The sequence below is a fragment of the Halomonas sp. LBP4 genome (genome assembly GCF_003202205.1).
In the GTDB taxonomy this organism is placed as follows: Bacteria; Pseudomonadota; Gammaproteobacteria; order Pseudomonadales; family Halomonadaceae; genus Halomonas; species Halomonas flagellata.
This window is the reverse complement of the sequence record NZ_PDOG01000008.1, coordinates 59,895-116,379: the sequence shown is the minus strand read 5'-3', so window position 1 is coordinate 116,379 and position 56,485 is coordinate 59,895. Positions and strand designations below refer to the sequence as shown.

Below are 56,485 nucleotides of genomic sequence, written 5' to 3'. Positions count from 1 at the left end.
CAAGGGATTGATGAAGCGCCAGCCGATGGTGGTGTCCTCGATCTTCTGGGTCCGGGAGAAGGCACTCTCGGCCTTGCCCAGCACATAGGGCGCGCGGGACATGGATTCCACGCCACCGGCCAGGGCCAGCTCGAACTCGCCGGCCTTGATGGCGCGGAAGGCGGTACCCACCGCGTCCATGCCCGAGCCGCACAGGCGGTTCATGGTGGTGCCGGGCACCGAGGTCGGCAGGCCCGCCAGCAGCGCCGACATGCGTGCCACGTTGCGGTTGTCTTCGCCGGCCTGGTTGGCGCAGCCCATGATCACCTCGTCGATGGCGACGGGGTCGAGGTGGGGGGCCTCGGCCAGCACCGCCTTGAAGATGGTGGCGGCGAAATCGTCGGGACGCACACTGGCCAGGGTGCCGCCGAAGCGGCCCACGGCGGTGCGCCGCGGATGACAAAGATAGACGTTACTCATTGATAAATCTCCTGAAATTCGCACCTGAAACGCGACGAGCGAAGCATAGACAGTCTTGAGGCGAATTTACTCGCCGGCGTGCTTGCGGTCGGTACGCGCTTTCAAGTCGCGCAGGATCTCGAGCTCGTGGGCCGAGGGCTCCGGGGTGTTCTCGAGTTCGTCGGCGAAACGGATCTCCCAGCCGGTGGCATCACACACGTCCTCGCGGGTCACTCCCGGGTGCAGCGAGACGACCGTCAGCTCCTTGGTCTCGGGGTCGGGCTTCATCACGCAGAGGTCGGTAATGACGCGCGTGGGGCCCTTGCCGATGTTGGGCACGCCGTCGCGGCCCTTGCCGTCGCGGCCGAAGCCCAGGGTGGTGACGAAGTCCACGTCCTTGACGAAGGCGCGCTTGGAGTGCTTCAGGGTGATGAAGACCTCTCCCGCATTCGTCGCAATTTCGGGAGCCCCACCCCCGCCCGGCAGCCGCACCTTGGGATCATGGTAGTCGCCGATCAGGGTGGTGTTGAGGTTGGCGAAGCGGTCGATCTGGGCGGTGCCCAGGAAGCCCACGCTGACCTTCCCGCCCTGCAGCCAGTAGCGAAACATCTCCGGCACCGCGACGGTGGTCAGCGCCGACTCGCACAGCTCGCCGTCGCCGATGGAGAGCGGCAGCACCTCGGGCTTGGTCTGCAGGGTGCCGGATTCGTAGATCAGCACCACGTCGGGGGCATGGGTCAGGCGCGCCAGGTTGGCCGCCTCGCTGGGCAAGCCGATGCCGACGAAGCAGGTCATGCCGTTCTCCAGGGCGCGAGCGGCGGTGACGGTCATCATTTCCGCGGAGGTGTATTCGATGCTCATCAGGACTCTCCTCCTGCGTTGTAGACGTTTTCCTCAAGCCACTGGGTGAAGGCGTCGCGATCGCGGGCGATGGCGTCCCACTCCTTGTAGAAGCGATTGTCGCGGTCGTAGTAGCCGTGGGCATAGGAGGGGTAGGCCCCCTTCTGGGCCACGGCGATGGCGTCGATGGCCCAGCCCGGGATCACGCAGGCGTTGGGATGGTAGTCCGACTGCGTGGTCAGGTCATCGACGATCTCCTCGACGGTGACGATGCTGTGCTTGGCGGCCAGCACGGCTTCCTTCTGCACGCCGACGATGCCTTCCACCAGCACGTTGCCTTTCCGGTCGGCCTTCTGGGCGTGAACGATGGAGACGTCCGGGCGCACCGCGGGCACCGCCGCCAGGCGCTCGCCGGTGAACGGGCACTCGATGAACTTGATCTGGTCGTTGACGTTGGGCAGCTCGCTGCCCACGTAGCCGCGCAGTACCGCCAGTGGCAGGCCGGCGGCGCCGGCCTCGAAGGCGCAGGCCATGGCGGCGTGGCTGTGCTCGAGGATCTCGATCCTGCGGGGCCAGCCCTTCTCGACGGCATCGCGCAGGCGGTGCAGCGAACCCACGCCGGGGTTGCCGCCCCAGGAGAAGATCACCTTCTTCGCGCAGCCCGCGCCGATCAGCTGGTCGTAGATCAGGTCGGGGGTCAGGCGGATCAGGGTCAGGTCCCGCTTGCCCTGACGGATCACCTCGTGACCCGCGGCAAAGGGAATCAGGTGGGTAAAGCCCTCCATGGCCACGGTGGCGCCGTCCTCGACGTAGCGTGCAACCGCGTCATGCAGGCTGAGAAATTCGGCCATCTTGGTTCGCCTCCTGGTGGTTCAGCCGATGCCGGAAGAGCCGACCATCGATAGTTCGATATACGAACATAGGTTTGTGATACGAACAAAATAATCCCTCCAGCCACCGCCGTCAAACCATGAAAAAGAGGGCTGACCGAGCCAGCCCTCTTGAGGTTGAAATTTTATACAATGAAATCATATGGCTACATATTTGTTAGCCAGTTAATGGCTCGCTGCACCTGGGCCTTGCTACTACCAAGGTATAAGGCCGGGTCCGTGGCCTGGCGCAGAGCCTCGGGGCCCAGCTCCCCCTGCACGTTCTTCTGCATTTCGGGATGAGCCTCGAGCGCCTCGGCGTAGGGGCGGCCCCGCAGGCGCGCCGCCTCGGCGGCCTCGGCGCTGATGCGCTTGGCCGCGTCCGGGCCGACCACCGGCGCCAGTAGCCGCGACACCGGCTCGGCCATGATGCCGCCACCGGTCGCCGCCAGGTTGCGCCGCATCGCCTCGGGGTGCACCGCCAGCCCCTCGAGCAGCACCGCCGCCTGCTCCAGCGTGCCCTCGAGCAGCAGCGCGCTGTCGACCAGCGGCGCCCACTCGGCGTGCCACTCGCCGAGCCCCCGCTCCAGTGGCTGGGCGGCGGCGTTGAGCAGCACCGTGGTGTGGCCATGGACCTGACGGGCCGCGCCGCGGATCAGCGCGCAGCGCACCGGGTTGCGCTTGTGCGGCATGGAGGAGGACTCGCCCATGCCCTCGCCGGCCGGCTCGGCCACCTCACCCACCTCGGTCTGGGTCAGCAGGGCGACGTCCAGGGCCAGCTTTTCGGCGGCACCGGCCACCGCATCCAGGGCAGTGCCCAGGGCATGGATCGGCTGGCGATCGGTATGCCAGGGCAGCACGGCGGCATCCAGCTCCAGCCGCTCGGCGAGCGCGTCCATGAAATCGAGGCCCAGGTCGTCCCAGCCGGAGTGCACCCCCACGGCGCCGCCGAACTGCACCGGCAGCTCGACCGCCGCCAGCCGGCGGCGCGCCTGCTCCAGGCCGATGGCCCAATGAGCCACCTTGACGCCGAAGGTGATCGGCAGCGCCTGCTGCATCAGGGTGCGGCCCACCATCACGGTACCCTCATGGGCGGCCATCAGATCGATCGCCGCGGCCCGGCAGCGCACCAGCAGGGCGTCGAGGGAGGTCAGCCGCGGCCCCAGCAACAGCATCAGGGCACTGTCGACCACGTCCTGGCTGGTGGCGCCCTGGTGCCAGTAGCGCTTGAGCGCCTCCGGCAGGGCGGCGCGGCCCTGCTTGACGAAGGGAATGGCGGCGTTGCCGCCGGTGGCGATACCGGCGGCGATGGCGTCACAATCGAAGGTGTGGGCCTCGAGAGTCTCGCGCATGGTGCGGCTGGCCCCCTCGGGCATCGCCCCGCGGGCCTCCTGGACCTCGGCCAGGGCCAGCTCGAAGGCCAGCATGGCATCGACCATGGCCTGGGCGTTGCACTCGGCCAGCGCCGGTTGACTCATGAAGGGGTGCTGGATCAGGGCGGCAGGCATGACGGTCTCTCCGGTGGTTACGTGGGGCCTCGGCCGAGGGGGGGACAGGCTCCACCCATGGTCGCACAAGTGTTCGTATTTCGAACAAATATGCTAGATTAGACCACGGTTCTCCGGCAACACGACCAAGGATAACGACGGATGGAAACGTCTATGCAGGACGAGGCACTGAACCCCGACGATCGCGACTTCGTCACGGCACTGGCCAGTGGCCTCGAGGTCATCCTGGCCTTCGACGAGGCCCACCCGCGCATGACGCTCAGCGAGGTGGCGGCGCGCACCGGCATGAACCGTGCCCGGGCGCGACGTTTCCTGCTGACCCTGCATGCCCTGGGCTATGTCCGCAAGCAGCAGCGCCACTTCGAGCTGGCCCCCAAGGTGCTGAACCTCGGCTATGCGTTCCTTTCCGCCAACAACTACCGCAGCGTGATCCAGCAGATTCTCGAGGACATCACCACCGAGTGTGGCGAGTCCTCGTCGCTGGGCGTGCTGGACGGCGACGACGTCACCTACGTGGCGCGCTCCTCGTCACGCCACCGACTGATGGCCATCACCCTCTCGGTGGGCACGCGCCTGCCCGCGGCCCACACCTCCATGGGACGGGTGCTGCTGGCCCAGCTGCCGGATGCCGAGCTCGACGCCTTCCTGGCGCGGGTGGTCCTCGAGAAGCATACCGACAAGACCATCACCGACAAGGCCGAGCTCAAGCGGTGCATCCTCAAGGTGCGCCAGCAGGGCTACGCCATCGCCGACCAGGAGCTCGACTCCGGCCTGCGCTCGGTGGCCGTGCCGGCCTTCGATGCCAACGGCCGGCTGCTGGGCGCGATCAACATCAGTACCAATGCCGCCCGGGTCGACTTCGATACCCTGATCCGCCAGTACCTTCCGCTGCTGCAGGACAAGGCCCGACTAATCCGCACCAGCGTCAGCTGATGGGTGCAATTTCCAAAACACCATTCTAGAATTCGAGTTTTCACAACAAATGGATAGCCACCATGGCGGGTAGCCTGATCGAACGCACCCTGGGGGTGCTGGAAATCCTCTCGGAAGACGCCGAGGGCATGCCATTGCTGGTCATCGCGGATCGACTGCGCATTCCCAAGAGCGCGGCCCACCGCATCTGCAATGAACTGATCCGGCTCGGCCACGTCCGCCAGGATCCGAATACCCAGCGCTACCGGCTCACCACGCGACTGATGGCCATGGGACTGAGCTACCTGGCGAGCACCGGGGCCAGCGACGTCATCCAGCCGATCCTCGACCGCCTGGCCGAGGAGAGCGGTGAGCTGGTGCGCCTCTCGGTCATCGAGGGCCAGCACCTCACCTGGATCGCCAAGGCCCAGGGCGCACGCACCGGGCTGCGCTACGACCCGGACATGGGCCGTGAGGCGCCGCTGTTCTGCACCGCCAGCGGTCATGCCTGGCTGGCCGACCTCAGCGACGAGGCGGCCACCGCCCTGATCGACGCCCAGGGCCTGGAAACCGACCATCCGGTGGGTCCCGGGGCCCCCCGCACTCGCGAGGCCGTGTTCGAGCACCTGCGCCAGACCCGTGAGCGTGGCTACAGCTGGGTCAGCGACAGCATGGGGCCGGGCACGACGGCCATGGCGGCCCTGGTGCGCCACCCGCTCGACGGCCACCCCATCGGGGCACTGAGCATCGCCGGGCCCAGCGTGCGGCTCGATGCCGAGCGCGTCCAGGCCCTGGGGCCGCGCCTGATGGCCGCGGCGGCGGAGCTCTCCCAGGCCAGCGCCTCGTCACGCCTGTTCAGCTGATCCCCCACCACCCGTACGTCCCCACGCGCCGGCAAGGAGGCCGTAGTGCTCGAGATCCTCGCCATCACCACCCCGATCTTCCTGCTGATCGGCGTGGGCTATGTGATCATGGCCGGCGGCATCATCACCCGTGAGCAGCTCCAGGGCGTGGGCACCTTCGTCATGTACTGCGCCCTGCCCTCCCTGGTCATCCGGGCCCTGACCCAGAACCCCCTCGACGAGGTCCTCCAGCCCCATTACCTGCTGGCCTATGGGCTGGGCTCCCTGGTGGTGTTCGGCTTCGCTCTGCTGCTGACCCTGGGCTTGCAAGGGAAATCACTCAGCGAGGGCGCCATGCACGCCCTGGGCATGGCTGCCTCCAACAGCGGCTTCATCGGCTACCCCGTGGCCGCCATGGTGCTCGGCGCCTCGCCGGCGGCGGTCCTGCTGGCCCTCAACATGGTGATCGAGAACCTGTTGATCATCCCGGCGGCACTGATCCTCGCCGAAGCAGGCCGCCAGAGCGGCACCGGTATCGTCACGGTGGCCCGCAAGACCTTCGTGCGCCTGGTGCGCAATCCCATCCTGATTGGCCTGGTGGTGGGCGTGCTGCTCGCCATATCGGGCCTCGCCCTGCCGGGCCCGCTGGCCAAGGCCATCGACATGTTGGCCGATGCCGCCGGTCCCGCCGCGCTGTTCGTGATCGGCGGCTCCCTGTATGGGCTTCAGGTCCGCGGCATGGCCGGCGACGTCGGCCAGATCGTCGTCGGCAAGCTGCTGCTGCACCCCCTTGCCGTGCTCGGCATCTTCCTGCTGCTGCCAGAGGCGGACCCCATGCTGCTGACCGGTGCCCTGCTGTTCGCCTGTGCCCCGATGATCAGCGTCTTTCCGCTGTTCGGCCAGCGCTATGGCCTGGGCGGGGTCAGTGCCGCCGCCCTGATGGTCGGCACCCTGGCCTCCTTCGTCACCATCAGCCTGGTGATCGGGCTGATGACCCACTACGGCCTCCTGCCCGTCGCTTGAATCACCGTTCCCCCGTCACGGCCCCCGGGCACACCCCGGGGTTGACGATGCCTGCCCATTGCAATAAGTGGAACTTTGTTCTAAATTTGTATGGAATAGCGTTCCAGAGGACTGGCAATGACCGACAGACAGCAAGACTTCGATCTGGTGGTGGTGGGCTCCGGCGCGGCCGGCATGTCCGCCGCCGTCACCGCCGCCTGGCATGGCCTGAAGGTGGTGGTGGTGGAGAAGGCCGAGGGGCTGGGCGGTGCCACCGCCTGGTCGGGCGGCTGGATGTGGACCCCGCTCAACCCCTTGGCCAAGGCCGCCGGGATCGACGAGGACCCGGAGACGGTGCGCACCTACCTGCGCCATGAGCTGGGCGAGCGCTACGATCCCGCGAAGATCGACGCCTTCCTCGATGCCGCGCCCAGGATGGTCGCCTTCTTCCACGACAACACCGCCCTGCAATTCGCCGACGGCAACGCCATCGCCGATGTGCATGGCGATACCCCCGGCGCCGGCACCGGCGGCCGCTCGGTGATTGCCGCCCCCTTCGATGGCCGCCAGCTCGACAGGAAGACGCTGAAGAAGCTGCGCAGGACCATGCCGGAGACCGCTTTCCTGGGCATGCCGATCCAGGCCGGGCCGGATCTGATGGCCTTCCTGACCGTCACCCGCTCCTTCAGGTCCTTCGTCCACGTCACCAAGCGCTTCACTCGCCATCTCTATGATCTGGCCCGCTACGGCCGGGCCATGCAGCTGGTCAACGGCGTGGCCCTGACCGGGCGACTGGCGAAATCCGCCGACGAGCTGGGCGTCGAGACCCGGGTCTCGACGCCGGCCCGTCGCCTGATCAAGGAGGGCGCGCGCGTCACCGGCGTGGTGGTGGAGACACCGGATGGCGAGATCAACCTGACCGCCCGGCGGGGCGTGGTGCTGGCCGCCGGCGGTTTCCCCTGGGACATCGCGCGGCGCAAGGAGCTCTTCCCGCACACCCCCACGGGCGAGGAACACTGGCCGCTGCCGCCCCCCTCCGCCAATGGCGACGGCCTGCGCCTCGGCGAGTCGGTGGGCGGCGAGGTCGACACCAGCCTCTACTCGCCGGTGGCCTGGGCGCCGGTCTCGGTGGTCCCCTACCAGGACGGCCATGTCGGTCACTTCCCGCACATCATCGACCGCGGCAAGCCGGGCATCATCGGCGTGCTCAGGAACGGCAGGCGCTTCGTCAACGAGGCCAGCGGTTACTACGACTACGTGGACGCCATGGTCAAGGCCGTGCCCGAGGGAGAGGAGCTCTGCTCCTGGCTGATCTGCACCCACGGCTTCCAGCGCCGCTACGGGATCGGCATCACCCGACCGGCGCCGGTGCCCTTCCGGCGTTGGATCAGGAAGGGCTACCTCAAGGCCGGCAGGACCCTGGAGGAGCTGGCCCGCCAGTGCGGCATCAACCCGGACGGACTCGCGGCCACGGTAGCCGACTACAACCGCCACGCCGCCCGGGGCGAGGACCCGGAGTTCGACCGCGGCTCCACTCCCTACAACCGCAAGCAGGGCGACCCGGCTCACGGCCCCAACCCCTGCGTGGCCCCCCTGGACCAGGGCCCCTTCTACGCGGTGAAGGTGGTGCCCGGCTGCTTCGGCACCTTCGCCGGCCTCAAGATCAACGAGCACGCCCAGGTGCTCGATGGCGACGGCACACCGATCCCCGGCCTCTACGCCGCCGGCACCGATATGGCCAGCATCATGGGCGGCTACTACCCGGCCGGCGGCATCAACCTCGGCCCGGCCATGACCTTCGGCCATATCGCCGGCTTACACGCCGCCGGGAAGCGCCACGAGACGGCATCCGCCCTGAGCGATTCCGGTTCCCCGACCCCAGGAGAGACTGCATGAAGCACTTCGAACTGATCACCTTCACCGTTCTCGTCGCCACCCACGGCAAGGCCATGGCGCGCATCCAGGAAGCCCTGCAGGCCGACGGGATCGGTGGACAGCTGTTCGGCTGCTGGTATTCAGAACTGGGGCCGCTCAACCAGGTGGCCGTGCTGCGAGGTTTCGACAGCCTGGAGGCACGCCAGGCGGAGCGCGAGCATCTGCTGCTGGCCGGCAACCCGCTGGGTGTCGAGGAGTTCATGACCAACATGCGGATCGAGGACTATAGCCTCTTCCCCTTCCTCGACGGCATCACCCCGGGTGACTTCGGCCCCTTCTACGAGCTGCGCGTCTACGACGTGCGTCCTTCGGGGCTCAAGGCCACCCTCGATGGCTGGACCGACGCCGTGCCACCGCGCACCACCGACGCCTACTCGCCGCTCGCCGCCGCCTTCTACGCCACCAACGGCAAGACGCCGCGCATCATGCACCTCTGGCCCTACCGGACCCTGGAGGAGCGCCTCGAGATCCGTACCCGTACCGTCAGCGACGGCGTCTGGCCCCCCAAGGGCGGGCCCGCCCAGTTGCTCGACATGCACTCCACCATCTACCTGCCGGCCGACTTCTCGCCCCTGAAGTGAGGCGCCCACCGAGACCTGTCCCATGAGCCAACACCCCTACTCCCTCGCCGCCCTCACCGTGCTGGAGCTGTCGCCCCCGGAGATGGTGGAGACCGCGGCCCGTGCCGGCTACGACTACGTGGGCCTGCGGCCCACGCCGGCGACTCCCGAGGAGCCGAGCTTCCCGCTGCTCACCGATGCCGCCCTGCTACGCGAGACCCGGCGCCGCATCCGGGACACCGGCGTCAAGGTGGCCGATATCGAGATCCTGCGCCTCAAGCCCGACACCCGGGTCCGCGACGACTTCGCTCGCTTCGTGGAGGTGGGCGCGGAACTGGGCGCCAGCGACATCCTGGTCGCCGGCAACGACGACGACCACGCGCGCCTGATCGACAACTTCGCCGCCCTCTGCGAGCTGGCCGCTCCCCACGGCCTGCACCCCCACCTGGAGTTCATGCCCTGGACCGGGGTCAAGGACCTCAACCAGGCGCGTCGCATCGTCGGCGCGGTGCGCGAGGCCGGCCATGCCAACGCTTGCCTGCTGGTCGACGCCTTCCACCTGGACCGCTCACGCAGCCGCCTGGAGGACCTTGCCCAGGTGCCCGCCGACTGGATGCGCTACGTGCAACTATGCGATGTGCCCGGACCGATCCCCGCCAGCATGGACGAGATCCTGCGCGAGGCCCGCTGCGAACGGCGCTTCCCCGGCGACGGCCAGGCGGATCTCAAGGGCCTGCTGGCGGTGATATCGCCCACTGTGCCGCTCAGCCTGGAGATCCCCACCGACGCCCTGCGCCAGCAGGGGGTCAGCGCCCTGGAGCGAGCCCGCACGGCCCTGGAGAAGGCCCACGCCCTGGTCGGCGACTGACGCTACCCTGTATTACAGCTTTTCGTCGCCCGGCAGTCGGTTGCCGGGCAATTTTCATTAGCAGGCTATGCTATGCTAGAATCAGAACATGATTCTATTCCCCCCACCCTCTTCTTCAGCGGTGATGCATGCCAAGACTTCCCACCAGGGCCCTGCCGGGCGACCGCCCGCTGCTCGGCATCGGCTACATGCTGATCGCCGGCCTGCTGTTCGTGGTGCTGGACAGCATCGCCAAGTGGCTGACCCAAACCCACTCACCGGTGCAGGTACTGTGGGCCCGCTATGCCGGTCATATGGTGATCCTGGCGGGCTATCTGCTGTGGCTGGGGCTGCCGCGCTTCCGCGGTCTGCTCATCACCGAGTCCCTGGGCGGCCAGTGTCTGCGCGGCCTGCTGCTTGCCGCCGCTAGCCTGCTTGCCTACCTGTCGCTGCGCGAGTTACCGCTGCTGCAGGTCTATGTGTTTCACTTCGGCGCGCCCCTGTTGGTCACCCTGCTGGCGGTGCCACTGCTGGGCGAGCGGGTCGACAGGGCCCGAGGCCTGGCGGTGCTGGTGGGCTTTCTCGGCGTGCTGGTGGCGGTGGGCCCGCTGGACTGGCGCACCCAGCCAGCCGCCCTGCTACCCTTCGGCATGGCGCTGTGCTTCGCCCTCTACCAGATCACTACCCGACGCTTCGGCCGCCACGATCATCCGCTTACCTCGCTGTTCTATACCGGCCTGGCCGGCGCTCTGGTCAGCAGCGTCGCGGTGCCCTTCTTCTGGACCCCAGTCGGCCTCGCCGAGCTGCCGCCGTTCCTGGCCATCGGGGTGATCGGTGCCGTCAGCCAACTGTCGCTGATCCTGGCCATGCGCTGCGCCCCCGCCTCGCTGGCCTCACCCTTCCTCTATGTGCAGATCGTCTGGGCCTCGCTGTTCGGCTTCGTGCTGTTCGGGGACGTCCCGCCCCTCACCACCTACCTGGGGGCCAGCCTGATCATCGCTGCGGGGATTTTCCTGGCCACCCGGCGCAGTTGACCAGAAGACGGCGCCCCGCCGATCACGGCGGGGCGCAGGGACGGAAACACCCGGGCGCCTCAGGGCCGCCGGATGGCGAACTCCTCCGGCGACTGGTCGAGCGAGCCCGCCTCGTACATCGCCCAGGCGGTGATCGACTGCCAGCGCTCCAGGTACTCCTGGGCCGCCTCGCCGGAGAGGTTCAGCGGCGTGGCACCGACATTGTCCAGGAAGGCCTGGAAGGCCTCGGTCTCCACGGCCTCGGCATAGGTATCCTCGAGGATCGCCTTGATGTGGTCGGGGGTATCCTTATGCACGTAGGCGCCCTTGAAGGAGCCATAGGGCATGTAGGGCCGCAGGCCGGGAATCAGTTCGGTGAGCGCCGGCATGTCCGGATAAGCCTCGAGACGCTCGGCATCGAGTACCGCCAGGGCCCGAAGGCGACCGGAGTTGATGTACTCGCGGGTAGAGGAGAGGCTCGAGGGCATGAAATCGATATGCCCTCCCTGCAAGGCGGAAATGCCCGGGCCCTCGCCGGCGAAGGTGACATGGCGCACGTCGAAGTCGATCAGACTGCTGACCAGCGCATGGGTGGTGGCGGCCAGACTCGCCGCGCCCTGGTTGCCCATGCGCAGCTCGCCCGGGTTCTCCCGGATATGAGCGACCAGTTCCTCCATGGTCTCGAAGGGGCTATCGGCCGGTACCACGAAGACCACGATGTCGACGCTGGTGATGTTCACCGGATGCAGGTCGCTGTAATCGAAGTCGGCGAGTCCCAGCAGGGGAAAGAGTTGCGGATTCTCGGCGCCATACAGGATGTGGTAGCCGTCGGCTCGCTGGTTCAGCACGTGATTGGTGCCGATCACCCCGGTCCCCCCCGGGCGATTGGTGAGGATGACCGTCGTGCCGAGAAGCTCTTCCACATGGGGCGTCAGGCCGCGGGCGATCACGTCGGTGGAACCACCGGCCCCCCACTGGATGGTGCCCTGGATATTGCGTTGGGGGTAGTCGGCCAGGACCGTACCGGCCATCAGCATGGCGGCGGTGGAGATGGCGAGACTCGCGGTTGTCAGGCTCTTCATGATGTACACCTCTATTGTGATTGTGGTTGCGCTGGGCACTGCGCAGCCGTGTTCGAGCACGCTGCGCCGGCTCATCCCTGCCCTACGGTGAATAGCCACCGCCCTCCTTGATCGGTGGCCGGGAAAGCATCAGGTTTGCAGGCTCGCCTCCGGCGCCCCGAGGGCACTCCAGCCACCATCTGCCACCAGCACGCTGCCGGTGATGAAGCTGGCCTGCGGCGAGGTGAGAAAGGCGATCGCCTCGGCGATCTCCGCCGGGTCGGCCAGCCGTCCCATCGGGGTTCTGGCCTCGAGGGCCGCGATATCGATGGTGCCGCGCCGTTCCAGTTCGTCGATCAGGGTGGTACGCACATAGCCGGGGGCGATGGCATTCACGCGCACCCCGTGTCGAGCCCATTCGCAGGCCATGGAGCGGGTCATGCCAAGGATCCCGGCCTTGGCCGCACCGTAGGCGTTACGGGTTGGAATGCCGCCCAGAGCGGCGATGGAGCTCAGATTGACGATGGCTCCCTGCCTCCGTGCCAGCATCTCGCCAGCGACCGCCTGGGTGACCAGGAAGGTGCCGCACAGATTTACCCTGAGCACCTGCTCGAAGCCCTCCCCGGACTGCCCCAGGGTCTCCCCCGGCTGCTCGGCGATACCGGCATTGTTGATCAGCACGTCAATGCGACCGAAGGCAGCCATTACCCGCTCGACCATGGCGCTGACTTGTTCCGTGTCGGTAACGTCGGCCTCTACGCCCAGGTGACCCGGCCCCAGCTCCTTGGCCCGAGCCACGGCAGCCTGGCCGTCGAGGTCGATGACGACCACATGGGGGATGTCCCGAGCGAGGCGCCGAGCGGTAGCCCAGCCGATGCCCTGGGCGCCTCCGGTGACCAACGCCACCGCACTCATGACGCCACCCATTCATTGAGGCGATCGATGCCGCGAATCAGGCGGGTCTCCTGTGCCACGATCAGGTGGCCGGAGGCCGCCAGGTACTCGGCGAAGGCGGGGTGAGCATCGCGCGCCGCACAGCGTCGCTCGTAGTCGGCCAGGGAGTCGTATCCCCACAGGTGCACGAACTGGTTCTGGGGGCCCACTACGCTGGTGTGGAAGCCCAGCGGCGTGCCCAGGGTCTCCTTGAGGATCGGCATCGCCAGGCGATGGAAGACCTCGACGAACTCGCCCATCCTGCGCGGTGCGATGGTGTAGACGCGGTGGTCAATCAGCGGCTTGATGGCCATGGGCCTTCTCCTTTTCCGGTGTCTCGGCGGCCGGCGCCCGCTGCGCCAGGTCGTCGTCGATGCCGGCCAGATGGCGGCCGGTGATGTAGCCGAAGGTCATGATCGGTCCCAGGGTGATCCCCGCAGCGGGATAGCTGCCGCCCATGATGCTGCGCCGGTCGTTGCCCACGGCGTAGAGTCCCTGGAGACACTCACCGTTACCGTCCAGCACCCGCCCGTAGACGTCGGTCTTGATGCCGTCGAAGGTGCCGAGGTCGCCCATGTAGACCTTGACGGCGTAGAAGGGCCCCTTGTGGATCGGCGCCACGCAGGGGTTGGGCCCGTGCTGGGGGTCGGCCAGGTAGCGGTTGAAGCTGGTGGTGCCGCGGCCAAACTGGCGATCCTCGCCGGCCGCGGCGCCCTCGTTGTACTCGGCGACGGTGTGCTCCAACTGGCCGGGCTCGACCCCGATTTCACGCGCCAGCTCGGTCAGCGTGCGGCCGCGCTTCAGGTACCCCTTGCGGATCAGCCCCCCGACCGGCATCGGCGCCGGCTTGACGTAGCCCAGGCCGTACTTGCTCAGGCAGGTCTGGTCACAGATCAGCCACATATGGGTGCTGTCGTCCTGACAGTGCTCGAGCATGGCGGTACCGACGTCGTGGTAGGAATCGGACTCGTTGCAGAAGCGCCGGCCATCGGGGCCGATGCCGACCACCCCCGGCTTGTAGCGGTCGAGCAGATGGGGAAACTTGCCTGTCCCGCCGCCCTTCCTGGGTACCAGGGACGTGGGCATCCAGGCGGAGGTCTGGGGGTACTCGCAGGTCACCGGCACGCCGAGCGCCTCCACCATGGCCAGGCCATCACCGGTGTTGCTCTCCGGTACCGGCGAGTGATGCTCACCGCCCCGCCGCAGGTGCGGATAGGCCTGGCGGATGCGCGCCACGTCCTGAGCGAAACCGCCGCAGGCCAGCACCACCCCCCGGCGTGCCTCGATGGTCACCTCGCGCCCCTCGAGCAGCGCCCGGGCGCCACGGACCCGGCCTTCGACATGCAGCAGTTCGCGGGCCGGCGCGCCGGTGTGGATCGGAATGCCCAGATCGAAGGCACTCCTGGCCAGCCGCGCGGCCAAGGCATTGCCGCTGGTCACATTGACACCGCGGCGGTAGAGCACGAGCTCCTTCAAGTGGATGGCCAGGCGCTTGGCCACATAGCGAAAGGAAGTCAGTGAGCGGGTGGCATTGAAGAAGTGCTTGAGGTCGGCATTGGAGGAGTTGAACATCATGCCAATGAAGGTGATGGTCTCGAGCGGCGGGCGCATCCGCCGCATCTCCTTGCCGAGTTCGCGCAGGTCGAAGGGGGCGGCCAGGATCGAACGGCCGATATCGATGCCACCCGGTCGCGTCGGATGGTAGTCGGGGTAGAGGGTCGGCACGAACTCGACGGCGGTCTCCCGCTCGAAGAAATCCACCATCTCCGGTCCCTTGTCGAGGAAGGCCTCGACGGCCTCGGCGTCGAAGAAGTCGCCGGCCTCGGTGCGCAGGTAGTCGCGGGCGGCCTCACGTGAGTCGTCGGGATTCTGGGCCCGGCCGTGATGGTTGCCGGGAATCCACAGCACGCCACCGGAGAAGGCGGTGGTGCCGCCGAAGACATCGGCCTTCTCGAGAACGATGACCTCGAGCCCTTGCCTGGCGGCGGTGATGGCGGTGGAGAGGCCACCGGCGCCGGCGCCGAGCACCAGCACATCGCACTGGACTTCCTGCGAGGGATGGCGTGTTTGCATGTTGGGAGTCATGTGACTGCCCTCCTGTCAGGGTCTTGTTATCGAAGCGGGGATCACGCCGCCGAGAAGCCGGGGCGCGGCACCTTGTCCATCAGCATGCAGGGCAGCCCACCATCGACGCCGAGCTCGGCGCCGTTGACGTAACCGGCCCGCTCGCTGAGCAGGAAGAGCACCGCATTGGCGATGTCCTCGGCCTCGCCGATGCGACGACTGGCGGTGAAGGCCTCGCGCGCTTCGGTGACCCCGGGCTGGGCGTAGAAGGCCGCCGAGAGCTCGGTGCGAATCATCCCCGGGGAGACAACGTTGCTGCGCACGCCGAGACGCCCCCACTCGGCGGCCAGCTGGCGGGAGAGGATCGCCACCGCCGCCTTGCTCGGGCTGTAGGCGCCGCTCCAGGTCTGGGGCTGGTTGGCGGAGACCGAGGCGATGTGCACGATGCTGCCGCGGCCCCGGTCGCGCATCGGCTGGCCGAAGGCCCGGGCGCAGAGCAGGTAGCCGGTGAGGTTGACCGCCAGCACCGCATTCCAGTCGGCCAGCGACACCTCGGCGAGCCCGCCGGGGCGCAGGATGCCGGCGCCGTTGACCAGCCCCTGGCAGGGGCCCAGGGCCTCCTCCACCGCCGCCGCCGCCCGGCGCACCTGCGCCTCATCGGCGATATCGCAGGCCAGGGCGAGTCGCCGTCCGGGCAGGCCGTCAAGGTCCCCCGCCAGGGCCTCGCAGCCCGCCAGGTTTCGATCCAGCAGGGCCACGTCGGCGCCCGCCTCGGCCAGGGCGCGGGCGATGCCGGCGCCGATGCCGCTGGCCGCGCCGGTGACCACCTGGACCATGCCGGCCAGGCCGAGCCAATCCCTCGATGTCGTCGTCTGTGCTGCCATCCGAAGCCTCCTCTGATGGTGTCGGCGCCTCCACCGGGTCGCCTGATGACCGTGGATGGCTTGTATTTTTCATTGGAGAGAGAGGCGATATAAGGCACATTGCCCAACAAGAGTTGGACGATTTCTAACTTCCTTCACTCTTTGGTCTAAGCTCGGGGGAGATCCCTGGCGGGAGGGAAACGAGGATGAGCGACGCGCTCGAACGAGCCGTGCCGGTCTTCAAGCTGTATGGGGAGACACAGCACTGGCCGACGCCGGACCTTTTGCACTGCGAGCTGATCCGCGAGCGCAGCGGCCCCCACAACTGGCACATCCCGCCCCATCGCCACGCGGACCTGATGCACCTGCTCTATATCCGTCGCGGCGAGGGCGAACTGCACCTGGAAGGCGTCGGGCATCCCATCGCCGGGCCCAATGTGCTGGTGGTGCCGGCCATGGTGATCCACGGCTTCGACTTCGAGAAGGACACCGACGGCTATGCCATCACCCTCTCACGGCCGCTGATCGGCGAGCTCACCGAGCGGCTCGGTGCCCAGGGGCAGACCTTCTTCCAGGCCGCCCACTTTCCCCTGGCCGACCAGCCCGAGGCCGCCGCCATCAATACCCTGGTCACCCAGTTGCACGCGGAGTATCGCTATCCCGCCGCGGGACGCGAGCCGATGCTGCACGCCATGATCCAGGCCCTGGCGGTGCTGGTGGCACGTCGCGGCGAGCGGCGCCGTATCCATCAGTTGCCCAACCGCGACAAGGCCTACGCCCACCTGGTGCGCTACCAGACCCTGGTGGAACGGCACTACCGGGAGCAGCCCTCGGTGGCCTCGCTGGCCGACCGGCTGGGCATCACCGGCACCTACCTCAACACCCTCTGCCAGCGCCTGGCCGGCGTCAGCGCCCAGCGACTCCTCCATGAGCGGCTGATGCTGGAGGCCAAGCGATTGCTCACCTACACGCGCATGACAATCAGCGAGGTGGCCTACCAGCTTGGTTTCTCCGAACCTGCCTATTTCACCCGCTTCTTCAAGCGCCATACCGGCCTGTCACCCAAGGCGTTTCGCCAACGCCAGTCGTGAGCGAAAAAAAGCGCCCCCCGACATCATCAAGGGGGCGCAAGGTCCTGCGGAGGACAGGAAAAGTGCTCGACTCAGGGGCGTGGGATGCCCAGTTCTTCGGGAGAAACCTTGGCGGCGCCGGCATCCTCGAGTAGCCAACTCGTCAGCGCCTGCCAGCGATCGATGTACTCCTGTGCCTCGTCGCCGCGCAGGTTAAGCGTTACGCCGCCGAAGTCGCTGTTGTAGCGTTCCGTGAAGGCGTCACTGCCTACTGCCGCCTCGAAGGCGTCGGCCAGGGTGACTTTGGCCTCCTCGGGAGTGTCCTTGTGGACGTAGATACCCTGGAAAGACCCCCAGGGCAGATACGTCTCCGCCTCGGGCAAGTCCTCGGTAACCGCGGGAATGTCCGGCAGCAGCTCGATGCGCTCCTCCGCCAGGATCGCGAGCCCCTTGAGCTTTCCGGACTTCAGGTACTCCACCGCCGGCGGCAGGCTGAGCGGCATGAATTCGATGTGCTCGCCCATCAAGGCGGTGATGCCGGGGCCGTCACCGCCAAAGGTCACCTTACGCACGTCAAGATCGTAGTCGGTCACGGCGTCGAGAATAGTGTGGGTAATATGCGGCGTCGCCCCTGTGCCCACATCGCCCATACGCAGGCTACCCGGCTCAGCCTCGATGGCGGCCAGCAGGTCACCGAGGGTGTCGTGGGGACTATCGGGATGCACGGCGATCACCACCAGTCCCTGGCCGATCACATTGATGGGAGTGAAATCCTCATAGGCAAAGTCGGCGACGTCCAGCACGGGATAGAGGGTGGTGTCCTGGGTGCCGACCAGCAGGTTATAGCCATCGGGCCGCTGCTGGCGCACGTAGTTGACCCCGATGACCGCTCCACCGCCGGGACGGTTGTGGGGAATGATCGACACTCCCAGTTCCTCCTCGGCCAGTGGAATCAGTGTTCTGGCCACCAGGTCGGTCAAGCCTCCCGCTCCCCACGGGATGGTGGCATGGATGTCTCGCTCGGGGTAGGCGGCATAGGCCGCACCCGTCAAGGGAAGCAGGACGGCGGCGAGAGCGAGGGCGGAAAGCGGCTTGTTCATGGTTCCAGCACTCCAAATCGTTGTTGTCGCTATGGCAGGGAGACCGGTGCAGTCCTTCGAACTCGCCGGCCCCTTGACGAGCACCCTAGACCATGTCTTGATAACCACACAACAAAAAGTTGAACACAGTTCCACTAAAGAACAAAGCACCAAGTCCAAACGTCTGGTCACCACCAGCCACCATCACCACCTGAGGGAGCCTCATGCAGATCGCCATCGACTCCTACTGCTTTCACCGCTACTTCGGCGAGGTCTATCCGGGTCTCGAGTCCCCCCCACGGGAGGCCATGACCCTGAACGAGGTCATCGACCGAGCCATCGCCTTCGGCGTCGAGGGCGTGTCGCTGGAGTCCTTCATGCTCGATGACGCCTCCCCGGAGCGGCTCGCTGCGCTGCGCGAGAGGCTCGACGAGGCGGGCCTCGCCCGTGTCTGGGCCTGGGGGCATCCGGATGGCCTGGGCTCGGGCAGCCGGCCCGAGGCCCTGGAGGACCTCTTTGCCCACATCGAGGTGGCCCATGCCCTGGGCGCCGGGGTGATGCGCATCTGCGCCGGGGGGCGACGGACCCGACCGGCCAGTTGGGCGGATCATAGCCGCGGCCTGCTGCCGCTGCTGCGGCGCGCCACCGAGCGTGCCGAACAGCGTGGGCTGGTGCTGGCCGTGGAGAACCATGTGGACCTGCTGGCCGACGAACTGGTGGAGCTCATCCAGTCGGTCGACAGCCCAGCCCTGGGGGTCTGCCTCGACACCGCCAACAACCTGCGCCTGCTCGAGGACCCCATGATGGCGATCGAGACGCTCGCCCCCTACGCCCGGGCCACCCACCTCAAGGACATCACCGCCCACCGTGGCGACCCCAAGAGCTTCGGCTTCTGGCCCAGCGTGCCTCTGGGGCAGGGCCTGATCCACATCCCTGCCACCCTGCGGTTGCTGAAACAACATGACTATCAGGGCCTGCTAGCCCTGGAGATCGACTACCTGCACCCAGACCACGGTGACGAAGCGAGTGCCATCGGCAACAGCATCGACTACCTGCGTCGTACCCTGGCCAAACTGTAACGCCATATTCCACCGGAGATCCTCGACCATGACGACACCCTTGAAGATCGCCCTGATCGGTGCCGGCGCCATGGGGCGCCAGCATGCCGGCTACGTCGCCAGGGAATCCGCCGCGATCCTGGTGGCCAGCGCCGACCCCTTCAGCTCGTCGCTGGCCGACGAGACCGGCATCGAGCACTTCACCGACCATCGCGAGATGCTCGACCAGGTGCGACCGGATGCAGTGATCATCGCCAACCCCAACGATCTCCACGTCACCACCGCCATCGACTGCCTGGAGCGCGGCATCCCCGCCTTGCTGGAGAAGCCGGTGGCCTGCTCGCAGGAGGAGGCAAAGCAGTTGATCGCCGCCCAGCAGCGGTACAACGTGCCAATCCTGGTAGGCCATCACCGCCGCCACAACCCAGTGGCCGCGCGCGCCAAGGCGATCATCGACGAGGGCCGTCTCGGTCGCCTGGCCACCGTCACCGGCATGTGGCAAACCTGCAAGCCCGACGAATATTTTTCCATGGAGTGGCGCCGCCGGCCGGGAGCCGGGGTGGTGCTGATCAACCTGGTCCATGACCTGGACATGCTGCGCCACTTCTGTGGCGAGATCTCGGGCGTGCAGGCCATGACCCACAATGCTTTGCGCGGCTTCGAGGTGGAGGACAGCGCCATCGTCCAACTGGAGTTCGTAAACGGGGCCCTGGGCAGCCTGACTGGCTCGGACGGAGTGGTGTCCCCCTGGGGCTGGGATCAGAACGTCAACGAGGTACCTCTCTATGCCAAACACCTCGACCAGAGCTGCTATTTCCTGGCCGGCAGCGAAGGCGCGCTAAGCGTGCCGCAACTCTCGCTGTGGCGATATGGCGAGGCTCGCGGCTGGCAGCATCAACTGGTCTGCGAGTCACACCGCTTCACCGAGGGTAGCGCCCAGCAGCGTCAGCTCGCCCATTTCATCGAAGTCGCCCGCGGCCAGGCCGAACCGCTGGTCAGCGTGGAGGATGCCGCCCGGACCCTGGCGGTGATCGATGCCATTCAGGAGGCCGCCCGCACCGGCCAACGAAAGGTACCTCGTTCGCCGTGAGTTCGGCATCCACGGCATACGATGGGCAGCAGGGGCTTGCCGAAGAGAAAAAAATGGAACACTATTCAAATATTGGAAATAATTCTGAAAATTGCCGCCAAATGCCGGCGGCCCGATGATGCTGTGAGGTGGAATATGCCGGACACGACGACGTCCCCCTGGGACGATGTGGTCGACCTGCTGGTCGTTGGCGCTGGAGCGGGTGGCATGACGGCGGCCCTGGTCGGCAGTCTGGAGGGGCTCGAGGTGCTGCTGTGCGAGAAGACCGAGATGGTGGGCGGCATCACCTCCACCTCCGGCGGAACCATCTGGATACCCGGCACCCACCTCAGTATAGAGGCCGGGGTACCCGATACCACCGAGGCCGCCGCTAGCTTCCTCGACGCCGTAGTGGGCGAGCGCGGTGGCGACGCCCAGCGCGCCGCCTTCCTTGAGGCCGGCCCACAGGCGGTCGAATTCCTGCAGTCGAGGACAGCGGTGAAACTGGCCGCCGCCCAGGCTCACCCGGACTACATCGGCAACCAGCCCGGTGAAGCCTACGGCGGGCGTGCCCTGGCCCCGCTGCCCTTCGACGGGCGCCGGCTGGACAAGGCCGACTTTATCCGGATACGTCCGCCGCGGCGCGAGTTCATGGCCCTGGGCGGCATGATGACGGCACGCAACGAGATCGACGCCCTGCTGCACCCCTTGGCCTCGCTGGGCAACTTCCGCCTGGCCGCGACCACTGTGCTGCGCTACGCCTTCGACCGCCTGCGCTACCCGCGCGGTACTCGCCTGGTGATGGGCAATGCCCTGGTCGCCCAACTGCTCTACAGCCTGCGCCAGCAGGACGTCCCGCTGCGCTTCGAGACACGGCTGGTCGAGCTGGTCAAGGAAGGGGATGCCGTGGTCGGTGCCCTCATGGCAGGCCCCGATGGGCATCGCCGGATCCGTGCGCGCCGCGGCGTGGTCCTGGCCACCGGCGGTATCGCTCGCCACCCCCGGCTACGCCAGCAACTCTACCCCGAGGCCGCGCGCCGCTACTGCCTGGCCCCGGAGACAAATACCGGCGACGGTGTCGAGATGGCGCTGGCTGGCGGCGCGGCCCTGACCGTGGGGCTCGATAGCCCCGGCTTGTGGATGCCCTGCTCGATTCTCAAGCGCCAGGACGGCACGGAACTGATGTGGCCGCACATCATCCTCGACCGCGCCAAGCCAGGGTTGATCGCGGTGAATAGCGCCGGGCGGCGCTTCGTCAACGAGTCGGATTCCTACCACGACTTCGTGATGGGTATGCTGCGCTCACCCGAGCAGGCGCCGGACAAGCCCGCCCATCTGATCTGCGATCGAGCTTTCCTCGACAAGTACATCCTGGGCATGGTGTTCCACGGGAGCCGTCGCCTCAAGCCGTTCCTGAAGGCCGGCTACCTGATCGAGGGGGAATCCCCCCAGGCGCTAGCCAAAAAGATCGGCGTCGACCCGGCCGCCCTGGAGCAGACCCTGGCCGACTACAATCGCGATGCCGAACGCGGCGAAGACCCCGCCTTTGGCCGCGGCACGAGCGCCATGAACCGCTATAACGGCGACCCCGAGCAGACCCCCAACCCCTGCGTGCGGCCGCTCGGCCCCGGCCCCTATTACGCCCTGGCGGTATGGCCGGCCGACCTGGCCAGCAGCGCCGGTCTCAAGGGCGATGAGGATGGCCGGGTGCTGGATGCGGACGAACGGCCGATCCACGGGCTCTACGCCTGCGGCAACGACCTGGGTTCGATGTTCCGCGGTACCTATCCGGGCCCCGGCACCACTCTGGGACCGGCCATGGTGATGGCCTGGCGGCTCGTTCAGCACGCCACAGCCAAGGAGGACCTGGCCAACGCCCACACGTCGCAACGGACCGTAGTATGACGCGAAGCCAGGTGACTGCCTGAACGCCCCCGCCATGAACGACCAGGCCCCCGGCTTCCGCCGGGGGCCTGGTCGTCTGGGGGTGGTCATAAGTACTGGAGGGGCTAGGCCTTGGGCGGCAGGCCAGGGATATGCGCCATGATGGAATCGGCGAATCCGCCGTCGGCCAGCAGGTTCTGGCCAGTCACATAGGCCGCACCCTCGCCGAGCAGGAAGGCGACGATGCCGGCGATATGCGCCGGCTGGCCGATCTGATGCAGAGGAATCACCTGCTGGCGCCGCTCGGCCACTTCAGGGTGCTGGTACAGCCTATCGGTGGCCGAGGTGTGGATCATGCCCGGCGAGATGCTGTTGACCCGGATGCCGTCCGCCGCCCACTCCTGGGCGAGTTGCTGGGTCAGCATGATGACCGCCGCCTTGCTGGTGGAATAGGCACCGCTGCCCGGATGGGGATGGACCCCCACCATGGAGGCAATGTTCACCAGGCTGCCACGGCTGGCCTTGAGCGCCGGATAGGCCGCCTTGGCCAGCAACCAGGGGCCTCGCGTGTTGACGTCGAACAGCCGATCCCAGTCGGCCTGGTCCAGCTCGGCGAGACGACCGGGCGCCATGATGCCGACGTTGGACACCACCCCGTCCAGGCTTCCGCAGAAGGCCAGCGCCTCCTCCACCAGCCGCGACGGCACGGTGGGATCGGCCATGTCGCCGACCAGCACCGAAACCCTTGCCCCCTGTGCTTCGAGTTCCGCCACCAAGGCGCTGAACGCCTCGCTTTTGCGGCTGGCGGTCAGCGCCAGGTACGGAGTCTCGCTCCTGGCCAGGGCATCACTCGCCAGTTGGCGGGCGATGCCCGCACCAATGCCACGGCTCGCGCCGGTGATCAGGATTCGCATGAGTTCTCTCCTTCTTCTTGGGGGTCAGGGGTCGGGTGTCGGGGAGCCAGGCCCTCGATCAAGCACCGACTTGCGCGCAGGGCCTCCCGGGCCCAGCGTTCGTGACCGAGTTCAGCGATGCGCCGCTGGTTCGGCACCTCGACGCTGACCGGCAGGTCGTCCGGCAGTTGGCGCCAGAAACCGGCCAGATCGATGCCGCCCTCCCCGGGCAGCCACCGCTCGCAGCGGGCCGCGCGGATCAGTTCGGCGTCGTCGGTCGGACGCTCCGCCGGGCCATCGCAAAGCTGGGCATAGTGCAACCAGTCGCTAGGCAGATCGGCGAGCTGATCCGGTCGTCCTCCGGAACGGTCGAAGTGCAGCGCATCGACGATGATGCCGCCATTGGGCTGGGCAGCCTGTGCCACAACCCGCCGCGCTGCGTCCAGGTCGGGAACTTGGGTCCAGGGCATGAACTCCAGGTCGCAGGCGAGCCCGAAGGGGCGCGCCGCCTCACAGAGCGCCGCGTAGGAAGCGAGCAGACGGCCGGGGTCCGGGTCGTCGGCGGCCACCAGGATCACCCGGGCGCCAAGTTCGGCGCCGGTCTCGAAGAAGTCCAGGTACCCCTCGGCCCGGAAGCGGGCATCCAGCCGGATCATTTCGAGATCAAAGATGCCGACCCCCGTGGCGGCAATAGCCGCCCGTGTGTCGCGCCGCAGGGAGGTATCTTTCATCAGCGGAAAGGCCAGGCCTCCCGGCGCGGCTGGCAGTAGACGGATGCCGGCATAACGGTAGCCCGTACGCGCGGCCACCTCGAACATCTCGGGTGGGCTCAGGCCTTCGGTGGTCAGGTGCGACAGCGAGTAAACTCGTGCCATGCTCAGGCTCCTCTACTAGCCAACGGATCGCTCGCCGACGGCGAGGATGAGAGCGACGGCCCGGTGGCCGCCAGGGTAAGGCCGGCGGCATGATGCGCGGTCACATAGCCGAAGGTCATGGCCGGCCCGAGAGTAATGCCACCGCCGGGATAGCGGCCGGCCATCACACTGGCCATGTCGTTGCCAGCGGCGTAGAGGCCTGGAATCGGAGTGGCGTCCTCGCCCAGGACGCGACCGTGTTCGTCAGTCGCCAGCCCGGCGAAGGTTCCGAGGCTGCCGGGCAGCACCTTCACCGCATGGAAGGGCCCCCGAGCGATGGGTGCCACGCAGGGGTTGGGCGTCTGATCTGAATCGCCCATGCCACGCTGGTAGGGAATCTCGCCTCGCCCGAAGGCGGGGTCCTCCCCGTGGGCCGCATAGTGGTTATAGGTCGCAAGCGTCGCGGTGAGACCCTCGGGATCGATGCCACAGGCCTCGGCCAGTGCCTCCGGGGTCGTGCCGCTCTTGAGGTAGCCATTGCGCTGCCATGGTGACAGCGGCAGCGGCGCCGGCCGCGACATGCCCAGGCCGTAGCGACGCTGGAAGCGGTGATCGCAGATCAACCAGGCCTCCACCGGCTCCCCCTCCGGCACGGCAGCGAACAGGGCCCGCATGAAATCGTGATAGGAACCAGCCTCGTTGACGAAGCGTCGGCCATCGCGGGTCACCGCGATCAGCCCTGGCTTGGCGCGGTCGATCAAATGTGGAAAGCGCCCGACGCTGCCGTCGCGACGCGGCACCAGCGATACCGGCGCCCAAGCCGCGTTGGAGAAGTCGAAGGCTCGTACCCGCGCGCCCACCGCCTCGGCCAGGCGCAGACCATCGCCACTGTTGGTGAGCGGCGCCGCCGAGCGGTGCGGGGTACCAGCGGCCACATGCGGCAGTAGCGCGAGATGCCGGCAAGTGTCGTGGGGAAACCCTCCGGCCGCCATCACCACGCCGCGACGCGCCCACACCCGACACTCGCCGCTCGGTGTGTCGAGCAGCGCCCCGGCGACTCTCCCCTGCCGTGTGACCAACCGTCGTGCGGGACTCGACGGTAGCAGTGTCACCCCCCGATCAATGGCACTCTTCAACAGCCCGGCGACCAAGGCGTTGCCGTTGACCAGTTGCATGCCGCGGCGGTGAATCGCCAGATCGAGGAAGTGGCGCGCCACGCGGCGGCCGACATGGGCGAAGGAGACCGGAGAGCGCATCGCCTTGAGGAAATGCCCCAAGTCCGTGCCCGCAGAGATACCCATGCCCCACAGGGAGTGCAGGTCTAGAGGGGGACGCAGCAGGTGGATAGCGCGGCCCAGGCGGCGGCCATCGAAGGGCGCCGCGCATACCGAACGCCCCCCCGTGGCGGCATGGGGCTGGTGGCCGTGGAAGTCGGCCACCCGGTTGCCATCGACGAAGTCCAACGCCGTGTGGCGACGGAAGAAATCGACCATGGCCGGACCCTGATCCAGGAACATGTCGACCCGGGCCGGCTCGTAGCCCTCACCCAGCTCTTCACGTAGATAGGCCCGCGGTGTCTCCGGAGGTTCGTTGATGCCCGCCTCGCAGGCCAGGAAGTTACGGGGGATCCACATCCAGCCGCCCGACCAAGCGGTGGTGCCGCCCAGCACGGGGGCCTTCTCGGCGACGACCACCTCGAGCCCCAGATGGGCGGCGGTGACCGCCGTGGCAAGCCCCCCGGCCCCCGAACCGATCACCAATAGATCACACGCTAGGTCGGGGGCGGAAAAGGCATGAGACTCGGGGGGCATAGGGTCACTCCAGAATCAATGGTCCTCGCTACAACTGCGAGGCGGTGGAGGGGCGGCCGGCCCGAAGCAGGCCTGATGCCGAGGTGGAGGCAGCCAGTTCGCTGGCCACCTTGAGCAGCTCGTCGCCTAGCGCCAGCATGCGTTCCTCGCTGAAGCGGATACTGGGACCGGCGATGCTGAGGGTACCGAGGGCGGCTTGGTCACCGCGCCGCACCGGCGCGGCAATGGCGTTCATGCCCGGCGCGAAGGTCTCCACCGTGAGACTGAAGCCCCGCTCGCGGGTCATCTTCAGCGCCTCCAGCAGGGCAGAGACCGTGGCCGGCGCATTGGGGCCGTACTCCTCGACATTGCCAAACCCCTGCTCCGCGACCAGTTCTAGGGCCGCCTCGTCGCTCAGTGTGCTCAGCCAGGCGAGCCCCGAGGAGCTGCAGGAGAGCTTGGCCACGGCGCCCATGTCCGGGTCGTAGCGCAACCCGCGTGTCGCACCCTGGGACTTGGCCACCCAGGTCAGGCTGCGCCCGTCCACTACAGCCAGCCGGACCAGTTCACCGCTTTGCTCCGCCAGGCGATCGAGCAACGGCTGGGCGGCATCAAGGATGCCCATCTCCCCAAGAAAGCCGAGCCCCAGGGAGACCAGCTTGGTGGTCAGCATGTAGTCCCCCTGGTCGCGGACCTGACGTACATAGCCGTAGCGGGCCAGGTCGGTCAGCAGGCGATGCGCAGCGCTGCGCGGCATGTCGAGCCGCTCGGCGATCACCGCCAACGGCAGACCCTCGGCCTCCCGCGCCAGTAGCTCCAGGATGCCGAGCGTTCTTTCCATTACACCAGCCATGGGCGTTTCCTTCTGATAACCATCGAGGCCCATAGAGTGCCATGTCCGAACGGGATAGTGGGCAGCATAGTGACACTTGGCCAGAAAAGGACATCCACCATTAGTTGAATGGTATTCCATTTTCTAAATCTGTTCTACTATGATCTCTACATCGCACTCCACCAGAGCCTTGCCATGATCGAACGACTCGACGGCGCCACGCGCCTCTACCTGATCCTCGGCGACCCCATCGCCCAGGTGAAATCCCCCCAGGGCGTTACCCAGGCGTTTCATCAGCGGGGTCACAATGCCCTGCTGGCGCCACTGCATATTGCGCCCGAGGCCCTGGGTGACTTCATCCGCGGCGCCTCCCTGGCGCGCAACCTGGACGGCCTGATCGTCACCGTGCCCCACAAATTCGCCGCTCACGACCACTGTGCCAGCGCCACCAAGCGGGCCAATTTCCTGGGGGCCGTGAACGTGATGCGCCGCGACGCCGAAGGTCGCTGGCATGGCGACCAGGTCGATGGGCTCGCCTACGTGGAGGCCCTGAAGAAGAAGGGCTTCGAGCCCAGCAGTCGCCGGGTCCTGCTGGCCGGGGCAGGTGGGGCGGGCTCCGCTATTGCCGAGGCGCTGGTGCGAGCCGGCACTGCCCGGTTGGCCATCCATGACGAGGACGTGGACCGTCGCGACACCCTTATCGCCCGCCTGGCCGCCCTCGGGACGACGGAGGTAGTCGCCGGGAACCGTGACCCCGCCGGTTTCGCCCTGGCGATCAACGCAACGCCCTGTGGCATGGGGGAGGACGATCCCCTGCCGCTGGATCCTGCAGGACTGAACGGGGACACCTGGGTCGGCGACGTCATCACCGCCCCGGAGGTCACCCACTGGATCTCGGCCGCCCGTGCCAAAGGCTGCCGGACCGTGCTCGGCGTCGACATGTTCGCCGCCGTCCGCGAGCTGATGGTCGACTTCCTGCTGGCAGGCAGGAACGCCTGACGCCCAACTCAACTCCTTCAACAAAGCGAGCAACGACAATGACAACCTCTCGAAACCTCAAGAGACTGGCCACGGCCATCACCCTCTCCACCGCTGCACTGGCGGCATCGACCTCCGCCCTGGCCGATTATCCTGAGCGACGCATCGATGCCGTGGTCCCGTGGGGCGCAGGCGGCTCTACCGACAACATGGCCAGGAGCCTGACTCCCCATGTGGAAAAACGCCTCGATACCGACATCGTGATCAACAACCGTCCAGGAGGCACCGGGGTGATCGGCACCAATGTCGTCCGCACCCGACCAGCCAACGGCTACTCGCTGTTGTACGGTGCCGAAAACGCCCAGCTTTATCCGATCCTGGAGTTGGCCGACTTCGACTACGGTGACCTGCATCCGGTCAGCATTATCGGCCAGGGCATCGTGCTGATCGTGGCCCCTGCCGATAGTGAGTGGGAGGACTTCGGTGGACTGATGGCAGATGCCCAGGCCAACCCGGGGCAGCTGCGCATGGGCGATGCCGGCGCCGGCGGCCTGCCCAGCACCGTGCTGGCGATGATAAACGCGGTTGACAAACTTGACGTGCGCTCGGTGACCTTCGGCGGCGACGGCCCCGCCATTACCGCGATGCTCGGCAACCACCTCGACTTCATGCCCATGGCCCTGGCCTCCGCCCAGGAGCAGATCCGCGCCGGCAAGCTCAAGGCGCTGGCGGTGCTAAGCGATGAGCCCGCCGAACAGCTGCCCGAGGTGCCGCCGATTACCGAGTTCCTGCCGGAGATGGCAGACTTCCTGCCTTGGGGGCCGTTCTGGGGGGCCTATGTCCATGAGGACACCCCGCACGAGATCAAGACCACCTTGGAGAACGCCTATGCCGAGGCCATAGCCCAGGAGGAGTTCCAGGGCTTCCTTGCCCGCAACGGGGCCACCTCACTCAACCTGCAAGGCGATGAAGCGGAATCGTTCCTGAGTCGCTGGCAGTCAGTGACCGCCTGGGCCATGGAGGACGCCGGTAGCGCCAAAGTATCACCGGAGAGGCTTGGCATCCCGCGCCCCTGATGACATGAGCACAGAATCGGGTAGGGGCCGGGGTCACCCCCGGCGCCCTCCCACACCACTGTACGTACCGTTCGTACACGGCGGTTCATGAAGAACGAGTAAGCCCTCTTAACGTGTCGGGCACCGAGTTCAGGCCCTGCTGACCAAACCAGCGGTTAGGCAGGGCGAGCTTGCCATCACCGCGGTGGCCTCCTGCGGGGTTTTGTCGGCGACCTCCGGCTCGTCGCTGGCCACCGCCAGCACCATGATCCGCCGAGGGCCCTGCCGGAGATGGAGCCCTACGGCTATAACCGCGGCCTGGCCATAGGAGCGCTGGCAGCCGGCAGCATGCTTGGCATCATGATTCCGCCCTCCATCGCCTTGCTGATCTACGCCATTCTCACCGAGCACTCGGTGGGCAACATGTTCATGGCGGGGCTAGTACCGGGGCTGATGGGCCTCAAGCCGTTGCTGACGGTGGCCGGCGAGCCCATCGCCGGGAAGGAAAAGCTGGCGCTCTCGGCGGTGGTGTTCTTCATGCTGGTGGGCGCCGAGATCCTGGGCTACTTCATCTCGGTGTCACGGATCTCATTTCGATCAGCGACATGCTCTTTTGCATTAACCTGGCCGCGATAGTCGTGGTGCTGTGCATCCTACTGCTCTACTTCGTGCTGGGGATGTTCATGGACGCGATCGTCATGCTGGCGGGCACGGTGCCGGTGGTATTTCCCATCATCCAGTCGCTTGGCATCGATCCGGTACGGTTCGGCATCATCACCGTGCTGACCGTGGAGTTGGGGCTGATCACCCCGCCGGTGGGCATGAATGCCTTCGTAATCAAGGTGATGGCGCCTCACGTGGAGCTGGGCTAGACCTTCAAAGGCGTCGCTCCCTTCATCGTCTCGGATTTCATGCGCTTGGCACTGCTGATCCTCTTCCCGGTACTCTCGACCATGTTTTTGATCTGACACTGTCGGGTGCAGCTCACGGCCGAGGTCGCTGCATTATAACCTTTGGGTTATGTCTCGTAGGCGAAACCTCAATGGTAGAAGTGATGGAGTGCCGCATGCTGAGGCCATCAACGCATGACGGCCGCCGGCCGGTCCGGCGCGACGAATCAGGAGATGAGTGATGCGCGATACAAGGGTAACCAACATTGAATACCGCGGTGTGCTGGCATGGCTGTTCAATGCCCGCATGCCGCAGCTGGTGCAGACCATGCGTCGTGAGGCCGTCAACGAGTACCGGACTTTAGTGTGCGACTTGGATGCCCCCATGGAGCCAGCCTTCGAGCGCGAGGTGGCACGCACACTCAACCGGGGCGGTAATTACGATCTGATCCCCGCCGAGACACTGATGCCGACGATGATGGAGCGCTTCGGGCTGGCGCCGGAAGATTTCAGTGACCAGGAGGCAAACTCGCTCAGTGAACTGACCACGGTGTGCAACAAGTGTCCTGCAGTGGGGCGCTGCTGGAAGGCCATGCGTGCAGATGCAGGCTGGGAAAAGTGTCGGGGATTCTGTCCCAATGCCGACGCCTTTGAGCTGAAGTCGCTGGCCATCACCGACTAAGTCGCTCGGTTGTCCTTGTACCTCAGGAGGGCATGGGCTTCCGGAGTCGCGAGCATTGGGTGGATCCGCTCATGAAGCAGCTGCTGGGCGCAACGCCGGCAAGCCGACGGCACAGCAGCTTAGTTACCAGTCTAGCCGCCAGCATTGAGCGCTCCGGCAGGTTGCCTACCAGCACCTATAGGGCCTGAAGCCTATGATGCACCGATCAGAACCTGTCAGATGATCCAGAGGATGGAGACCACTCCAGGACACCGAGTGAAACAGTCATGCCGGCCTCTGATGGCGTGAATATCGGGAGCCCTACATCATGGTTGTGATGTTGAACATCGCTTGGGGCAAGGCGCACCTGACATAGATCGAGACAAATGTACCTGTCTATAGGGCAGTCGCCGAATCCGCCATGAGAAGCAGCCAGCGTTGAAAGCGCTGTACCGAGGCGCAAGACCCACCGTGATAAGGCGGGCCGGGAGCGCTGAAGGAGGAGGGACCAGCGAGGGCTCAGGCCTGGCGCTGGGCCTCGATCACGGCGGCCAGCGCCGCCTGGTAGCCCTGGGTGCCGAGCCCGGCGATCACGCCGTCGGCACGCAGCGAGACGTAGGAGTGATGGCGGAAGCTCTCGCGCTGGTGCACGTTGGAGATGTGCACCTCGAATACCCTGCCCTCGAAGGCATTGAGCGCATCGAGGATCGCCACCGAGGTATGGGTATAGGCCGCCGGGTTAATGATGATCGCCAGGGTACCGTCGAGGCGCGCGGCATGGATGGCATCGATCAGTTCGCCCTCGTGGTTGCTCTGGAAGCTGTTCAGCTCCCAGCCGTTGAGCACGGCCTTCTCGCGCAGGGCGTTGTCGACATCGTCCAGTGTCTCGTAGCCGTAGATTTCCGGCTGGCGGGTACCCAGCAGGTTGAGGTTGGGGCCGTGCAGCACCAGTACCTTGCCCTGGCTCATCAGTCGGTCTCCTTCAACAGTTCGCGGCGGTAATGGGCGAAGAGGGTGGCGGCCTGCTCGTCGGCGGCGGCGCGCTTGGCCTCATCCTCGCAGAACAGCTTGAAGGCGTCGACGCCCTGGAAGACGAACAGGCTGACACCACTCATCACCGCCGCGCCGGCGGTCTTGGCCGCGGCGACGAACTCGGTGACCGCCGGCACGTAGACCGCATCGAAGATCCAGTGGTGGGTCGCCACCAGCTCCTTGGGCAGCGGGCAGCCGGGGCTCTTCTCGTGGCCGATGGGGGTGCAGTTGACCAGACCATCGCAGCGCGGCACCGTCTCGGCGAGCTCAGCCTGGGTGATGGTGGAGGCGGCAAAGCCCTGGGCCCGGAGCTCGCCGGCCAGCTGGTGCGACTTGGCCTCGTCGAGGTCCATCAGGATCACCTCCTTCGCCCCCAACTTGCCGAGGCCGAAGGCCACCGCCTTGCCCACCCCGCCGGTGCCGATCAGCAGCACGCGGCCCGGCTCTCGCTCACCGAGCGTTGCGCGAAAGCCGCTCATAAAGCCGGTGAAGTCGGTGTTCTCGGCGATGATCTCGCCCTTCTCGAAGACCAGGGTATTGGCGGACCCGACCATGCGGGCCCCCTCGGAGGCGCGGGTCGCCAGCTTCACTGCCTCCTCTTTCCAGGGAAAGGTGACGTTGACGCCGCGGTAGCCGTCGGCGATCACCTGCCTGACCTGGCTCTCCAGGGACGCGATGGGCTGCTCGTTGGCGTCGAAGAGGTCATAGGTGGCGGGAATGCCGGTCAGCTGGCCGAGCCGCACGTGCAGGTCCGGGGAGCTGGAGTTCATGATGGCCTTGCCGATCAGCCCCAATTTCATAACGTTGTCTCCTGAACGAGGACGAGCTTTCTGCGCTCGGCAATGCGGCATTAAACGTCTCCTCAAAATGCTCATTTACAACAGAAAATCCGCTTTTTCGTCGACGCTTGCCTTGTCTTGCCTTCGCTCGAAGAGCTCGCATGAATCTCAAAAACCAATCCCAGAGCAACTACCCACTCTGCCAATTGTCAGCCGCTATTCGCCTGGGCGGCGAGACGGATCCCGGCGTTGGCCGCGCCGAACTGCTGATAGCCGCCACGGCGCTCGACGATCTCGAAGAAGAAGCGGCCCGAGAAGGTCTCGGTATAGGCGTGGAAGAATTCGCCCTCGTCGTTGCGATCGTAGAGGATGTTGCGCGTCCGCATCGCCTCCAGCAGGGATTCGTCGAGGCCGTAGCGGGCCTCCAGGTCGTCGTAGTAGTTGCGGGGAATCCGCAGCAAGGGCAGGCCCCGGGCCTGCAGCTCGTCCACCGTGGCGAAGATATCGCGGCTGGCGAAGGCGAGCTGCTGCACGCCGCCGCGGAACTCGCTGAGGAAGCGGCCGGGCTGGGTCTCCTCTGCCTGGGAGACGGTCAGCGGAATGCGGATGCTGCGATCGGGGCTGACCACCGCCTGGCTGATCATCATGCCGCGGGGGTCGACGATCTCGTGCTCGGCCTCGGCCTCGAAGCCGAACACGGTGCGATAGAACAGCTGCCAGCTGAGCAACTGGGTGGCCGGCAGCACGTAGGAGAGGTGGTCGACGCGGGTCAGGCCGGCCTCGTTACGACTCTCCTGGTCGAAGAGCTCGAAATCGGTACGCCACTGCAGGTCCGCGGCGGCCTCGTCATCCACCAGGTAGATCAGGCTGCCCTCGATGCCACGCAGCGCCGGGATCTCCATCTCGCCCTCGCCCACCTGGCCACGGAAGGTCCGAGCCTTGAAGGCACGGGCTCGCTCCTGCGCCCCCTCCACGTCGTCGACACGAAAGCCCACGGCACACACCGAGGTGCCGTGCAGCAGGCGGAAGGTGTGGGCGAAGCTGTCGGTCTCGAAGTTGAGCACCAGGTGGATATCCCCCTGCTTCCACAGCTCGACGTTCTTCGAGCGATGGCGCCCCACGTGGCGAAAGCCCAGGGCGTCGATGAACTCGCCCAGGGGCGCGGCGCTCTCCTCGTCGAGGGTGAACTCGATGAAGTGGATGCCGTTGTAGCGCGGTGCCGGCGGGATATGACCGGCCCAGGGGCCCTCCTCGAGCAGATTTTCCAGCCAGATCAGTGAGCGCAGGCCATCCAGGGCGGTGACCTCGGTGGGGGCCGCGCGGAAGGCATCGCTGAAGATCTCCAGCGACAGTGGGCCATCGTAGCCGGATTTCGCCAGCGCCGTCATGAAGGCCTTCAGCGGCAGGCGCCCCTGGCCGGGGAAGCAGCGGAAGTGGCGGCTCCACTGCAGGATGTCCATGTCCAGCAGCGGGGCATCGGCGACCTGGACGAAGAAGATCTTCTCCCTGGGGATCCTGCCGATGGCGGAGAGGTCATGCCGGCGCGAGAGGATATGGAAGCTGTCGAGCACCACGCCCAGGCTCGGGTGGTCGGCGCGACGCACCACCTCCCAGGCATCGCGATGATCGGAGATATGCCGCCCCCAGGCCAGCGCCTCGAAACCGACGCGGATGCCTCGCCTGGCGGCCCGCTCGGCCAGCTCGCGCAGATCGGCCGCGGCCCGGTCCATGTCGTCGACGGCCTGGGGCGAGACGTTGCTGCACACCAGCAGGAAATCGGTGCCGAGCTGCTCCATGAGGTCGAACTTGCGCTCGGCCCGCTGCAGGTTGCGACTGCGCTGGGGCTCGGGCATGGCCTCGAAGTCGCGGAAGGGCTGGAAGGCGACGATCTCCAGCCCCAGACGCGCGCAGAGTTCGCGCACCTCCCCCGGTGTGCCGTCGAAGGAGAGCAGATCATTCTCGAAGATCTCTACGCCGTCGAAGCCGGCACGGGCGCTGGCCTCGAGCTTGGTTCTCAGGTCGCCGCTCAGGCAGACGGTGGCAATGGCGCGCATCTTGTCCTCCAGGTGGCGATGTCGAGAGGTGAGTCTGGCAGCGTCACTCCTCGGTGCCCGTCGTTTCAGTCGCGAACGATCATCATACGGCCAGCACACGCAAAATGGAACCCGGTTCTGATGTTCGCGTGGCGTTCATTAGTTCGCATTATGCGCGAAATCGGGGGTAGCGTGGCAAGCCCCCTCAGGTCCGCGCCTCTTCCCGCCGTGGTCAACGATTGCTGCTACTACTATAGAAGGCGTTGCCCTCGATACTGAACACTTGTCGAGGAGTACCGCCTGCCGCGCTGGCAGGCTCCCCCCATCATTCGACTATGGTCGTAGGCGACCACATCCTGCATTGACAGTACTGGAAGGGAGTTCTAGTGTTCGCAACAAGCACTTTAGTTCGACTATCGAACGCAATTGAGCCCCTGGTCCCAGAACACGAGGACCGCTGCCCGCAGGCAGACCAACAACACGAGTCCGGAGGATTCCCCATGTTCAAACCGCTTCTCACCAGCCTCGCCGTCGCCGTCGGCTCTCTGGCCATGGCCGGCAACGCCCTGGCCGAGTATCCCGAGCGCAATATCCAGGCCACCATCCAGTGGGGGGCCGGTGGTGCCACCGACAACGTGGCCCGCAGCCTGACCCCCCATGTCGAGGAGATCCTCGATACCACGGTGGTGCTGACCAACCGTCCGGGCGGTACCGGCGTGATCGGCATGAACCACGTCATGCGTCAGCGTGCCGATGGCTACAACTTGCTGTATGGCGCCGAGAACCCGCAGCTCTACCAGTTGATGGGCCTGGCCGACTTCAGCTATGACGACATGCACACCGTCAACATCATCGGCCAGGGTCTGGTGGTGATCGCCGCACCCGCCGACAGCCCCTTCGACAGCCTTGCCGACCTGCTGGAACATGCGAAGGCGAACCCGGGTGAGCTGCGGATGGGCGGGACCGGTGCCGGCGGCCTGCCGAGCACCGTGCTGGCCATGGTCAACGCCGTGGACGAGCTCGACGTGCGCAATGTCACCTTCGGCGGCGACGGCCCCGGCATCACCGCCATGCTGGGCGGTCATATCGACTTCATGCCGCTGAGCCTGGCCGCCGTCGGCGAGCAGATCCGCAGCGGCAAGATGAAGGGCCTGGCCGTGCTGACCAAGGAAGAGATCGAGGCGCTGCCGGGTGTGCCGCCGATCACCCAGGCGCTGCCGGACATCGAGTCCTTCCTGCCGTGGGGGCCGTTCTGGGGCGTCTTCGTCCACCAGGACACCCCGGACGACATCAAGGCCACCCTGGAAGAGGCCTACGAGCAGGCGGTGGCCAACCAGGAGTTCGGCGACTTCATGCAGAACTTCGGCGCCGAAGTGCTCAACCTCAACGGCGAGGCGGCCGAACAGTACCTGGACAACTGGCAGTCGGTGACCGCCTGGGCCATGTACGAGGCGGATGCCGAGACGCTCGAGGCCACCCCCGAGGAGCTGGGCATCCCGCGCCCCTGACCCCCAATGCCCACTTGACGGGGAGGCCGGGCACAGGCCGGGCTCCCCCGGAGTCATGACATGAGCCAGAAATTCGAGCGTGTCCAGCCAGGAGAGAAGGTCTTCGACTGGCTGCTGCTGCTGTTCAGCATCGGCGTGCTGCTCGAGGCCTATCGCATCGACGGGATTCCCTCCGTCAACTCGCCAGGCTCCTTCCCGGTCGGTCTGGCGCTGGTGATGCTGGCCTCGTCGGTGGTGATCCTGGTCAGCCATCGCCGCAAGCGGCGCGATCCTCGGATCCGCAATGCGCTCCACGAGGCCCAGGTCTTCCTCCACGAGCACTTCCAGCCGCATATCGTGGTGTTCACCTTCCTCGCCGTGGCCTACCTGGCCGCCATCGTCTGGGCGAGCTTCTATGTCAGCACCTACCTCTTCCTGGCCGTGACCTTCATCTACTTCCGTCATGGCCGGGTGGTGAGCTCGCTGATCATCTCGGCCGTGGCCATCGCGGTGATCTATGCCCTGTTCACCCTGGTGTTCCGCGTCTATCTCCCCTGACCCCCGAGGCTCCTGATGAGTGATACGTTTTCCTTTCTGCTCATGGCCTGGCTGGATCCTCAGCTGCTGCTGCTGACGGCGCTGGGCACCCTGGCCGGGATCTACGTCGGCGCGATTCCCGGTCTCTCCGTGACCATGGCCGCCTCGATCCTGATCTCCTTCACCTTTTCCTGGGACATCAACAATGCCCTGGCCCTGATGGTGGGCATCTATGTGGGGGGCGTCTATGGCGGCTCGCGCACCGCCATCCTGCTCAACATCCCCGGCGCCCCCTCGGCGGTGGTCACCGCCTTCGACGGCTATCCCCTGGCCCAGCGCGGCGAGGCGGGCCAGGCCATCGGGCTGAGTACCGTGATGTCGGTGATCGGCGGCCTGCTGGGCACCCTGGTCCTGGCCGGCAGCGCCCCCTTCCTCGCCGACATGGCGCTGGAGTTCGCCCCGCGCGACTACTTCCTGATCGCCGTGCTCGGCCTGCTGCTGGTCAGCACCCTCTCCGGCAAGTCGTTGGCCCGGGGCATCTTTTCGGTGGCCCTGGGGGCCAGTATCGGCCTGGTGGGCATGGACATGGTCACCGCCCAGCCTCGCCTGACCATGGGCAGCATGGAGCTGCTCGGCGGCATCCATTATGTAGTGGTAATGATCGGTCTGTTCGGCGTGGCCGAGGCCTTCTACCAGTTGCACAACCTGACCAAGGTGCCGATCAAGCAGAAGGTCGACAAGATCATCCCGCCGCTGAGCATGGTGCTGAAGTACCTGCCGCTCTCCATACGCACCTCTATCATCGGTGTCATCGTGGGCGCCCTGCCCGGCACCGGGGGCGACATCGCCTCGCTGTTCGCCTACGACCATGCCAAGCGTACCGTCAAGAACCCCTCCAGCCCCTTCGGCGAGGGTGCCTACGAGGGCCTGGTGGCGCCCGAGACCGCCAACAACGCCGCCGTGGGCGGGGCCTATGTGCCGATGCTGACCCTGGGGATGCCCGGCGATGCGGTGACCGCGGTAATCCTCGGCGCCCTGGTCATCCACGGCCTCAATCCCGGCCCCATGCTGATGATCGAGACCCCGCACATCTTCTGGTTCACCGTGGGCAACCTGGCACTGGCCAACATCTTCCTGCTGATCTTCGGCCTCACCGGCATCAAGGTCTTCTCCAAGGTGGTCGAGGTCCCCAAGGCGCTGCTGATTCCGTTGATCCTGGTGCTCTGCGTGGTGGGCACCTACTCCATCAACAGCAATATGACGGAAGTCTACTGGATGCTGGGCTTCGGCATCCTGGGCTACTGGCTGAAGGTGTTCGGCTTCCAGATGGGCCCCGTCATCCTCGGCGTGATCCTCGGGCCGCTGCTCGACGAGACCTATCGCCAGGCGATGTCCTCGGTGGGCGACAGCGGTGGCCAGTTCCTGCTGGCGCTGGTGACCAACCCGTTGTCGCTGGTGCTGACCACCGTGATCGCGCTGGTCCTGCTGGGCCAGACACCGGCCAAGACTTGGCTGACGAGCCAATTCCAGCGAAACTGATGCCTCACCCCACGGCAACGACGCGGCCCACCGGGCCGCGTTCCTGTTGGTGCAGATGTGGAGCGAGCCAGTGAACGACACCGCCCCCGGCCCCGGAAGCGTGCTGGTCTTCGACTTCGACGGCGTGATTCTCGACTCGGCGACCCTCAAGCGCCAGGCCTTCGCCGAGCTCTACGACGACGAGCCGGAGGAGAGCCGGCGTGCCGTGGCCGCCTACCTCAGCCGCCGCGGCGGCCAGCCGCGAGAGGTCAAGTTCCGCCACATCGAGGGGCATATCCTCGGCCGCGAGGCCGGAGAGGCTCGCATCCAGGCGCTCTGCCGGCGCTTCAAGGCCAGCGTGGAGCAGCGCCTGCTGGACGCCCCGGCGATTCCCGGCGCACTCGAGTTCCTGGAACGCTGGCAGGGCCACCTGCCGCTCTACCTGCTCTCCGCCACCCCCGAGCCCGAACTCAGGACGATCGTCGCGCGCCGGGGCCTGGCCGGCTATTTCCGCGAGGTGATCGGGGCGCCGCCGGACAAGGTCACCGCTCTGCGCAACCTGCTGGCCCGCCACCGGCATGCCGCCCGCGACACGGTGATGATCGGCGACTCCTACAACGACTACCGGGCGGCCCGCTCCAACGCCACCCTCTTCGTCGGCGTGACCGCCGACCCAGCGGCCTCCCCCTTCCCGAGCGATGTCGTCACCACCGTCGACCTGACCGGCCTGGAGGCCGCCCTGGCGAGGCTGTGAGCCACCGTTCCGGATCACCTATTCAGGCACTTCATTGCCGACAAGGCTCGTTATACCGGCAATAGCTCGATGGCGACAGCCTCATCAAAACATCCAATCTGGCCAGAATGGCTGGCATGCCAACTGTCACTTCCCCACGACCATGCAGACAATGTGGTTCTGCAAGGCAGAGACGACCGATTCGTTGCCTGACTTTTCCCGCAGTAGCACAGCACGGCAGCACTGCCTTTCAGGTTCGATGCCTGACAAACAGAACCCGGAAACAACGCGGCCTTCGCCGTTGACTCTTCCACAACAACACCAGGAGGTGACACCATGGACAAGACTCGTCTCGAGGGAAAGAACTGCCTGATCACCGGCGCCGCGCGTGGCATGGGTGCCGCTGTCGCCGAGCATTATGCCGAACAGGGCGCCAATGTCTGCGTCGCCGACCTCAACCTCGAAGGGTGCGAGGAAGTCGTCAAGCGCATCACCGACAGGGGCGGCAAGGCCATCGCGATCAAGCTCGATGTCACCGAGCGTGAGCAGATGAAGGCGGCCGTGCAGGCCACCGTCGAGGCCTTCGGCAGCCTCAATGTCATGGTCAACAACGCCGGCATCAACAAGCCGCTGATGTTCCTCGATATCACCGAGGATAACTGGCACCAGATCATGGACGTCAATGCGCTGGGCTGCCTGATCGGCATGCAGGAAGCCGCCAAGCAGATGATCGACCAGGGCAAGGAGAGTGGCCCCTACAAGATCATCAATGTCGGTTCCATCCTGTCCCGCCAGGCCTTCGATGACGTGGTCCCCTATTCGTGCAGCAAGCACGCCGTACTGGCCATGATCAACGGTGGCGCCAAGGCGCTGGTCGACCACAACATCACCGTCAACGGCTATGGCCCCGGCGTCGTGCGCACCGAGCTGTGGGAGCAGCTCGACAAGGACCTGGTCAGCATCGGCAAGTTCGACAAGCAGGGCCAGTCCATGGACGAGCTCGCCGAGAAGATGATCCTGATGAAGCGCTACTCCTACCCGGCAGATGTGGTCGGTACCGCCTCCTTCCTGGCCAGCCCGGAGTCGGACTACATGACCGGCCAGCTGCTGATGATCGACGGCGGCATGATCCTGCAGTGACGCCACCGGCAACCCGGCCGGTGGATCAGTAGTATCCCCTGCCACGCATCACCCGATCGGCCCTGTCCTGCGCCATGGACAGGGCCTTCTTGATGGAGCGGCGCCCGTCCAGCACCTCGAAGATCTCGTGCCCGGCAATGCTGATCAGGTCGGTGATGCCCGGCACCGGGGGGCGCGGCCAGGCCTGCAGGATGTCCTTCCTCGCCATGCCATCCACGATCTCGATCAGTGGCGACAGCGCCGAGACCTCCGGGTCCTGGCTGACGCTGAAGCGCGGCGTCACCAGGCTGCCGTTCATGATATAGAGCTTGGACATGTTGGGCGAGGTCAGGTGACGCAGGGCCGTCCAGGCGTCCTCGATCCGCTCCTCCGAGAGATTGGCCGGAATGGCCAGCGCATAGCCCCCAATCGGGGTGATCGGGCGGCCATGGTTGCCGATGGGGTGCGGCAGATAACCGGTCTGTCCCCAGGCCGGTGACTCCCGATCGAACTCGATGAGCGGGGCCAGCAGTGTATAGCAGTAGGCCATGCAGGATTTGCCGGCGGCATAGGACTGGGCACGCTCGTACCAGGCCATGTTGAGGATATTGGGTGGCGAGTATTTCAGGATATCCAGCATATACTCGCAGGCCCGGAAGGCCGCATCCGACTGGAACATCGGCCGCAGCTCTTCCCCGGACGCCTGCTGGTAATCATAGCCACCCTCGCAGGGGCGCAGATTGATGATCGGCTGGCCGAACTTGGCCATCAGGAAACTGAAGGTATGGCCCAGCGGCGTGCCGCGCGCGGCATTCCAGGCGATGCCGTATTGCCCCCTGGCGGGGTCATGGAGTCGCCTGGCCACCTTGACCAGATCCTCGGTCGTCGTCGGGGGCTCGAGCTGTGCTCGCTCGAGGATATCCTTCCGGTAACAGAGCAGTTCCGGTGTCGTCTGGACCGGAATACCGTACTGCTTGCCGGCATAACCGGAACTCTGGATGGCGACGGGATGGAAATCGGACAGGTCGTAGGCGTCCCGTTCAATCAGCGAATCGAGCGGCATCAGCATCTCCCTCGACGCCAGCTCGCCGAACCAGGGAAGGTCACAGGCCACGAGGTCATAACGCGACTTCGCCTGCCGGGCATTGTCGAGGATCTCCTCGAGCAGGCCGTCGATCGACTTGGCCTTGTTCCTGATCTCCAGGCCGAAGATCGATTCCAGTTGCCGCTTCAGATTGTGCATCGCCATGAAGGTGGGGTCGGCATGAGCCAGCACACGCAGCCCACCCTTCAGTTCGAGTCGCGCCGAGAGTACCGCCGGCGTCGAGATCACGCGGCCCGCCTCGGCAGCGCCGAGGAAGATCCGGCGGCCGGAGTCCGACGCCGGATCCACCCCGAACAGGGGACCCAGGAGGCCCTTGATCCGGTGTGCATAAGCCTCCCACTCGTCGATCATCATCGGCGAGGGGTGCAGCGATACCGTCTTGCCCGATTTCGTCCTGGGGCGTGACAGGATCAGCCCGCGCTGGATGATGCTCTCGATCCCGCGCTTGGCGGTACCGTAGGAGAGCCCCGAGGCATCCGCGAGCGAGGTGGGCGTCGTCAGTCGACCGGCCAGATGGTTGCGCATGAGGTGGAGCATCATGCGCATCTCCCGGTAGCCATTGGCCATGGAGAGCTCATGCTCCGTCTCGTCCTCGAACTTCTCGATGAAGTCGAGGAAGCGGGCGAACTCGGTATTGGAGAGCCTTGGCACCGGCCTCTGCGACAGTCTGTCATAGGGGCCCTCCGGATGGCTCTCGTCGGGGAGGTCACTCATGTTCGCCTCGGAGCAGGGACAGGGTGATGCACCAAGATAGCGCCGCCGCACGCCTGGCAGCAAACGCGATGGCAACGCGGCTATCCCCAGCCGTCGACGATCAGCCGAACGCCCAGCAGGATCAACAGGGTCAGGATGATCCGGAAGAAGAGCTCGCCACTCAGCCGCTTCTGTATGGCCAGCCCCAGGCGCACCCCCAGCCAGGCCATCGGGATCAGCAACAGCGCGATGGTGAGGTTCTCGACATTCAGCAGGCCGAGCATGCCGTAGGGCACCAGCTTGACCAGGTTGGTGGCGGCCAGGAAGACCACCGCGGTGGCGAGGAACTGCTCCCGGGTGAGCCGGCGCTGCAGCAGGTAGACGTTGAGCGGCGGCCCCCCGGCATGGGCGATGAAGCTGGTGAAGCCTGCGATGCCGCCACTCAGTCCGCCGACCCAGGTCGGCATGACGCGGCCGCGGAAGGGCTTGAGCAGTCCCCACAGGCCGAACAGGATCGAGAACACCCCCAACAGCACCTTCAGCAGGTCCTCATCGAAGAGACCATAGGTCAGGTAGCCGACCGCCACCCCCAGCACCGCCGGGGGAAACATCAGCCACAGCAGCGAACCGACGCGGTGGCGCCACCAGGCCTTGAGGCTGAAAAGATCCATCACGATCAGCAGCGGCAACATGACGGCCACGGCGAAGGCCGGGCTGGCCTTCAGCGAGATCAGTGGCACCGCCACCACCCCGACACCGCCGGCGAAACCCGACTTGGAGATGCCGGTGAGCAGCACGGCCAGGATCATCAACGCCACGAACGGAGCGTCGTACACCATGGGAAGGCTCCCATCTGACATAAGAAGGGCCGTGAAGATCACGGCCCAAATCGGAGGAACATGCAAGTGCCCAGCCGCCTCGATGGGCCGAGGCGGCTGAGCAGGCCCGGTCAGAGGATCCGACAGACCTCGTCGAACTCGAACCGTGCCTGACGCGGGAACAGCGACGAATGATCGCCGTAGCCGAGGCTGCACAGGAAGTTGCTCTTCACCTTGCCATCGGGGAAGAACTCCTCGTCGACGGCGGCATTGTTGAAGCCGGACATGGGGCCGGTATCCAGCCCCAGCGAGCGCGCGGCCAGGATGAAATACCCGCCCTGGATGGAGCTGTTGCGGAAGGCCGTGGTGTTGATGAAGTCCGTCTTTCCCTCGAACAGCGACTTGGCGTCCTTGTTGTGGGCGAACATGCGCGGCAGGTGCTCGTGGAACTCGGTGTCGTAGCCCAGCACGGCCACCACGGGCGCCTTCATGGTCTTCTCCTGGTTGCCGGGCATCAGGGCCGGCTTGAGCCGCTCCTTGGCCGCCTGGCTGTTCAGGAACAGCACGCGAAGTGGCTGGCAGTTCATCGAGGTGGGCCCGAAGTGCATCAGGTGGTAGAGCTCACGAAGCGTCTGCTCACTGACACTCTTGTCCTTCCAGACATTGTGGGTCCGGGCATTGGTGAACAGGGTTTCGACGGCGCTCTGGTCGATGGCGGTCATGAAGTGTACCTCTTTGTTGAACAATGGATTTCTGTATCTCGACTGTCAGCTTGCCTGCAAGCCGAAGTCGTATTGCAAATGGCGGTATGGTGACTGCAGGGTGCGGCCATCCGGCGCCTGTCCCGGCGGCATCAGCTCGTATTCCCTGACCAGGGAGTCCTTGACGCCGAAGACGGCGTCGGAGTCGAGGTAGGGATCGTGCTCGGCGAAGACCTGGGTCACCAGGGTGTCAAACCCCTCGGCCATCAGCATGAAATGCACATGTGCCGGCCGGTAGGGATGCCGCCCCGTGAGCTCCAGCATCTTGCCGACGGGGCCGTCCGTGGGAATCGGGTAGGGTGAGGGGGTCACCGTCCAGAAGGCATAGCGCCCCTGGTCGTCGGTGGTGAACCTGGCCCGCAGCGAGGCACTCTCGAGCTCCTTCTGGACGTCGTAGAACCCTTCGCTGTCCGATTGCCAGACGTCGATGACGACATTGGCCAGCGGCTCGCCGCGCCCGTCGTGCACCCGCCCCTCCACGAAGAAGGGCTCCCCCTCGACGCCCCAGTCGATCGACTCGCCCTGCTCGGCCCGGGGCGGGTCGGCGACATAGAAGGGCCCCAGCACCGTGCTTTCCGACACCATCGGGTCCGACGCCTGATGATTGATGGCATCGACCAACATCGTCACGCCCAGGGTGTCGGAGAGCAGGATGAACTCCTGACGCTTGTCGTCGCACATCTGGCCGGTCCGGGTCAGGAAGTCGATGGCTTCGGTCCACTCCTGTTCGGTGGGTTCCACGTCACGGATGAAGGCGTGCAGGTGGCTCACCAGGCTGTTCAGCACGCTCTTCAGCCGCTCGTCACGGCAGCCGGCGAACTGCTCGATCACGGCATCCGTGATGTTCTCTGCGTTCAGGTTTCGCATGTCGTCATCCCCTGGCGCCGGAGGCGCTCTCGAAGGCCGGCAACCCGGAGAGGCGCTCGGTGTGGTGGATGGTGGCGATGTAGTCATCCTCACCGTGCCCCGTGCCGATCAGGGAGCTGTAGGCCTCGCGCATCTGGGCGGCCAGGGGCACGGCGACACCGGCCCCGTGGGCACAGCCGAGGACCAGGTCCAGGTCCTTGGCCATCTGGGCGGCCGAGAAGGTGGAGGTGAAGTCACGGTCCTTCAGCGGCTGGGTCTTGTACCTGACCATCGGCGAGCCCACGGCACTGTCGGCCATCAGGTCCAGCATCGCCTCCCAGCCGATGTTGCCCTTGCGCGCCATCGCCAGGGCCTCGCCCATCATCCCGGCGCTCACCGCGATCATCAGGTTGATGGCCAGCTTGGCGTAGCGAGCCTGCTCATCGTCCCCGAGCCAGTACTGGGCCTTGGTGAAGGTGTTCATCACCGGTGCGGCGTCATCCAGCGCCTCGCGCGGACCGGAGACCATGGCCGACAGGGTGCCGGACTCGGCGGCGACGGGATTCCCCGACACCGGGCTGCGCAGATAGGCAATGCCCCGCGCTTCGGCGGCCGTGGCCACCCTGGCGGACGCCTCGATGCTGACGGTGCTGGTCTCGATCAACACGCTGCCCGGGGCCATCGCCTCGATCAGCCCACCCGACGCCAGGGTCAGGCCCAGCAGCGCCCGGTCATCGGGGATCGAGACGAAGACCAGGCGGCAGTCCTCGATGGCGGAGGCCAGCGCCCGGTGGGGGGTGATGCCGGCTTCTTCGGCAAGTGCCACCCGCTCGGCGCTGAGGTCGAATCCCTGGACAGGGTAACCAGCTGCTACTATCCGCGTTGCCATGGGCAAGCCCAGCTTGCCGAGGCCGATCCAGGCTACCTTGGTGGTCGTGGTCATTGGACTGTCTCCCCTGGTTCTCGGGACGCGTGTTCCCGTGACATCAGTTCGGCATTGATGCGGTGACCGGAGGCTGCCAGATGGCTGATCCCCTCCTCGACGTCCGCCAGCAGCTTGCCGTTACGCTTGTGGAACTCTCCCGCCACCATGACGCTGTCGACGTTGGCGAGACTCGCCTGCATGACGACGGTCGAGACCGGGTCGCTGACCGGCTGCATGTTCAGCAGGCCGCTATCCAGCAGCACGATGTCGGCCTGCTTGCCCGGGGTCAGGCTGCCGATGCGCGCCTCGAGGCCCAGGGCGCGTGCGCCGTCGACGGTGATCCACGCCAGCGCCTCGCGGGTGCGGATGGTCGAGGTGTCGGGAATGCTGCCCTGCTCGCGTCGCGAGGCATCGTTGTCCAGCGAGCGTTGCATGCCCAGCGCCATCCGGGCGACCGTGAACATGTCACCGGAGATGACCGACTCGAGATCCACCCCCAGGGAGACGACACCGCCGTGTCGGCGAACGTGGCCGGTGATCGGGAAGCCATGCCCCTGGGTCATCTCGTTCTCCGGTGCGATGGAGAAGGTCACGCCCTGCTCGCAGAAGCGGGCCAGCTGGGCGTCGTCCAGGCTCTGCCCGTGCACGATATTGATGTCCGGCCCCAGCAGCCCCTGCTCCTCGATCACGTCCCAGCCACCGGGGCTGACGGCCGCGCCGCCGCCCTGGTGCATCGAGGCGACCAGGCCGAACTCCTTGGCCAGGGCGAAATCCTGCAGGCTGACATCGAGGGTGGAATAGTGGGGGCCGAGGATGGCCAGCCCCAGGGTCACCCGGGCCTCGGGGTCGGCAAGCTCCCCCTGGAGCAGCCGCTCGACCTCACCGCGAGGATGCGGGATCTCGCTGAAATGCGGCTGTCCCGGCTCGGGGTCCGGCTTGGGCGAGCCGTGGAAGAACAGCGCCCGGATACCGGACTCCTTGAGCCCGCGAATCGCCGCATCGGTATGCTCGGGTGTGGGGTTGTTGTGGCACCAGTCACCCAGGGTGGTGGTACCGCAGTTGAGCTGGTTGAGCGCCCCCATGCGGGTGGCGATATGGATGTCGTCGGGCGTGAACAGGCTCGCCAGGCCGCGGTGGACGTGGCGAAAGTACTCGAGCAGCGTCCAGTTGGCGGCGACGCCACGCAGGCCGGTCTGCCAGGTATGCAGATGGGCGTTGACCAGCCCGGGGATCAGGATGCCGCCCCGGCAGTCGATGACCTTGGCGCCCTCGGCCGGAAGATCCTGGCCCACGGCCAGGATCCGGTCGTCTTCCACCAGCACCTGGCCCTGGGCAAGCTCGCCCAGCGCCGGATCCATGGTCACGACGGTGGCATTGGTCAGCAGTGTCTTCATCGGTGTGCTCCCTCCTCCCTGGCCGGCCGCTGACCGACCAGGGCATGGCGCAGCAGACGATGGATGCCCTCGGCCTCGACCTCGCGAGGGTTCCAGTAGGGGTTCCGGGTGGCGATCTCGGTGGCGCGCTCGACATCGTCCAGCGTCAGGCCGATCTCCTCCAGTGCCGTGGGCGCGCCTACCGCCCGGGCCAGGTCGAAGAGACCGGCGGCGGGATCCTCGCAGCCCAGTGCCCGGGCGATGCGCGACATCGCCTCGGGGGCCGCCGGGGCGTTGTAGGCCACCGCATGGGGCAGCACGATGGTGTGGGTCTCGGCATGGGGCAGGTCGAAGGAGCCCCCCAGGGTATGGCAGAGCTTGTGATGCAGCGACATCCCGACGGAGCCGAGGCAGGCACCGCACAGCCAGGCGCCATAGAGGGCATCCGAGCGAGCGTCCTGATCGGAGGGATTCTCGGCGATCACCGGCAGGCTGCGCGCCAGTGCCGCGATGCCTTCCTCCGCCATCAGCGAGATCACCGGGTTGCGGTCACGGGCGTAGAGCGCTTCCACCGCATGGGCAATCGCATTGATGCCGCTGGTGCCGGACATGCCGGCGGGCAGCGAGAGGGTCAGGTCGACGTCATAGATCACCGTTTCGGGCAGCACCTCCAGGGTGCGCTGGGTGGTCTTGAGGCCGTCGCGCGTCTCGCCGAGGATCGGCGTCATCTCGGAGCCGGCATAGGTGGTGGGGATGGCCACCTGGGGCAGCCCGGTGCGCAGCGCGATGGCCTTGCCCAGGCCAATGGTCGAACCGCCACCGATGGCCACGGTGCAGTCGACCCCCAGTTCCTCGACCACCCGCATGGCACGCTCGGTCACCTCGACCGGCGTGTGCATGGCCGCCTCGGCATACAGGCCAGCCCCACGCTCCCCGAGCTGTTCCAGCACCGCGCGTGCCTGTTCCTGCTGCTGGGGGGTGGCCAGCACCAGGGCCCGACGGCAACCGAGTTGTTGGATTTCCTCGGCGAGGCGCGACAGGGTCCCCTGGCCGAATACCACCCGAGATGGCAGGCCATGATAGACAAAGGATTGCATGGGTCTTTCCTCAGACGTTGAAGATGCATGTCGGCGCCCCACGCGGGGCGCCGCAGTGGCGGCGAACCCGCCTAGCCGGTCACGGCCGCCGTCGGCGATGGCTTGCCCATTCCGGTGATCGCCTGCACCAGCTCGTCCTCGCTGACGCTGTCGCCATCGAACTCGGCGGTGACCCGGCCGTCGTACATGGCGATGATGCGGTTGCTCAGGCCGAGCACTTCCGGCATCTCCGAGGAGATCACCAGCACCGCGTAGCCCGACTTGGCGAGATCCTTGACCAGGGCGTGAATCTCCGCCTTGGAGCCCACATCGATCCCGCGGGTCGGCTCGTCGAGGATCAGCAGCTTGGGGTGGGTATGCAGCCACTTGCCGATGACGATCTTCTGCTGGTTGCCGCCGCTCAGGTTGCCGACCTTCTGGCGCCAGCCGGGCGTCTTGATCTTCATCGCCTGCTGGTACTTGTCGTAGACGGTGCGCTCGGCCGAGCCCTTCATGAAGCCCATCGAGGAGACCGTGCCGAGCCCTGCCAGGGTCATGTTGTCCCGGCAGTTCATGCCCAGTATCAACCCCTGGTCCTTGCGATCCTCCGGTACCAGGGCGATACCCGCGGCCACGGCGTCGTGGGAGTGACGGAAGTTCACCACCTCGCCATCCAGCACCACATCGCCCGCCACGGGCGTACGTAGCCCGAAGATGGTCTCGGCGACCTCGGAACGGCCCGCCCCCACCAGCCCGTACATGCCGACGATCTCGCCCTTGCGGACGTTGAAGCTGACATCCTCGAAGACCCGCTTCACCGAGAGGTTGCGTATCTCGAGCATGTTGTCGCCGAATTCAGAGGGCTTGCTGGCATGGTCGAGCTCGAGGCTGCGCCCGATCATCATCCGCGTGACCTCGTCCTCGCTGGTCGCGCAGGTATTCACCGTGCCGGTGTACTCGCCATCGCGCAGCACCGAGATGCGATGGGACAGGTGGAAGATCTCGTCCATGCGGTGCGAGATGTAGACGATCCCCACCCCCTGGTCGCAGAGCGAGTGGATCACGTCGTAGAGCACCGGCTTCTCGTGGTCGGTCAGCGAGGCGGTGGGTTCGTCGAACACCACCACCCGCGGGGTGAACACCAGCGCCCGAGCGATCTCGACCATCTGCTTCTTGGCGATGGACAGCGACCCCACCAGGTCGTCGTGCTGGAAGCTGCACTTGAGGGTCTCGAGAATCTTGTTGGTGTCCTCGCGCAGCTTTCGCCAGTCGACCCGGTTGCCCCACTTCTTCGGCAGGCTGCCGAGGAAGATGTTCTCGGCCACCGTCATCTCCGGTACCAGCGACTGCTCCTGGTGAATCAGCACCACCCCGGCCCGCTTGGCATGCTTGGGGTTCTCGAACTCCATCTCCTCGCCGCCGAGGATGATCTTCCCCTCATTGGCCTTGTGCTTGCCGGCCAGCACCTTCATCAGGGTCGACTTGCCGGCGCCGTTCTCGCCGAGCAGGGCATGGACCTCGCCGGGGCGCACGTCGAAGTCGACGCTGTTCAGGGCCACCACCCCGGGGAAACGCTTGGTGATGCCTGCGAGCCGGAGTACCGGTTCGGCGTCGATCGGGGGCCGCTGCACGGCATTGCCTTGGGAGGGATTCATATCCGCACCTCCTTGGTCGACGGCGCATTGAGCTTCTTGTCGATGATCAGCACCGAGATGAGGATCGCACCGAGGATGACCAGCACGTAGAAGGCCGGCACCTGCATCATGTTCATGCCATTGCGCAGGATGCCGATGGCCAACACGCCCCCCAGGGTACCGGTGATGCTGCCGTAGCCACCGGTGAGCTTGGTGCCGCCGAGCACCACCGCGGTGATGGTCCACAGCTCGTAGTCACGGCCGAGGTTGGGGGTGGCGGCCCCCATCTGGCTGGCCAGCAGCACACCGGCGAGGGCGGCGAAGAAGCCGACGATGATGAAGTTGATCATCATGTGGCGGCCGAGCCGGATGCCGGCATCGATGGAGGCCTCCGGGTTGCCGCCCACCGCGAAGGTGTTGCGGCCATGGCCGGTGCGGGTCAGCACCAGGTGCATCACCAGCGTGCAGAGCAGGAAGATGATCGCCAGGACCGGGATCGGGCCGATGGTGCTGGCACCGAAGTCGGCGAAGGCGAAGTTGGTCGCGTAGAAGGATTGCTCCTGGGTGTAGAGGAAGATCAACCCGCGCACCCCGATCATCGCCCCCAGGGTGACGATGAAGGCGTTGACCCCGGTCTTCCAGACGATCAGGCCGTTGATGGCGCCGATCACGATGCCGGCCGCCAGGGCGGCCAGCACCGCCACGGTCAGACCCAGCGGCTGAATACCGACGACCAGCGAGGCGGCCAGGCCCAGGGTCGCGCCCACGGAGAGGTCGATGTTGCCGTTGATCATCACGTAGGTCATGCCGAGGGCGAGCAGGCCGATCGTCGAGGTCTGCACCAGGATGTTGGTGATGTTGCTCAGCGACAGGAAGTACTCCGACATGAAGCTGAAGAAGATGAAGATGGCGATGACGAAGATCCAGATCGGCTGGATGGCCGTCTTGCCACGGAAGAAACCTTTCAGTGACGTCATGTGTCATGCCTCCGCGTCATGAGTGGGTCGTCAGCAAGCGCTTGCGCTTGTTGGCGAGGTCCAGCCAGACGGCCAGGATGATGATCACCCAGGTCACGATCCACTGGATGTAGTAGGGATAACCCATCAGCAGCAGGCCGTTCTGGATGAAGCCGAGGATCAGCACGCCGATCACCGTCTTCCAGATGCTGCCGGCGCCGCCGAGCAGGCTGGTACCGCCGAGAATGATGCCGGCGAGCACCAGCAGCTCGTAGCCCTGGCCGACGTTGTTCTGGGAACCCATGACCCGCGAGCCGAGCACCAGGGCGGCACAGGCCACGCAGAAGGCCGAGATCAGGTAGGTGCTGAACACGCACCAGTTCTTGCGAATGCCCGAGTAGACGGCGGCCATGGGGTTGCCGCCGACGGCGAAGATGCGCCGCCCGTAGCCGGTGTAGGACATGACGACCTGCACGACGATGGCCAATAGCCCGAACAGCAGGATGGGCACCGCGATACCGGCCACGTAGCCGCGGCCGAAGAAGGCGAACCAGGTGCCTTGCTGATTGGCGATGTCGACGTTCTGGCCACCGCTGTAGATCAGCACCAGCCCCTGGATCGCCGAGAGCATCGCCAGCGTCACGATCAATGAATTGAGGCGCATGAAGCCGATCAGGAAGCCGTTCACCGCACCGATCAACAGGGTCAGCGCGAACATCAGCAGGATGGCATTCACGGGGCCGATCTTGTCGTGCAGGTCGACCACCAGCACGGTAGAGAACGACAGCAATGAGCCCACGGAAAGGTCCAGATTCCCGCCGATGATCACCACCGTGACGCCAACCGCGATGATGCCGATGATCGAAGCCTGGCGGACAACCGTCATGATGTTCGACTGGGAGAGGAATTGCTCGGAAAAGAACGAGAACACGACCATGCCGAGCAGGAAGAAGACCAGGATACCCTGAGCCGAGAGAAAGCTCATCAAGCCCGCCTTGTTGATACTTCCCGTCAAGAGTCGTGATTTGGTTTGTTCTGCAGAAGCCATGCTAATCACCTGTATGGGTGTCACCTTGCGCAGTCGGCCTGCGCCCAGGCTCGTGCCGTGTCCCGGGACCGCCTTTCACGCACGGCCCCGGGTAGCACAACGTGCCTTCAGAAAACCGGTCGATCGAACTCGCCAAGGATTTCGGCGGTGATTTTCGGGGTCTCGAAGAAGTTCATCTTCGGCACTTCCTGGCCACCCAGCACATCCAGGGCTGTCTGCAGGGCCGCCTCGGCGTCATCCACCGGAGACTGGTAGATGGAACCGTAGTATTCGCCGCGCTCGATGGCGTCATAGCCCACGGCGAAGTTGGTGGCGCCGATGAACACGATCTCGTCGGCGCGGCCGGCGCCCTTGGCGGCATTCAAGGCGCCCACCCCCATGTTGTCGTCACCGGCATAGACACCGTCGATACGATCGTACTTGGTCAGGAAGTCTTCCATGACTCGCTGGGCGCGCTCACGGTTCCAGTTGCCCGGCTGGGTTTCCAGCAGCTCGACACCCGGACAGAGTTCGGCCAGACGCTCCTCGAAGCCCCCTGCCCGCTCCATGGCGGTGGTATAGCCCGGCTGGCCGGAGATCTGCACGATCTGGCCTTCGCCGTCCAGGGCATCACACATCATCTCGGCCGAGGAAGCACCCTGCTGAACGTTGTCGGGACCGGAGAAGGCGGCGATATACTCGAGGCCGGCCTCGGCGATCTTGGAGTTGGTGACCACGACGGGGATGCCCGCCTTGTGGGCCTGGCGAATGGCGGGAATAACGGCCTGGCCATTGGTCGGCCAGATGATGATGGCATCGACCCGCTGTTGGATCAGATTATTGATCTGGCCAATCTGTCTTGCCACATCGCCGCCAGCATCAAGCACGACGATTTCGACATTTTCATTCGCTTCCGCCGCTGCCTCGAAAGCGCTTTCATAGGTGGTCTGGTAACTGTCGACGCCGACATTGTTCTGGGTAATGCCGATCCGATAGGGCCCTTCGGCATAAACGGTCGCGGTCGACATCATGACGATGGAAGCGGCGAGTGCGGTTTTCTTGAACATGGGGATTCTCCTGGCGTTTTCTAATATTTGTTCGTCAACCTGCGGACTGTGCAAGTCGGTTGATGGAGCTTACGGCTGGGCCTGGATTCGGCACAACGCGACCATCAAGGAGAAATGACCAATCTGGTTATTTTTGTCCGCAACCCGCCGTGGGGCGAGCAGGCTTGCCGGACCGCCTACGCAAGGCGCCCCGCCTGTCGTCGACAGGCGGGGCGCCGTGATCACGCACCCGGGCGAGCCCGGCTGGAACTTCAGGCCACCGGCGTCAGCCAGTTGTCGTCGAGCACCTGCTTGCCACGCACCAGGTCGAAGTAGAGCGACTGCACCTTCTCGGTGATCGGGCCGCGGCGACCCGCCCCGATGGTACGGCCGTCGAGTTCGCGGATCGGCAGCACCTCGGCGGCGGTGCCGGTGAAGAAGGCCTCGTCGGCGATGTAGATCTCGTCACGGGTGATCAGCTTCTCGCGCAGCTCGAGGCCCAGGTGCTCGGCCATGTGCAGCACGGTGTTGCGGGTGATGCCGTTGAGGCAGGAGGTCAGCATCGGCGTGTAGATGACGCCGTTCTTGACCACGAAGAGGTTCTCGCCGGACCCTTCGGCGGCATAGCCCTGGGGGTCGAGCAGCAGTGCCTCGTCGTAGCCGCCGCGCTGCGCCTCGGCCAGCGCCATCATCGAGTTGATGTACTGGCCGTTGGCCTTGGCCCGGGTCACGGAGATGTTGACGTGATGGCGGGTGAAGGAGGAGGTCTGCACCTTGATGCCCAGCTCGCGGGCCTCCGGCGCCATGTACGACGGCCACTCCCAGGCGGCGACGATCACATGGGTCCTGAGGTTGTCGGCACGCAGGCCCATGCCCTCGCTGCCGAAGAACACCATGGGGCGCAGGTAGGCCTCCTCGAGACCGTTCTCGCGCACCGCGGCACGCTGGGCCTCGTTGATCGTCTCCTTGTCGAACGGCATCTCCATGCCGAGGATCTTGGCGGAGTCGAACAGGCGCTCGGTGTGCTCCTTGAGCCGGAAGATGGCGGTGCCCCAGTCGGTGGCATAGGCGCGCACCCCCTCGAAGCAACCCATGCCGTAGTGCAGGGTATGGGTCAGCACGTGCACCTGGGCATCGCGCCAGGGAACCAGTTCGCCGTCGAACCAGATGAGACCGTCACGGTCAGCCATCGACATAATCTACGTCCTTTCGTCTTCTTTAGTCGTGTTGAATCAGAGCACCTGCCGGCGAAGCGGCACCGCATGGTGCCGCCTTCGGGACGGGATCATTGCGGGTCGTCCTGCGGCTCGAGCAGTCGCTGCCAGAGTTCGATGACGGCCTGACGGTGCGCATGGAAATCCGCATTCCGGCCGCGCCCCGCCTCGCGGGTCAGCGAGGCCCGGTGAGCCGCACTGCGATAGGCGAGATAGGCGTCTCGCAGGCGCTGGCAGTCGCGCCCCGGCAGGCGGCCGGTCGCTTCCAAGGTCTCCAGAATACGAATATTGTCGCTCCACGCCAATAGATCGGGCGTGTCGCCGGCCATGGAGAGCACCGCATACTGGCAGAGGAACTCGATGTCGACCATGCCGCCGGGGTCGTGCTTGAGGTCGAAGTCCTCGCCTTCGCTCTTGCTGGCCAGGTGCTCGCGCATCTTGTGACGCATCTTCACCACCTCGTCGCGCAGGGTCTCGAGGTCACGCGGGCGTCCTAGGATCTCGCTGCGGATGGCCTGGAACCGCTCGGCCAGCCGCTCATGGCCGGCCACTACCCGGGCCCGCACCAGCGCCTGGTGCTCCCAGGTCCAGGCCTGGTCGCGCTGATAGTCGGCGAAGGCGTCGAGCGAACTGACCAGCAGCCCCGAATTGCCCGAGGGGCGCAGGCGCATGTCCACCTCGTAGAGCGAGCCGGCCGGGGTCACCGCGGTGAGCAGGTGGATGATCCGCTGGCCCAGGCGGGTGAAGAAGACGGCGTTGTCCAGCGGCCGCTCGCCATCGGTGCTGCCCTGGGGCGCGCCGTCGTGAACGAACACCAGGTCCAGGTCGGAGCCATAGCCGAGCTCGATGCCACCGAGCTTGCCATAGCCGACGATCAGGAACTCCGGTTCGACACCAGCCCGCTCGCCGTTGCTACGCTGCGGGAAGCCGTGCTTGCGGGTGAGGTGCTTCCAGGCCATGGCCAGCACCGCCTCGAGGATCACCTCGGCGATGTAGGTGAGGTAGTCGCTGACCTTCATCAGGTGGCGGGTGCCGACGATGTCCGAGGCCGCCACGTGCAACACCTGGGCGTGCTTGAACACCCGCAGCGCCTCGAGCTGGGCCTCCTCGTCGTCCTCGGGCAGCCGCCCCAGCGTCTGGCGCAGCTCGTCGGAGAGCCGCGCCTTGTCGGCCGGGGTATAGAGGGTGTCGGGGGTCAGCAGTTCGTCGAGCAGGATGGGATAGCGGGCGAGCTGCTCGGCGATCCAGGGGCTGGCACCACACAGTCGCATCAGGTGTCCCAGCGCCTCGGGGTTCTCGCGCAGCAACGCCAGGTAGGCGGTGCGCCGCAGCACCGCCTCGATCAGCGGCAGCACCCGTTCCAGGGCGGTATCCGGCAGTTCGCTGGCCGCCACGGCATCGAGCAGCAGGGGCATCAGGGCATCGAGGCGCTCGTAGCCGATGCGCTGCATGGTCTGGACCTGGCGGGAGTGGCGCAGGGAGTGCAGCCGCCGGGCGGCGGTGAGCGGGTCACCGAACCCGGCGTCACCCAGCAGCGCCTGGACCTCGTCCTCCTCCAGTTCGCCGCGCCAGAGCGCGCGCCACCCCTCGAGGCTGACCGCCACCTCACCGCCATCACCGGGCTCTTCCACCTCCCCTTCCGGATCGGCGATCACCGCGTCGAAGTGCTGGCGGACCCGGGCGCGCACCTCGTCGAGACGGGCCATCACCGCCGGCCAGTCGGCCATGTCCAGGGCCAGCGCCACACGCTCTCGGTCCAGGCCGTCGTCGGGCAGGCGCTGGGTCTGGCGATCCTCGAGTGCCTGGAGGATGTGCTCCAGGTCGCGCAGGAAGGCGTAGTCGGGCAGCAGCTCCTCGACCACCTCCTGCGGCAGCAGGCCGAGTTCGGGCAAACGCTCCAGGGCAAGCTTCAGCGAGGTCACCTGCAGTTCGGTGTCGCGCCCGCCGCGGATCAGCTGGAAGGCCTGGACCACGAACTCCACCTCGCGAATGCCGCCGGGGCCCAGCTTGATGTCGTTCTGCATCCCCTTCCGGCGTACCTCGCGATTGATCAGCGCCTTGAGCTCGCGCAGCGACTCGATGGCGCCGAAGTCCAGGTAGCGGCGGTAGACGAAGGGGCGCAGGCCGGCCAGCAGCTCGGCCCCAGCCTCGCGATCACCGGCGACGGGGCGCGCCTTGAGCATGGCATAGCGCTCCCACTCGCGGCCCTGGTCCTGATAGTAGCCGGCCAGCGACGAGAAGCTGCCCACCAGGGGACCGCCGTCACCCAGCGGGCGCAGGCGCATGTCGACGCGGAAGGCGAAGCCGTCGGCGGTCACCGGATCGAGCGCGGTGATCAGCTTCTGGCCCAGCTTGGTGAAGTACTCCTGGTGTTCGAGAGACTTGCGGCCGCCCTCGGTCTCGCCCTTCTCGGGAAAGGCGAAGATCAGGTCGATATCGGAGGAGAGGTTGAGCTCCCCGGCCCCCAGCTTGCCCATGCCGAGCACCACCAGGCGCTGCTCGGCGCCGTCGCGGCGGGGCGCGGGGCGCCCCCAGCGGGGCTCGAGATAACGCTCGAGCCAGCCCAGGGCGCCTTCCAGGCAGGTCTCGGCGAGCCGCGAGACCGCCTCGGCCGTGGCCCACATGTCGATGCCCGGCGGACGGGTCAGGTCGCGCCACACGATGCCCAGCATCCGCGCGCGCCGGAAGCGGCGCAGGGCGGCCTGCAAGGCCGGCTCGTCCTCGGCGGTCTCGAGCCGTTCGCCGAGCCACTCACGCAGGGTCTCGGCATCGGGCGCGACCTCCAGCTCGCCGCTGGCGTCCAGGTGGAGCAGCCAATCGGGATGACGCACCAGGGTCTCGGCGACGAAAGCGGAGATGGCCAGCACCCGGGCCAGCTGCATGCGCCGGGACGCCGAGAGCGCCAGCCAGTCCTCCAGCGGCGAATCGCCGTCGCTCATGCCGGCCAGGTTGTCGGCCTGCTCGAGCGACGCCGCCAGGCGCTCGCGGGCATGTTGCAGCGGCACCCGGAGGGGGTCGGGGATATCGGTCAGCGGCAGGAAGTCGTCGGGAAGGGCCATGGGCATCTCGCATCCGGGTGGACGAATGCTCCCAGCATAGCGAAGCCGGGCGCCGCCCGGCACCCGGGGTGTGGAAAGAGTCGCGAATCAGCCGAGGAATTTCTGCCAGGCCAGCAGCCCCCAGGTCAGGCCGGCGACGACCAGCGACAGCATCACCGCCGCGGAGCCGATGTCCTTGGCGCGACCGGAGAGCTCGTGGTGCTCGGTGCCGATGCGGTCCACCACGTTCTCGATGGCGCTGTTGAGCAGCTCCACGATCAGCACCAGCAGGCAGCTGCCCACCAGCAGGATCCACTCCACCGCCCCCTGGCCGATCCAGACGGCAAGCGGCAGCAGCAGCCCTCCGACGAGCAGCTCCTGGCGGAAGGCGGTCTCGTGGCGGAAGGCGGCCCGCAGTCCCCTGAGTGAATAGTCGGTGGCGCTGATGAGGTGGCGCCAGCCGGTGTGTCCGGGTTTCATGACGAGGTCCCTGTCAGTTCTCGTTGATCATCCGCTCGAGATCCTCGGCCAGCGGATCGAGCACCTGGGCCCAGTTGAGCCAGGGGGTGCTCGAGGTGCCGTTGACCATCACGGTGAACACGCCCCAGCGGCCGGTTCGGGTGCGGAAGTAGCCGCCCAGCGAGCGCACCGCCACCGGCTGGTTGAGGGTGCCGGTCTTGAGCATGACATGGTGCTGGAAGGTCGTGGAACCGCGGCGCATGAAGCGCATCACCCCATTGCCCGGCGACTGGAAGCTGGCCACGAAGCTGGGGAAGAGTGCCGGGCGATGGAACATGCTCTCCAGCAGGGTGTTCCCCCCCCGCGCCGACGTCCGGTTCTCCGGGGTCAGCCCGCTGCCGCTGCGCAGGGTGAGCGGGCCGTGGTCGGGAATGCCGGCCACGAAGTGCTCGATGGCCTGCGCCCCCAGGATCAGG

General features: G+C 66.2%; 51 protein-coding genes and 1 pseudogene (2 of these 52 only partly in view). 20 read left to right on the top strand and 32 right to left on the bottom strand.

Going from position 1 to position 56,485, the window contains the following annotated elements:
• From pcaF to CR157_RS19825, 4 genes are all read right to left on the bottom strand, one after another.
• On the bottom strand, window positions 1-459 hold the 5' portion of the coding sequence (gene pcaF, locus CR157_RS19840; protein WP_110285272.1) for a 3-oxoadipyl-CoA thiolase. 744 nt of this gene lie to the left of the window's left edge; only the first 459 of its 1,203 coding nucleotides appear in the window; its start codon is at window positions 457-459; its stop codon lies beyond the left edge, outside the window.
• Between the two features lie 66 nt (window positions 460-525).
• Entirely contained in the window at window positions 526-1,299 is a 774-nt protein-coding gene (locus tag CR157_RS19835; RefSeq protein WP_110285271.1) for a CoA-transferase subunit beta, read from the bottom strand.
• Complete coding sequence (locus CR157_RS19830; protein WP_110285270.1) at window positions 1,299-2,129, bottom strand: CoA transferase subunit A; 831 nt, start codon at window positions 2,127-2,129, stop codon at window positions 1,299-1,301. The genes CR157_RS19835 and CR157_RS19830 overlap by 1 nt, the downstream gene beginning before the upstream one ends.
• Before the next feature lie 185 nt (window positions 2,130-2,314).
• Window positions 2,315-3,655 carry a class-II fumarase/aspartase family protein gene (locus CR157_RS19825; RefSeq protein ID WP_110285269.1) on the bottom strand — a complete coding sequence of 447 codons (1,341 nt, stop codon included), beginning with the start codon at window positions 3,653-3,655 and terminating at the stop codon, window positions 2,315-2,317.
• A gap of 153 nt (window positions 3,656-3,808) precedes the next feature.
• Between CR157_RS19825 and CR157_RS19820 the strand changes: the two genes are divergently transcribed.
• The 7 genes from CR157_RS19820 (at window position 3,809) to CR157_RS19790 (ending at window position 10,787) form a co-directional block, all read left to right on the top strand.
• The gene (locus tag CR157_RS19820) at window positions 3,809-4,588 is read left to right on the top strand and encodes an IclR family transcriptional regulator domain-containing protein (protein WP_110285268.1); all 780 of its coding nucleotides are present in this window, start codon (window positions 3,809-3,811) and stop codon (window positions 4,586-4,588) included.
• A gap of 62 nt (window positions 4,589-4,650) precedes the next feature.
• Complete coding sequence (locus CR157_RS19815; protein WP_110285267.1) at window positions 4,651-5,430, top strand: IclR family transcriptional regulator; 780 nt, start codon at window positions 4,651-4,653, stop codon at window positions 5,428-5,430.
• A gap of 45 nt (window positions 5,431-5,475) precedes the next feature.
• Window positions 5,476-6,432, top strand: coding sequence for an AEC family transporter (locus CR157_RS19810; RefSeq protein ID WP_110285266.1), 957 nt, complete (start codon window positions 5,476-5,478; stop codon window positions 6,430-6,432).
• Window positions 6,433-6,549: 117 nt separating this feature from the next.
• Entirely contained in the window at window positions 6,550-8,307 is a 1,758-nt protein-coding gene (locus CR157_RS19805) for an FAD-dependent oxidoreductase (protein ID WP_110285265.1), read from the top strand.
• A complete protein-coding gene (locus CR157_RS19800) occupies window positions 8,304-8,927 on the top strand; it encodes an NIPSNAP family protein (RefSeq protein WP_110285264.1) in 624 nt (207 codons plus the stop codon). Before CR157_RS19805 ends, CR157_RS19800 begins: the two co-directional genes overlap by 4 nt.
• Window positions 8,928-8,949: 22 nt before the next feature.
• The gene (locus tag CR157_RS19795; RefSeq protein WP_110285263.1) at window positions 8,950-9,774 is read left to right on the top strand and encodes a sugar phosphate isomerase/epimerase family protein; all 825 of its coding nucleotides are present in this window, start codon (window positions 8,950-8,952) and stop codon (window positions 9,772-9,774) included.
• Between the two features lie 128 nt (window positions 9,775-9,902).
• Window positions 9,903-10,787 carry a DMT family transporter gene (locus CR157_RS19790; RefSeq protein ID WP_110285262.1) on the top strand — a complete coding sequence of 295 codons (885 nt, stop codon included), beginning with the start codon at window positions 9,903-9,905 and terminating at the stop codon, window positions 10,785-10,787.
• Between the two features lie 59 nt (window positions 10,788-10,846).
• On the opposite strand, the gene CR157_RS19785 is transcribed toward CR157_RS19790, so the two are convergent.
• The 5 genes from CR157_RS19785 to CR157_RS19765 form a co-directional block, all read right to left on the bottom strand.
• Window positions 10,847-11,848, bottom strand: a complete 1,002-nt coding sequence (locus tag CR157_RS19785; RefSeq protein ID WP_258364243.1) for a tripartite tricarboxylate transporter substrate binding protein — start codon at window positions 11,846-11,848, stop codon at window positions 10,847-10,849.
• Window positions 11,849-11,977: 129 nt separating this feature from the next.
• On the bottom strand, window positions 11,978-12,742 hold the full coding sequence (locus tag CR157_RS19780; RefSeq protein WP_110285261.1) for an SDR family NAD(P)-dependent oxidoreductase: 765 nt from the start codon (window positions 12,740-12,742) through the stop codon (window positions 11,978-11,980).
• On the bottom strand, window positions 12,739-13,074 hold the full coding sequence (locus CR157_RS19775) for an NIPSNAP family protein (RefSeq protein WP_102629517.1): 336 nt from the start codon (window positions 13,072-13,074) through the stop codon (window positions 12,739-12,741). The genes CR157_RS19780 and CR157_RS19775 overlap by 4 nt, the downstream gene beginning before the upstream one ends.
• Window positions 13,052-14,845 carry an FAD-dependent oxidoreductase gene (locus tag CR157_RS19770; protein ID WP_258364242.1) on the bottom strand — a complete coding sequence of 598 codons (1,794 nt, stop codon included), beginning with the start codon at window positions 14,843-14,845 and terminating at the stop codon, window positions 13,052-13,054. Before CR157_RS19770 ends, CR157_RS19775 begins: the two co-directional genes overlap by 23 nt.
• 41 nt (window positions 14,846-14,886) lie before the next feature.
• Window positions 14,887-15,708, bottom strand: a complete 822-nt coding sequence (locus CR157_RS19765; protein WP_110285260.1) for an SDR family NAD(P)-dependent oxidoreductase — start codon at window positions 15,706-15,708, stop codon at window positions 14,887-14,889.
• Between the two features lie 185 nt (window positions 15,709-15,893).
• Here CR157_RS19765 and CR157_RS19760 point away from each other — a divergent pair, with 185 nt between their 5' ends.
• Window positions 15,894-16,778, top strand: a complete 885-nt coding sequence (locus CR157_RS19760; RefSeq protein WP_110285259.1) for a helix-turn-helix domain-containing protein — start codon at window positions 15,894-15,896, stop codon at window positions 16,776-16,778.
• A 71-nt stretch (window positions 16,779-16,849) separates the two neighbouring features.
• Here CR157_RS19760 and CR157_RS19755 read toward each other — a convergent pair whose 3' ends face one another.
• Window positions 16,850-17,857 (bottom strand): tripartite tricarboxylate transporter substrate binding protein, encoded by a 1,008-nt coding sequence (locus tag CR157_RS19755; RefSeq protein WP_110285258.1) that lies wholly within the window; start codon window positions 17,855-17,857, stop codon window positions 16,850-16,852.
• 203 nt (window positions 17,858-18,060) lie between these two features.
• On the opposite strand from CR157_RS19755, the gene CR157_RS19750 reads away from it, so the two are divergent.
• The 3 genes from CR157_RS19750 (at window position 18,061) to CR157_RS19740 (ending at window position 21,868) form a co-directional block, all read left to right on the top strand.
• Entirely contained in the window at window positions 18,061-18,915 is an 855-nt protein-coding gene (locus CR157_RS19750) for a sugar phosphate isomerase/epimerase family protein (RefSeq protein WP_110285257.1), read from the top strand.
• A gap of 28 nt (window positions 18,916-18,943) precedes the next feature.
• Window positions 18,944-19,984, top strand: a complete 1,041-nt coding sequence (locus CR157_RS19745) for a Gfo/Idh/MocA family protein (protein ID WP_110285256.1) — start codon at window positions 18,944-18,946, stop codon at window positions 19,982-19,984.
• A 135-nt stretch (window positions 19,985-20,119) separates the two neighbouring features.
• A complete protein-coding gene (locus CR157_RS19740) occupies window positions 20,120-21,868 on the top strand; it encodes an FAD-binding protein (RefSeq protein WP_110285255.1) in 1,749 nt (582 codons plus the stop codon).
• A 104-nt stretch (window positions 21,869-21,972) separates the two neighbouring features.
• Here the strand turns inward: CR157_RS19740 and CR157_RS19735 are convergent, their stop codons facing one another.
• From CR157_RS19735 to CR157_RS19720, 4 genes are read right to left on the bottom strand one after another with little or no spacing between them, the layout of a single operon-like run.
• Window positions 21,973-22,761, bottom strand: coding sequence for an SDR family NAD(P)-dependent oxidoreductase (locus CR157_RS19735; protein WP_110285254.1), 789 nt, complete (start codon window positions 22,759-22,761; stop codon window positions 21,973-21,975).
• Window positions 22,749-23,615, bottom strand: a complete 867-nt coding sequence (locus CR157_RS19730; RefSeq protein WP_110285253.1) for a sugar phosphate isomerase/epimerase family protein — start codon at window positions 23,613-23,615, stop codon at window positions 22,749-22,751. The genes CR157_RS19735 and CR157_RS19730 overlap by 13 nt, the downstream gene beginning before the upstream one ends.
• A gap of 2 nt (window positions 23,616-23,617) precedes the next feature.
• Complete coding sequence (locus CR157_RS19725; RefSeq protein ID WP_110285252.1) at window positions 23,618-25,405, bottom strand: FAD-dependent oxidoreductase; 1,788 nt, start codon at window positions 25,403-25,405, stop codon at window positions 23,618-23,620.
• A gap of 28 nt (window positions 25,406-25,433) precedes the next feature.
• Entirely contained in the window at window positions 25,434-26,237 is an 804-nt protein-coding gene (locus CR157_RS19720; RefSeq protein ID WP_110285251.1) for an IclR family transcriptional regulator, read from the bottom strand.
• A gap of 174 nt (window positions 26,238-26,411) precedes the next feature.
• Here CR157_RS19720 and CR157_RS19715 point away from each other — a divergent pair, with 174 nt between their 5' ends.
• The 4 genes and pseudogenes from CR157_RS19715 (at window position 26,412) to CR157_RS19700 (ending at window position 29,821) form a co-directional block, all read left to right on the top strand.
• Window positions 26,412-27,215, top strand: coding sequence for a shikimate dehydrogenase family protein (locus tag CR157_RS19715; RefSeq protein ID WP_110285302.1), 804 nt, complete (start codon window positions 26,412-26,414; stop codon window positions 27,213-27,215).
• A 38-nt stretch (window positions 27,216-27,253) separates the two neighbouring features.
• Window positions 27,254-28,270, top strand: a complete 1,017-nt coding sequence (locus tag CR157_RS19710) for a tripartite tricarboxylate transporter substrate binding protein (RefSeq protein WP_110285250.1) — start codon at window positions 27,254-27,256, stop codon at window positions 28,268-28,270.
• Between the two features lie 160 nt (window positions 28,271-28,430).
• A pseudogene (locus CR157_RS23395) lies at window positions 28,431-29,217 on the top strand (TRAP transporter large permease subunit); the annotation flags it as partial.
• Between the two features lie 163 nt (window positions 29,218-29,380).
• Window positions 29,381-29,821 (top strand): hypothetical protein, encoded by a 441-nt coding sequence (locus CR157_RS19700; RefSeq protein ID WP_110285249.1) that lies wholly within the window; start codon window positions 29,381-29,383, stop codon window positions 29,819-29,821.
• Window positions 29,822-30,319: 498 nt separating this feature from the next.
• Here CR157_RS19700 and aroQ read toward each other — a convergent pair whose 3' ends face one another.
• The 3 genes from aroQ to CR157_RS19685 form a co-directional block, all read right to left on the bottom strand.
• Complete coding sequence (aroQ, locus tag CR157_RS19695; protein ID WP_110285248.1) at window positions 30,320-30,769, bottom strand: type II 3-dehydroquinate dehydratase; 450 nt, start codon at window positions 30,767-30,769, stop codon at window positions 30,320-30,322.
• Window positions 30,769-31,632, bottom strand: coding sequence for a shikimate dehydrogenase family protein (locus tag CR157_RS19690; protein ID WP_110285247.1), 864 nt, complete (start codon window positions 31,630-31,632; stop codon window positions 30,769-30,771). The genes aroQ and CR157_RS19690 overlap by 1 nt, the downstream gene beginning before the upstream one ends.
• 188 nt (window positions 31,633-31,820) lie before the next feature.
• Window positions 31,821-33,665, bottom strand: coding sequence for a bifunctional sugar phosphate isomerase/epimerase/4-hydroxyphenylpyruvate dioxygenase family protein (locus CR157_RS19685; RefSeq protein ID WP_110285246.1), 1,845 nt, complete (start codon window positions 33,663-33,665; stop codon window positions 31,821-31,823).
• 479 nt (window positions 33,666-34,144) lie between these two features.
• On the opposite strand from CR157_RS19685, the gene CR157_RS19680 reads away from it, so the two are divergent.
• The 5 genes from CR157_RS19680 (at window position 34,145) to CR157_RS19660 (ending at window position 39,059) form a co-directional block, all read left to right on the top strand.
• Window positions 34,145-35,152, top strand: coding sequence for a tripartite tricarboxylate transporter substrate binding protein (locus tag CR157_RS19680; protein ID WP_110285245.1), 1,008 nt, complete (start codon window positions 34,145-34,147; stop codon window positions 35,150-35,152).
• Between the two features lie 60 nt (window positions 35,153-35,212).
• Window positions 35,213-35,689 carry a tripartite tricarboxylate transporter TctB family protein gene (locus tag CR157_RS19675; RefSeq protein ID WP_110285244.1) on the top strand — a complete coding sequence of 159 codons (477 nt, stop codon included), beginning with the start codon at window positions 35,213-35,215 and terminating at the stop codon, window positions 35,687-35,689.
• Window positions 35,690-35,704: 15 nt separating this feature from the next.
• The gene (locus tag CR157_RS19670; RefSeq protein WP_110285243.1) at window positions 35,705-37,207 is read left to right on the top strand and encodes a tripartite tricarboxylate transporter permease; all 1,503 of its coding nucleotides are present in this window, start codon (window positions 35,705-35,707) and stop codon (window positions 37,205-37,207) included.
• Between the two features lie 70 nt (window positions 37,208-37,277).
• Window positions 37,278-37,940, top strand: coding sequence for an HAD family hydrolase (locus tag CR157_RS19665; protein ID WP_258364241.1), 663 nt, complete (start codon window positions 37,278-37,280; stop codon window positions 37,938-37,940).
• A gap of 315 nt (window positions 37,941-38,255) precedes the next feature.
• Window positions 38,256-39,059, top strand: a complete 804-nt coding sequence (locus tag CR157_RS19660; protein WP_110285241.1) for an SDR family NAD(P)-dependent oxidoreductase — start codon at window positions 38,256-38,258, stop codon at window positions 39,057-39,059.
• Between the two features lie 25 nt (window positions 39,060-39,084).
• Here the strand turns inward: CR157_RS19660 and CR157_RS19655 are convergent, their stop codons facing one another.
• From CR157_RS19655 to dacB, 15 genes are all read right to left on the bottom strand, one after another.
• Complete coding sequence (locus CR157_RS19655) at window positions 39,085-40,857, bottom strand: ABC transporter substrate-binding protein (RefSeq protein ID WP_110285240.1); 1,773 nt, start codon at window positions 40,855-40,857, stop codon at window positions 39,085-39,087.
• A gap of 80 nt (window positions 40,858-40,937) precedes the next feature.
• Window positions 40,938-41,675, bottom strand: a complete 738-nt coding sequence (locus tag CR157_RS19650) for a sulfite exporter TauE/SafE family protein (RefSeq protein ID WP_110285239.1) — start codon at window positions 41,673-41,675, stop codon at window positions 40,938-40,940.
• 110 nt (window positions 41,676-41,785) lie between these two features.
• Entirely contained in the window at window positions 41,786-42,376 is a 591-nt protein-coding gene (locus CR157_RS19645) for a malonic semialdehyde reductase (RefSeq protein ID WP_110285238.1), read from the bottom strand.
• A gap of 45 nt (window positions 42,377-42,421) precedes the next feature.
• Window positions 42,422-43,282, bottom strand: a complete 861-nt coding sequence (locus tag CR157_RS19640; RefSeq protein ID WP_110285237.1) for an intradiol ring-cleavage dioxygenase — start codon at window positions 43,280-43,282, stop codon at window positions 42,422-42,424.
• Between the two features lie 4 nt (window positions 43,283-43,286).
• Complete coding sequence (locus CR157_RS19635) at window positions 43,287-44,204, bottom strand: NAD(P)-dependent oxidoreductase (RefSeq protein WP_110285236.1); 918 nt, start codon at window positions 44,202-44,204, stop codon at window positions 43,287-43,289.
• A complete protein-coding gene (locus CR157_RS19630; RefSeq protein WP_110285235.1) occupies window positions 44,201-45,580 on the bottom strand; it encodes an amidohydrolase family protein in 1,380 nt (459 codons plus the stop codon). Before CR157_RS19630 ends, CR157_RS19635 begins: the two co-directional genes overlap by 4 nt.
• Window positions 45,577-46,656, bottom strand: coding sequence for a maleylacetate reductase (locus tag CR157_RS19625; RefSeq protein ID WP_110285234.1), 1,080 nt, complete (start codon window positions 46,654-46,656; stop codon window positions 45,577-45,579). The genes CR157_RS19630 and CR157_RS19625 overlap by 4 nt, the downstream gene beginning before the upstream one ends.
• Before the next feature lie 71 nt (window positions 46,657-46,727).
• On the bottom strand, window positions 46,728-48,290 hold the full coding sequence (locus tag CR157_RS19620) for a sugar ABC transporter ATP-binding protein (RefSeq protein ID WP_110285233.1): 1,563 nt from the start codon (window positions 48,288-48,290) through the stop codon (window positions 46,728-46,730).
• Entirely contained in the window at window positions 48,287-49,246 is a 960-nt protein-coding gene (locus CR157_RS19615; protein WP_110285232.1) for an ABC transporter permease, read from the bottom strand. Before CR157_RS19615 ends, CR157_RS19620 begins: the two co-directional genes overlap by 4 nt.
• A gap of 16 nt (window positions 49,247-49,262) precedes the next feature.
• The gene (locus tag CR157_RS19610; protein WP_219999978.1) at window positions 49,263-50,210 is read right to left on the bottom strand and encodes an ABC transporter permease; all 948 of its coding nucleotides are present in this window, start codon (window positions 50,208-50,210) and stop codon (window positions 49,263-49,265) included.
• 170 nt (window positions 50,211-50,380) lie between these two features.
• Window positions 50,381-51,373, bottom strand: coding sequence for a sugar ABC transporter substrate-binding protein (locus CR157_RS19605; protein ID WP_258364240.1), 993 nt, complete (start codon window positions 51,371-51,373; stop codon window positions 50,381-50,383).
• A 197-nt stretch (window positions 51,374-51,570) separates the two neighbouring features.
• Window positions 51,571-52,494, bottom strand: a complete 924-nt coding sequence (locus tag CR157_RS19600; protein ID WP_110285229.1) for a branched-chain amino acid transaminase — start codon at window positions 52,492-52,494, stop codon at window positions 51,571-51,573.
• Window positions 52,495-52,583: 89 nt separating this feature from the next.
• Entirely contained in the window at window positions 52,584-55,571 is a 2,988-nt protein-coding gene (gene glnE, locus CR157_RS19595; RefSeq protein WP_110285301.1) for a bifunctional [glutamate--ammonia ligase]-adenylyl-L-tyrosine phosphorylase/[glutamate--ammonia-ligase] adenylyltransferase, read from the bottom strand.
• Window positions 55,572-55,658: 87 nt separating this feature from the next.
• Window positions 55,659-56,030, bottom strand: coding sequence for a diacylglycerol kinase (locus tag CR157_RS19590; RefSeq protein ID WP_110285228.1), 372 nt, complete (start codon window positions 56,028-56,030; stop codon window positions 55,659-55,661).
• Between the two features lie 13 nt (window positions 56,031-56,043).
• On the bottom strand, window positions 56,044-56,485 hold the 3' portion of the coding sequence (gene dacB / locus CR157_RS19585) for a D-alanyl-D-alanine carboxypeptidase/D-alanyl-D-alanine endopeptidase (protein ID WP_110285227.1). It continues 998 nt past the right edge of the window; the window shows 442 of its 1,440 coding nt (coding positions 999-1,440); the start codon falls outside the window, past its right edge; the stop codon is at window positions 56,044-56,046.

Coding starts and splice junctions, on each gene's coding strand:
- glnE (WP_110285301.1), bottom strand. CDS start 55,571: ATGGCCCTTCCCGACGACTTCCTGCCGCTGACCGATATCCCCGACCCC.
- CR157_RS19785 (WP_258364243.1), bottom strand. CDS start 11,848: ATGAAGAGCCTGACAACCGCGAGTCTCGCCATCTCCACCGCCGCCATG.
- CR157_RS19690 (WP_110285247.1), bottom strand. CDS start 31,632: ATGAAATTGGGGCTGATCGGCAAGGCCATCATGAACTCCAGCTCCCCG.
- CR157_RS19750 (WP_110285257.1), top strand. CDS start 18,061: ATGCAGATCGCCATCGACTCCTACTGCTTTCACCGCTACTTCGGCGAG.
- CR157_RS19770 (WP_258364242.1), bottom strand. CDS start 14,845: ATGACTCCCAACATGCAAACACGCCATCCCTCGCAGGAAGTCCAGTGC.
- CR157_RS19790 (WP_110285262.1), top strand. CDS start 9,903: ATGCCAAGACTTCCCACCAGGGCCCTGCCGGGCGACCGCCCGCTGCTC.
- CR157_RS19780 (WP_110285261.1), bottom strand. CDS start 12,742: ATGAGTGCGGTGGCGTTGGTCACCGGAGGCGCCCAGGGCATCGGCTGG.
- CR157_RS19715 (WP_110285302.1), top strand. CDS start 26,412: ATGATCGAACGACTCGACGGCGCCACGCGCCTCTACCTGATCCTCGGC.
- CR157_RS19725 (WP_110285252.1), bottom strand. CDS start 25,405: ATGCCCCCCGAGTCTCATGCCTTTTCCGCCCCCGACCTAGCGTGTGAT.
- CR157_RS19830 (WP_110285270.1), bottom strand. CDS start 2,129: ATGGCCGAATTTCTCAGCCTGCATGACGCGGTTGCACGCTACGTCGAG.
- CR157_RS19740 (WP_110285255.1), top strand. CDS start 20,120: ATGCCGGACACGACGACGTCCCCCTGGGACGATGTGGTCGACCTGCTG.
- CR157_RS19800 (WP_110285264.1), top strand. CDS start 8,304: ATGAAGCACTTCGAACTGATCACCTTCACCGTTCTCGTCGCCACCCAC.
- CR157_RS19655 (WP_110285240.1), bottom strand. CDS start 40,857: ATGAGTGACCTCCCCGACGAGAGCCATCCGGAGGGCCCCTATGACAGA.
- CR157_RS19630 (WP_110285235.1), bottom strand. CDS start 45,580: ATGAAGACACTGCTGACCAATGCCACCGTCGTGACCATGGATCCGGCG.
- CR157_RS19685 (WP_110285246.1), bottom strand. CDS start 33,665: ATGCGCGCCATTGCCACCGTCTGCCTGAGCGGCGACCTGAGAACCAAG.
- CR157_RS19635 (WP_110285236.1), bottom strand. CDS start 44,204: ATGACCACGACCACCAAGGTAGCCTGGATCGGCCTCGGCAAGCTGGGC.
- CR157_RS19680 (WP_110285245.1), top strand. CDS start 34,145: ATGTTCAAACCGCTTCTCACCAGCCTCGCCGTCGCCGTCGGCTCTCTG.
- CR157_RS19650 (WP_110285239.1), bottom strand. CDS start 41,675: ATGGTGTACGACGCTCCGTTCGTGGCGTTGATGATCCTGGCCGTGCTG.
- CR157_RS19820 (WP_110285268.1), top strand. CDS start 3,809: ATGCAGGACGAGGCACTGAACCCCGACGATCGCGACTTCGTCACGGCA.
- CR157_RS19815 (WP_110285267.1), top strand. CDS start 4,651: ATGGCGGGTAGCCTGATCGAACGCACCCTGGGGGTGCTGGAAATCCTC.
- CR157_RS19765 (WP_110285260.1), bottom strand. CDS start 15,708: ATGGCAGCACAGACGACGACATCGAGGGATTGGCTCGGCCTGGCCGGC.
- CR157_RS19835 (WP_110285271.1), bottom strand. CDS start 1,299: ATGAGCATCGAATACACCTCCGCGGAAATGATGACCGTCACCGCCGCT.
- CR157_RS19675 (WP_110285244.1), top strand. CDS start 35,213: ATGAGCCAGAAATTCGAGCGTGTCCAGCCAGGAGAGAAGGTCTTCGAC.
- aroQ (WP_110285248.1), bottom strand. CDS start 30,769: ATGAGCCAGGGCAAGGTACTGGTGCTGCACGGCCCCAACCTCAACCTG.
- CR157_RS19660 (WP_110285241.1), top strand. CDS start 38,256: ATGGACAAGACTCGTCTCGAGGGAAAGAACTGCCTGATCACCGGCGCC.
- CR157_RS19670 (WP_110285243.1), top strand. CDS start 35,705: ATGAGTGATACGTTTTCCTTTCTGCTCATGGCCTGGCTGGATCCTCAG.
- CR157_RS19735 (WP_110285254.1), bottom strand. CDS start 22,761: ATGCGAATCCTGATCACCGGCGCGAGCCGTGGCATTGGTGCGGGCATC.
- CR157_RS19805 (WP_110285265.1), top strand. CDS start 6,550: ATGACCGACAGACAGCAAGACTTCGATCTGGTGGTGGTGGGCTCCGGC.
- CR157_RS19710 (WP_110285250.1), top strand. CDS start 27,254: ATGACAACCTCTCGAAACCTCAAGAGACTGGCCACGGCCATCACCCTC.
- CR157_RS19760 (WP_110285259.1), top strand. CDS start 15,894: ATGAGCGACGCGCTCGAACGAGCCGTGCCGGTCTTCAAGCTGTATGGG.
- CR157_RS19720 (WP_110285251.1), bottom strand. CDS start 26,237: ATGGCTGGTGTAATGGAAAGAACGCTCGGCATCCTGGAGCTACTGGCG.
- CR157_RS19625 (WP_110285234.1), bottom strand. CDS start 46,656: ATGCAATCCTTTGTCTATCATGGCCTGCCATCTCGGGTGGTATTCGGC.
- CR157_RS19775 (WP_102629517.1), bottom strand. CDS start 13,074: ATGGCCATCAAGCCGCTGATTGACCACCGCGTCTACACCATCGCACCG.
- CR157_RS19825 (WP_110285269.1), bottom strand. CDS start 3,655: ATGCCTGCCGCCCTGATCCAGCACCCCTTCATGAGTCAACCGGCGCTG.
- CR157_RS19610 (WP_219999978.1), bottom strand. CDS start 50,210: ATGAGCTTTCTCTCGGCTCAGGGTATCCTGGTCTTCTTCCTGCTCGGC.
- CR157_RS19590 (WP_110285228.1), bottom strand. CDS start 56,030: ATGAAACCCGGACACACCGGCTGGCGCCACCTCATCAGCGCCACCGAC.
- CR157_RS19745 (WP_110285256.1), top strand. CDS start 18,944: ATGACGACACCCTTGAAGATCGCCCTGATCGGTGCCGGCGCCATGGGG.
- CR157_RS19700 (WP_110285249.1), top strand. CDS start 29,381: ATGCGCGATACAAGGGTAACCAACATTGAATACCGCGGTGTGCTGGCA.
- CR157_RS19755 (WP_110285258.1), bottom strand. CDS start 17,857: ATGAACAAGCCGCTTTCCGCCCTCGCTCTCGCCGCCGTCCTGCTTCCC.
- CR157_RS19640 (WP_110285237.1), bottom strand. CDS start 43,282: ATGCGAAACCTGAACGCAGAGAACATCACGGATGCCGTGATCGAGCAG.
- CR157_RS19645 (WP_110285238.1), bottom strand. CDS start 42,376: ATGACCGCCATCGACCAGAGCGCCGTCGAAACCCTGTTCACCAATGCC.
- CR157_RS19620 (WP_110285233.1), bottom strand. CDS start 48,290: ATGAATCCCTCCCAAGGCAATGCCGTGCAGCGGCCCCCGATCGACGCC.
- CR157_RS19795 (WP_110285263.1), top strand. CDS start 8,950: ATGAGCCAACACCCCTACTCCCTCGCCGCCCTCACCGTGCTGGAGCTG.
- CR157_RS19615 (WP_110285232.1), bottom strand. CDS start 49,246: ATGACGTCACTGAAAGGTTTCTTCCGTGGCAAGACGGCCATCCAGCCG.
- CR157_RS19730 (WP_110285253.1), bottom strand. CDS start 23,615: ATGGCACGAGTTTACTCGCTGTCGCACCTGACCACCGAAGGCCTGAGC.
- CR157_RS19600 (WP_110285229.1), bottom strand. CDS start 52,494: ATGTCGATGGCTGACCGTGACGGTCTCATCTGGTTCGACGGCGAACTG.